This is a genomic window from Pedobacter sp. GW460-11-11-14-TSB4, from assembly GCF_059423705.1.
In genome coordinates this window covers 4,034-61,704 of record NZ_JBWKYI010000023.1, presented here as the reverse complement: position 1 = coordinate 61,704, position 57,671 = coordinate 4,034, and the positions used below count along the sequence as shown (strand labels likewise).

Genomic DNA, 57,671 nt, shown 5'->3' with positions numbered 1-57,671 from the left:
CAATTTGATAATCTTGACTTTGTTTACAAATAATAAACAATGTTTACCATTGTGTTTTAAATGAAATGCATATTTCAATCAAATTAGTGGTGTTCGGTATGGCGGGCACAAAAATTAAAGACGGATATTGGATGGAGCTGGCCTTTCAGCAAGCCATGCCTGGTTTTAGTGCTGAGCGGAGTCGTATCGGTCAGGTAAACAGTGGTTTAAACAACATAAGTAGATACTAAGATGAGTTTACTCCATCTTGCCCGGAAAAAAGCACTTAACTGGCCTTATTGGTTAATTACCGTGCTTGGTGGTATAGCAGCATTTGGTTGTTATACCAGTATGTATGCCTTTCGCAAAGCTTTTGCCTCTGCTACTTTCGATCACCAGGAATTTTTGCATATCGATTATAAAGTTTGGCTGGTTATTGCGCAAATGGTAGGTTATACCTTAAGTAAGTTTTATGGTATCCGTTTTATTTCCGAATCGGGGAAAAGTAACCGGGCAAGGAGCATCATTTTTCTGATCCTCTTTTCCTGGCTGGCCTTACTCGGCTTTGCCCTGGTACCTGCACCCTACAATATTGTATTCCTTTTTCTTAATGGTTTCCCTTTGGGTATGATCTGGGGCTTGGTATTCAGTTATCTGGAAGGAAGAAAAACAACCGAATTTATGGGCGCATTAATGTCGATCAGTTTAATATTTGCCTCAGGTTTTGTTAAAACGGTAGCGCGTACACTGATGTCTTTTGCCTCGGTAAGCGATTATTGGATGCCTTTTCTTACCGGACTGGTTTTCCTGCTTCCGCTGTTCCTGTTTGTTTTTTGCCTGGAGGTTATTCCACCGCCTTCAAAAGAAGATCAGGAGTTGCGTACCAAACGGGTGCCCATGGATGCGAAACAGCGCAGAAAGTTTATCACTACATTTTTACCGGGCATTATCTTAACCATCATCATTTATGTGCTGCTTACCTGTATCCGCGATATGCGCGATAATTTCGAAGTAGAAATCTGGAACGGTCTGGGTATTCATAACAACCATATCTACACACAGATTGATACGCTGATTTCGGTGGTGGTATTGGTGATGATGGGGCTTTTGATCCTGATTAAAGATAACCTTAAAGCCTTCACCGTGATCCATATCATGATTATTTCAGGCTGTTTGCTGATCGGGGTGAGTACATTCTTTTTCGATAGAGGTTACATTGGGCCAGTGAGCTGGATGGCTTTACTGGGGATGGGCTTATACATGGCCTATATTCCGTATAATGCCATTTTCTTTGAACGAATGATTGCCAATTTTCACTATAAAAGCAATATCGGTTTTATTATGTATGTGGCCGATTCCATCGGTTACGTAGGTAGCTTTTCCATACTGCTTTTTCATGAGTTCGGCGAAACGAATACCAGCTGGATGTACTTTTTTAAACAGTGTTTGTTTGCCATACCATTAATTGGAGGAATATGTAGTGTGCTCTCATTGATTTATTTCAGAAGGAAAACAGTGGCTACAAATAAAAAAATGCCGACAGCGGAGCAGTTGGTTTTAGCAGGGAAATAAAGCTTAGATTGATCGTCATTTCGAGCGGAGTGTAACGCAGCCGAGAAATCTATATTAAAAAGATTCCCGCCTGCGCGGGAATGACGTGTAATTTTAAAGAATTGCGTAGTTAAAATAAATATTAAATAACATTGGTGCCTGGATAGATCAAAAACATTAGGCATCAGCAAAAAAATAAACAATGAACAAACATTTCGATCTTATTGTAATTGGTGGAGGGATTTTAGGAACATTCCATGCTTACCATGCATTACTTTCGGGCAAATCGGTTTTGCAGCTCGAAAAAGACAATTTCCCGGTAGGCGCAACCGTGCGCAATTTTGGTCAGGTGGTGCCCTCGGGTATGGAAGCCGAATGGTTCGAATACGGTGTTGCGGGATTAGATATTTATAAATCTATCCAGCAAGAATTTGATATTTCTGTGCAGCAAAATGGTAGTGTGTACATTGCATCAGATAACGATGAGCAGACTTTGATCCACGAGCTGAAGGCACATTACGATACCATTGGTTATGAAACTGAATTGCTTAGTCAGGACGCGGTTTTAAAAAAATATCCTGCTATTAAATCTTCTTACGCCAAAGAAGCCATCTTTTTTCCGCAGGAAATTAGTGTAGCGCCAGATCAGATGATCCACCGTTTACACGAATATATGCAGAATAAGTTTGCACAATACACCCTTAAATATAATAGTCCGGTTACCGCTTGCGAAAGTAAAGGTGCTGGTGTGGAGGTTGGTTTAAGAAACAATGCCGAACGCTTTACGGCAGAAAAAGCCATTATCTGTAACGGTTACGAATTTAAATTACTTTATCCCGAACTGTTTAGCGAAAGCGGTATTGTGGTTAGTAAACTGCAAATGATGCGCAGTATTCCTATGCCAGAGGTAGCTTTAGCAGGGAATATTTTAACGGGCTTAACCACCAGGCGTTATGAGAGTTTTGAGCACTATTGCCCTTCTTTTAAAAGCATTAAAACGCCGGAGCATTACGAAGAACTGAAAAAATGGGGCATTCATATCCTGTTTAAGAAAGCTGCGGATAATACGATCATTATTGGCGATTCGCATGTGTATGCCGATGTAAATCATTTCGACGATCTTGGCTTCGATTTAAGCCATCACATTAATGAGCTGATGCTGGAAGAAGCAGCCCGTATTGTCGATTTCGATGTCCGCAAACTGCAAAGTACCTGGGCCGGATTTTATCCGCAGCACGCCACAAAACATATTGTAACATACGATCTGGATGATCGCATCCACATCCGTACAGCTATTGGTGGCAAAGGAATGACGGCCAGTGCAGGCTATGCTGCAGAAAGTATTAAGAAAATATTTAGTTAACAAATACTAAACAAAAACTAAGGTTTTTGTTAACTGAAAGTTGGCATTACGCTAACATGCACATCTTATCATTGCATCTATAAAACCTAAAAAATTATAGATAAATGAAACATCTCTACAAGATGAAGATGTGCATGATAGTTTTGCTGCTATTATGCCTCACGCCTTATTTTACATGGGCGCAAACAAAAATTGCTGGTCTGGTTAAAGACGATGCACAACAGCCAATCCCTGGCGTTAGTGTACTGGTAAAAGGCACTAAAAGAGCGACCTCTACCGATTTATCAGGTCGCTTTAGCCTCGATGCCAAAACAGGTGAAACACTTGTTTTGAGTTCAATCGGATTTCTTCCTCAGGAAGTTCAGGTTACTGCGGCAAACCTGACCATAACTTTAAAAACAGACTCGAAAAACTTAAACGAAGTGGTGGTTACCGCCCTTGGTATCCGTAAAGAAAAAAGAAACCTGGGTTATGCCATTCAGGAAGTAAAAGGTGCCGATCTGGTAAAAGCCAGGGAAGCGAATCCGGTAAACGGATTGGTGGGAAAAGTAGCCGGTTTAACTGTAGGAGTATCTTCAGAGCTTTTGGGCCGCTCATCGCTTTACCTTCGTGGTAACGATGTTAATTTAGTCGTGGTAGATGGGGTGCCGATCAATTCAGATACCTGGAACATCAATCCCGATGATATTGACACTTACACCGTGCTTAAAGGCCCGGCAGCAGCAGCATTATATGGTTATCAGGCTTATAATGGTGCATTATTAATCACCACCAAAAGAGGTAAGTTAAGTGATAAAGGTTTTACAGTTGAACTAAACTCAAGCACGCAGTTTAACAAAGGTTTTATCGCTTTACCAAAAAGCCAGGACGAGTACGGGCCAGGTGAGCACAGTGCCTATGCCTTTGGCGATGGAAAAGGTGGTGGCTTAAACGATGGCGATTACGATATCTGGGGTCCAAAATTCGAAGGGCAATTAATCCCGCAGTACGATAGTCCGGTGGTAAACGGCGTGCGCCAGGGTACGCCATGGGTGGCCCGCGGAAAAGATAACTTAAAGCGTTTCATCCAAACCGGATTACTTTCTGCAAACAATATTGCTTTATCTTCTGCAACGGATAAGTATAATTTAAGGGTTTCTATTTCCAATAATTACCAGAAAGGAATTATACCGAATACACAATTAAATATCAATAATTTTAATGTAAGTGGTTCTTATAACATCAGCCCGAAATTAAGGGCCGAAGCCTATATCAATTACAGTCGTCAGTTTTCTGATAACATACCGGATGTAAACTATGGCCCGAACAGTGTAATTTATAACATGACGCTTTGGGGCGGTGCCGACTGGAATATCGACGACATGAAAAACTACTGGCAGCCAGGCAAAGAAGGCATTCAGTCTATCTATGCAGAATACCAGCGTTACCATAATCCTTATTTTATGTCGTACGAATGGTTGCGCGGACATAAAAAGAACGATATTAACGGTTATGCTTCATTAAACTATAATGTAAGCAAAGGGCTGGACGTTTTGTTAAAAACACAAATTTCGACCTACGATCAGTTAAGAACCGAGAAAATGCCATTTTCTGCCCACCCGTACGGACGTGAAGAAGGTTTAGGTGATTACAGGGAAGACCGCCGCAGCATGTTCGAGAACAATACCCAGCTGATTTTGAAATACAACAAAAACGTTGGCGATATATTGGAGATCAGCGCTTTTGGTGGCGGTAATGCCCGTAACTTCAGCTACAATTCGAGTTTTACCACGACCGATTATTTAAATGTTCCGAATGTATATAACTTTTCGAACTCTAAAAATCCGGTAAAAGCTTTCGATTTCAATTCTCAAATGTTGGTGCTAAGTGCCTTTTATTCGGTTGATTTAAGCTTTAAAAAATACCTGAATATCAATACCACAGGTCGTGTAGATAAAAACTCTGCACTTGCTCCGGGCAACAATGCTGCATTCTATCCTTCGGTTTCGTTAAGTTCGGTAATTTCCGATTATGTAAAAATGCCTGCTTTTATTTCATTTGCAAAAGTAAGGGCATCGTATGCAAACGTTAAAGATCCGGGTTTGGGTACGCAGGAATTTATTGGGGCGACGCCATTACAAACTTATCCGCTCGGTTATGGTGCAGAATACACTTCGTCATATGGTGGTCCTGGATATGGCCTTTCTTCTCCATATAGCATCAGACCAACCTATAATAATCAAACAGGCGCCTATTATACCAATAACCTGATCGATCTGAATGCAGTAAAAGCGCAGAGCAGAACCAATTACGAAGGGGGTATCGACCTGAAATTTCTTAAAAACAGGTTAGGTTTCGAAGCCACTTATTTCAGGTATATCGATGGACCGAAAATTATCAGACAAAATATCTCAGCAGCTACAGGTTACCAGACCAATACCATTAACGGCCGTAAAACGCAAAACAGTGGTGTGGAGTTAAGTTTGTCGGGCGCACCAATTCTGACCGATAAATTTGGCTGGGACGTAATGATCAACTGGTCGACCTACAAACAAATTTACAAAGAACTTGCCCCTGGCGAAACATCGGTTGATCAGTTCTTTAAAACCGGCGACCGTATCGATAATATCTATGGTTCTGTTTTAGCTAAAACACCAGGCGGACAGGTAATCCATACTTCAAGCGGAACACCAATCTCATTGCCGGTGAATCAATTGTTAGGGCACGCCGATCCAAACTGGGTATGGAGTATTGGTAATAAATTCAGGTATGAGAATTTCTCTTTCAGCTTCCAGTTAGATGGTAAAGTGGGTGGGGTAATGCAAGATTACGTGAGGTTAAAATCGTTTCAGGGCGGTCGTCAGATCGAAACCATTCAGGGTAAAATGGGTGAGGCCAGATACCAGGATTACCTGCGTGTAAACGATCCAGCTTACAAAGGTACCTGGGTAGGCGATGGGGTGGTTATTGCCAATGGCGGTAAACTTAACTTCGATCCGGTTACAGGTGTAATTACCAACTACGGCGACCTGTCTTTTACACCAAACACCACACCTCAGTTATTACAAGATTATCTGGGTGTTTTTTATGGTGCCAAAGAAAATACCATGATGAGCCGTACCTACGCCAAATTACGCGAAGTAACCTTTGGTTACCAGTTACCTAAAAAGTTATTGGAGCGCACATTTATCAAATCGGCCAATATTTCGGTAGTAGGACGTAACCTGTTGTACTTTATCAATTCTACCTATAATGATGTGGATGTAGATCAGTATTCGGGTAGAGAAGGTACCTCTACGTTACAAACACCAACTACACGAAGTGTAGGCTTTAACCTTAATATTACTTTTTAATCGCTAGAACATGAAATCAATATATAAAATCCTGTTCCTCTTCATCATCGTTGCTGTTTGCGGCGGATGTAAGAAAGAATTTGAAGAAAATTTTAAAAATCCAAACCAGGCCGAAACCGTTCCGCCGAACTTATTGTTGAACGGTATTTTGTTCGACATGTATGAAGCCCCTTTTTCGGGCTCGGAAAGATGGAACCAATACACGGCGGCCAATTATTTCTATTATGCCAACAATAACTACGATTGGACAGGTGCTACTTTAGATTACACTACTTTAAAAAATGTGGTTAAAATGGAAGAAGAAGCCAATCGTTTAGGTGGTGCAGTAGCTAAACCTTACCTGGCTTTGGCTAAATTCTTTAAAGCCTATTTCTTTGTGAAAATGAGTTTGAAAGTAGGCGATCTACCGATGATGGAAGCTTTAAAAGGTTTCGCTAACCTGACTCCAAAGTACGATACCCAAAAAGATATTTTTAAACAATCCTTAACCTGGTTAGAAGAATCGAACACCGATTTAACCGCTTTAATTGCAGCGGGCAACAAGGAATTAAAAGGCGATATCTACCTTAAAAATGACCTGATTGCCTGGCAAAAGGTAGTGAATACCTTTAAATTAAGAACCCTGATCCAGTTGAGTGCCAAAGTAGACGATGCCGATTTGCAGGTTAAACAACAGTTTGCTGCGGTATTGGGTAATGCAGGCAAATACCCGGTAATGGATAGCATGGCCGATAACCTGCAGTTTGTGTACAACGAAAGTTTTAACAAATACCCAAACAACAAGGATAACTTTGGTAACGATGCTTTGCGTTATAACATGGCTGGTACTTATTTAAATACACTTTCGGGTTATAAAGACCCAAGAGCCTATATGGTTGCCGAACCAGCAAGAGGAATAGCCGAAGCCAATGGCTATGCCATTACCGATTACCGCAATTTTATCGGCGCAAGCTCTGGCGAAGATCAGGGGGTGATGCTGGATAAAGTACAGAAAGGATTGTATTCGCTTATTGGTCGTAACCGGTATTACAGCGGTTATACTGCCGAAAATACCTTTATCATTTCTTATCCAGAGCTCTGTTTTATTAAAGCCGAAGGCATTAACCGTGGCTGGGCAACTGGCGATGCCGAAAGCTGGTATAAAAAAGGCATCCAGGCATCTATTGCTTTTTACGGAATTAAAGATGGCAGCAATGTGGTAACCTTTTTGAAAAAGGACGGTAAGCTAGGCGAATTTGAAACTTACAATGTAAACTTCACTTTCGAGACGGATTATTATGCACAGCCTGTTATCAAGTATGCAGGCAATACGGCTGCGGGTTTAACACAAATCCTAACCCAAAAATACCTGGCGTTTTTTCGTAATTCGGGTTTCGAAGCTTATTATCAGTACCGCAGAACAGGCATACCCGAATTCCTGGTAGGGCCGGGTACAGGTAACAGCCAAAGGATTCCGAAACGTTTTCAGTACCCTACTATAGAAAGAACGACCAACGGCGAAAACCTAAAACAGGCTCTACTTCGCCAATATAGCGGAATTGACGATATTAACCTGGCGCCTTGGATTGTTAAACCCTAATTGGTAATGGTCTGATATTCAGTTTGAAATATACGAAACGATCCTCCGTTGCAAATGGAGGATCGTTTTCTTAAACAATAATTGAATTAATTTTTGCATAAATAGTTTAAAAGCGCTAATATTGCACTCCCAAAACGAACAAGGGTATTTAACTGCAAAGTGTAAATAAACCTCGTTTTAGGAAACGACCAGTACTCCTTCTTAGCTCAGCTGGTTAGAGCATCTGACTGTTAATCAGAGGGTCGCTGGTTCGAGCCCAGCAGAGGGAGCAGATTGAAAGCCTTACAACACCGTTGTAAGGCTTTTTTATTTTTAAAGGTTTTTATGGACCCAAACCTATACTGCGTATTTCGGCAAAAGTGTACACGCGTTTCGCATTTATGCTGACACCCTATTTCGCTGCAAACTGACGAGCTGTTTCGGACCAAACTGACGGCGCTGATCTTTGGATCAGAATTTCTTCACTCAGTAAACCCATTTAATTTTATAAGTTCAGGCCAAATAAAAGGCTCAGGCGTTAAATTACTGCTAGATGCAATCTTCGATCTGTCTGGTGGGGTTTGGATGCTGTGGCGCGTCTTTTAGGTGGAATTCTGCAATGATTTTTTATTAAAGATCCATTGTTGATCTAAAAAGATAGGTTGGATGTGAACCTGAATTAGATGAATCTGGTTGCTGCCAGGAAGAAGGATATTTGAAGTCGAGGCCTGTTTTTGTTCAGAGGGAAAAGGAACATTTTAGACAGCCGCCCGGCAATCAAATTCGCGTACAGTTTGGCCCGAAATGGATTGACCAGTTTCATTGAAATATGCATTAATAGAACAGTTTTTGTTTCTCACTACTTCGCACGATGGCTTTGGAAGCATTACCGCATCATTTACACCGATTAGGATTTGTTGCCAAAACACATTGAATGCCGCTTTGAGAAATCGGAGCAATGCAATCAAAATACGCCATACAGCAAGCGCACACGATAGGCTAAAAGAAGCACATAAACTGTTGGGCATTACAAATCTGTTGGCAAAAGAAATGGAGGGGGTTTTTAACCAATGGTCAAAAGTAAGGATTACCGATAAGCAGGTTAAAAAATTGGTGCAGATTGCGATGGCTCCGAATAAGGAAACTTTGCAGAATTTGCAAACAGGAAAAAAGGACGAATTTTCTAGTGTGTTTACCAATATGGTAGATAATGTTTTGGAATATACCGCCACAAGCCCTACCCAACACATGGAAACCACAAAAGGCACTTTATTTGGTGCTTATAATGGGGTTACGGGGTATTTTCAGAACGTGAAAAATTATAAAGACACTGAAACAAAATTTAAATCCATTATGGCAGGTAATGCATTCGGAAAGGCACAGACTACATTTGATTTGTGCAATGAATTTGCACAAATTGGTGTGAATGCCTTGAATTAGTAGTAATGAATAATTAAATAGGCACTAAGAACTATTGTTCTTAGTGCTTTGCGTTGCCCAAAATTTCAGGCGGCCCTTGCGGGCAATAAGTGTTTTAACTTTTGATTAATGAGATAAATAATAATTATATTGCAAGTTGATATATGATTTTTAACAATTAAATTAAAACTCATTAAATAATAATTGATTCTGCAATATAATGGCAAATATCAAGTTAAACTTTCTTCCGTTAGATAATAATTCGTTTGATTATACAGTTTACAGAAAACTTCCAGAGGAAGAAGAAAAGTTGGATAAATCAGAGATGAGATATCCGTTCGTTGAAACTGATGGAAATCCCACAAAAGTAAATTATAACATATCTTTTAAGCCCAAAGATGGGTTTGTAGAACATGAAGTAAATTCAGCCGATTTTTTAGGCTTAACGAAAAAATTCCTATTGCTGAAATTACTAGAAACACTCGACAGTACCTTTTGTCCATACACGTATAATCATTATAAGCGATTTACTGAAGAACAAGTTGAGTTTATTATTGAAGAATTTCCTGAAGGTAATAGAGTAGTATTTCTTACTCCCTATTATTTGGAAGAGCAAAAAAAATTCGGGTTTCTTATAGATTTCAAATTTATCAAAAATGAAAGCACCCAGTTTAATAAACAGGTTCAACGGTTAAGTCTGAGCCTAGATGATCATTACCGTAGTAACAAGAACTATTATTCTGAAAAATACCATTTGATACAATCTTTTATTAGACTTTCCTATGGTACTTGGAGCACTTTAAATATTGGGGGAGCTAAAATCAATATTTCAGATAAACTTAACGATGTCCCTAGCTTTCTTTTGAATAAGAAAGAATATCTATTCAATGTTAATAAATCTGCTTATTCACAATTTCAGGGTATAAGAAATTATGGCCCTTATAAAAGAATTGACGATCAAGTAATCTTTGTATTTATTTTTGAAGAGCGGTTCAAATCCTTTGCCAACCAACTTTATTTAAGCCTTATCGGAAAATTAAATCCAGGAACTTTTTCAGGATTCGAATCTATGTTTAAGATTAAATTTGGCTTGGAGAATGTAAAACAGATTAGCTTATCCAATAATAGTCACTCCGAATTATCCAAAGTTGTAAATGAGGTCAAACAATATAATGGAGAAAATGCAAACGTTATTGGGATTTATATTGAAGACCACGATTTGGATAACAAAGTAGCAACTTCGGCTAATTACTACTATTTGAAATACAACTTCATTAAGGAAGACATACCACTTCAAGTAGTTAATTATCGTTCTTTAGGTGAGAAAAACTCTTTAAAATGGTCAACCTCGAATGTTGCATTGGCGATTTTTTCAAAATTAGGAGGAATACCTTGGATAGTTAAGCCGAGTAATGCCAACTGTTTGATATTGGGAATAGGCAGTTCTCACAAAATTGATCCTGAAACAAAAAAAATCAGTAAATTCTTTGCTTATAGTGTGTGTTTAGATTCCAGCGGGCTCTATAAGAGCTTAGAAGTACTTGCAGATGAGGCAGAACATGAACATTATTTGGACAAACTGCAGAAAAATTTGGTGACCATGCTAAACGACGAAAAATATAGTACCTATACATCTTGTGTTTTGCATCTACCATTCAAAATAAAACGAAAAGAAATCGACGCACTATCTAAGGCAATCCAACAGGTCACAACAATGGAGTTTATTGTTATAAAGATCAATCTTGACAATAAATTTTTCGGATATAGCGCACACAATACCTTTGTACCTTACGAGAGTAGCTTTGTTAAATTGTCTCAACGACAATATTTAGTATGGTTTGAAGGGCTGCTTTTTGGGAAAGAAATTGTCGATAAACGACTTGGCAATCCAGTGCACATAGAGTTTTTAAATTTACCAAATACAAATAACATAGATGAACGGAAGTACTTACAGGATGTTTTAAATCTTTCTGGTGCAAACTGGCGAGGATTTAATGCGAAATCTGTACCTATTTCTATCTATTATTCACAACTGATAGCAAACTACACCAAAGCTTTTGAAGATATTGAGGGTTATGATGAAAAAATACTCTCTAATGAAAGACCTTGGTTTCTTTAAGTAAATAATTATGGAAATAAAAGGTGAAGATTTAATATTTCTTTTTGGAGCTGGGGTTAGCCTGGAAGCAGGGATACCAATTTCTAATAAGATGGTAGAAGAAATTGAGTCTCTAGTTCGGGGAGATGCAGATTGGAAGCCATACAAAGACTTATATTTTTATTTAAGGAGTAGCATTCAGTATTCTGACGGGATAATGGGAAAATTTGATGAGCCATTTAATGTAGAAAGATTGTTGGTGGTCATTTCTCAAATAGAAGAGAGGGAACGGAATATAATGTACCCTTTTATTGGTACTTGGAATATAAGACTCCTAGACTTGGCCGGCTTGAATTTCGACAATATTTCTAAGTTTAAAAAACTTATACGCAAACAATTGAATGAATGGGTAGGTCTTAGAAACTATGATCAGGCCAGTTATTTTACTTCCTTTAGTACTTTGGCAGGAGAAGTTGGAACCTTAATTAAAGCATTTACTCTAAATTATGACCTTTGTTTTGAAACAATTGTCGGCAGGGAAAAGGAAATTGAATTGGGATTTACTAAGGGTACAAATGAATGGCATTATTCAAATTTCGAAAATAACCATGAGAAGAGTTATAACCTTTATAAACTTCATGGTTCTATAGATTGGTATACTGACGGTAACAAGCTGATGAAAAGTGATCGGCAGGAGCAAAATCCTGAATTGATTTTCGGAATTCAGCACAAAATGACGTCCGTCGATCCATATTTCTACTATTCATCAAAACTACGAGAAGCTTGTTTGAATGAGGCAAAATTAATCGTTGTGATTGGGTATTCTTATGCAGATGATTATGTGAATAATATTTTATCGCAGGCTTTAAATGCTCGAAGTGAATTAAGAATTTTAAACGTTGCCCCTTTATTTGAAATACAAATTGAAGATGCACGTCAAAATATCGCAAACATTTTGAAGCTTAGAAGTAAGGATCAAGTAATATGGGAGGATTATAAAGCAAAACAATTCCTTACGGAAATTATGAATAAAGATTTCTTAGCAAACAATTTGGCTGAGCCTGATGATGTCCCTTTTTAATCTTCTTCTTTCAAAAACTTAACTAAGCAAAATGAAAACTATTAACATTAAAACAGACTCTTCAATTACAGCAGTTCCAGTATTAATTCCTTTTCAAGGGTCACCAACTGACGATTTTATAAATGGTGAAGAAATTATTATTCAACTCATCAATAACGATGGTTATAAGGTAGGTGAGCCAGAAGTGAGGTCTGTAGTTAAAACTCATGATGCCGATATTAATGAAAGTGCATGGTATGAGGCATATATTCCCGCTAAAAAATCATAACATGTCTATATTTGAACCAGCCAAGAAGTTGACTTTACTTTTTATTCATAGAAAGGATAAAACCTATATACGATCTGTTGTAACTAAGGATGATAATATGGAATTAGCTAATTATGCTATTTACAAAAGCAATGATGGTTTTCAAGACGAGCTAGTTACTGACGGGATTTTTTCGGCTGAAGTTATGCCTAAACCGGGATCCGAAATCTACAGAGCGTCGGTCAATTTAGCTAATTATATTAAGAAAAATGGATATAAGGTTTGTAATACTATAGTTCAGACCAGAAATGGAGTCAAATTCAAATAGGCTAAAAACTATGGATTAATACTGAAATTATTCTAGCAAGCTTTATAAACTCTAAAAAACAGCATCCAGTTTTTAAAATTTGTTAATGCTCTGCTTAAATCGGTACATTATTCCAAATAATTTTCATCAATTCTTGAAATTCTCGTAAGATCATCGAGCAGGTTTCTAGAAAAGTAAATAGCTTCGGGAGCCAAAACCCGCAACTAAAGTTGTGGGTTTTTTGCGTTTGGGGCCGGGCGAGAAGTTTATCCTGAGCGCAGGCGCAGGGAGCAGATTTAAAGCCCTACCATATCGTGGTAAGGCTTTTTTTATTTTATATCGATGTCGGACGAGAAAAAAACATCAACTTAGTTTGCATTACTAAATTTATTAATGCAATTTTGTTGCGATTTGAGAAAGCAAGCTACATATCAACAATATGTGAAAAGTATTTTAGCCCTTTGGTTGATTATACTTTTTGTAGGCACATCTTTTTTGCAGATTTTCCATCATCATCACCAGGATTCACCAGGTCAACAACACCATCATCAAACCTCTATTCAGAAACTGGTTAAAAGTTGTGCGGTCTGCGACTATTTAGCACACCATCACTCGGTACCAATTTTAAATGTTCATCATTTCGAATTTACCCTTCCGGTAAAATCTGCTGCAGCGTTTGCAGGCAGGTATTATATTGGATGTTATAAATTTACTTTACAGGGCTTTACCAATAAAGGTCCGCCCATTTTAAATTCTTAAAAACAAGGCCATTCCTTGCCTTCTTATGCCCCTTAGTGGCAAACAAATTCCCATATCCAGTTTTTACCGGCGGCTGATTGATTGATTTCGGTTTGCCCAAAAATTCGCGTTAGCGTATCGATTTTTCTATGAAGAAAATAATGATGCTATTATTTAGCACATTTTTTTGCCACGGTTTATTTGCTCAAACCTACACCGTATATGGCGTGGTTACCGATGGTACTCATCAGGCACTTGAAGGTATAACCGTCAAATTAAGCAATACTCATGTTTTTGCAATCAGTGATGCTCAGGGCAAGTTTTCTTTTCAGCTTGCCAATGGAGCATACGAGTTACAGGTAAATGCCATGGGTTTCCACCGCGTTAAAAATAAGATTGTGGTCAACGGAAAAGCGATGCAATTGGTTTTAAAATTACAGCCACATTCGTATTTGCTGAACGAAGTGACGATAAAAAACAATGCCGGAACGGAGCGCCGCAGATCGGAATCGTTAAATGTAGAAGTCGTTAAAGCTGATTTTATTCAACGCAATTTGGGTGGAAGTTTAATGAATACACTGCAGCGGTTACCAGGGATCAAAACCATTGGTATTGGTTCGGGGCAATCTAAACCTTTAATACGCGGCCTGGGCTTTAACCGGGTGGTGGTCATTGATAAAGGAATAAAACATGAAGGACAGCAATGGGGAGCAGATCACGGATTAGAAATTGACCAGTTTGCGGCTGAAGAGGTCGAACTTATAAAAGGTGCCGCATCATTTGCTTATGGTGCTGATGCCATAGGTGGCGCTATTCATATCAAAGCACCAGCACAACCTGCGCCTAACAGTTTTGGTGGCGAGGTGAATTTGATTGGTAAAAGTAACAATGGCTTGTACGGCACTTCAGTTCGGTTATTTCAACGAAAGGAAAAGTTATTTTTCGACGGCCGCTTTACCTATCAAAATTATGGCGACTATCGGGTGCCTACTGACACTTTATATGTGTATGATTTTGCGGTTGGCCTACACAAAAACTACCTCCGGAATACAGCTGGCAGAGAAACTGGAATCCATTTTAATACAGGATATATTAACGAAAAATTCAAATCCATTTTTTATTTGAGCAATACTTTTAGCAAAAGTGGTTTTTTCGCCAATGCCCATGGGCTTGAGCCTAGACGTGTTGATGCCGATTTGCATGATGCGAGCGATCGTGATCTATTGATGCCTTACCAAAAAGTAAATCATTTTAAGATCATTAACAGAACAGCTTTTTCTTTAAACAGGCATGCAGTTGAGTTCGAATTGGGTTATCAGCATAATTTCCGTCAGGAGTACAATCACTATGTTAATCACGGCTTTATGCCAGCTGTTTATCCGGCCACAATGACCATTCCGATTGATTTGGAAAGGGAATTTGATAAACAGGTTTATTCGTTCAATGCAAAAGATCAGATCACGCTGGGCAAGCATCTCTTACAGCTTGGCCTGAATGGCGAATTGCAGGATAATCTGATTAATGGCTGGAGTTTTTTAGTGCCCGCATTTCAGCAAAAAAGTTTGGGTGTATATGCTTATGATAAGTGGAAAGTGAGCGATAAATTACTGCTTCATGGCGCAGTAAGGTATGATTTAGCGAAGCTTGATCTGTTCAGGTACAGCGATTGGTTTAGCTCCGAAACCAATAGTGGCAGTATGATGCAACTAATAAGAGCAAATGATTTAACGAGGAATTTCAACAGCCTGGTATGGTCGCTGGGCCTCAATTACAACTTAGACCTGCTGGAGTTTAAAGCAAATGTTGGAAAGAGTTTTCGCATGCCTATCGCAAAGGAATTAGGCGCCAATGGTGTGAATTACCATTATTTCAGTTATGAAAAAGGCGATCCAAATTTAAATCCGGAGCAATCTTATCAGGCTGATTTTTCAGTGGCATTTACTACAGGGAAATGGTCGGTCAAGTTGAGCCCATTCTTCAATTATTTCCCCAATTACATTTATTTAAATCCCACATCGGCACATGATTATTTCTACGGTGCGGGTAATCAGGTTTTCGAATATGCGCAAAGTGAAGTCATGCGCTATGGTGGCGAAACGCAGGTTAAATATCAGTTCAGCAAACAGTGGAGCACGGAGTTATTGGCCGAGTACTTATATGCTGAGCAATTATCCGGGGATAAAAAAGGATACACCCTGCCTTTTTCCCCGCCGGCCTCTGCATTGTTCAATGTAACCTATGCGCCACAAAAGTTTCTTGGGAGCGCTGATGCTTATTTCTCGCTGGATTATCGCCTTACGGCCAGGCAAAATAACATTGTTCCACCAGAGCGGAAAACAGCAGGTTACAGCTTGTTCAATCTGCAGGCTGGCGCAAAGCTTCAAATCGGGCAATATCCGCTGAATATTAATGCGCAATTGCAAAATGTATTCAACACCAGATACCTCAATCACACCAGTTTTTACCGCTTAATCGGTTTACCGGAACAAGGTAGAAATTTCGTCCTGACCGTGAAAATGCCTTTCAATTTCCATCATCATTAATCATTAAAACCATGAAAAAACAACAATTGCCATTGCTCTTTTTAAGCTTCATCCTTGTGTTATCTGCCTGTAAAAAAGGCAATGAAGAAATCGATACCGAATACCCAACAATTGATGTAACCGGATCGGCCTTTCCTCAACAATGTGCTGTTATTAAACGAGGTGAAAAATTCATTTTCAAAGCAAAACTGAACGATAATGTTGAGCTCGGCTCGGTAAGTATCGACGTGCACCACAATTTCGATCACCACAATCACAGTACAGAAGTGAACGAATGCAATTTGGGGGCAGTAAAGCAACCGGTAAAGCCATTCCTGCTGATCAAGGACTTTCCAATACCATCAGGGCAAAAAACATATGAAATGGCGCAAGAAGTAACTGTGCCTGCAGATGTGGATGCAGGAGACTATCATTTCTTAATTCGCCTGACCGATAAAACCGGATGGCAAACGCTTAAGGGATTAAGCATCAAAATCAATTAACAAATCATCAATTTATTTTAAAACACAAAAAAAAATGAACACTAAAAACAAACTTAAAACCGCTTCATTATTTTTCTTGCTTGCGCTAAGTTTCTCAGCTTGTAAAAAAGACAACAATACGCCAGAACCAGAACCAGGAGTTACGGCAAAGGAACAAAAATTTGTACGCGTACTGGTCAGTGATGAAACATCGACAACGTTAACCCAAATAGATCCTTTTACAGCTAAAACATCTACGTTCATCGGTAAATACCCTTTAGCCAATATTTATGCAACAGCCTCTGGACGTTATGCTGCCGTGTTGTATGGTGCACAAAATCTGGTAGAAGTTTTTGATAGCGGTTTGCAATCTCATGACGATCATGTTGATGTGGATGGTATTGCCAAATGGGCTGCTATTACCGCTAATGGCATTAAACCAACCCATTTTAAAAGTAAAGGAACGGAATCCTTAATCTTTAATGATGGTGAAGGAACATTAAGCGTGGGCAACGATGCAGATTTCAACACCGCCAACGCAAAATTTAAAACCATTAATGCGGGTTTATTACCACATCATGGTGCAATGGCTCAATTTACCAATGGTAATTATGCCATTACTGCTACGGCAACTGCTGGCGCTTCTCCAACCAGGGTAATTGTTACAGATAAAAACGGAACATTGGTTCATGCCGCTACGCAGGAGGTTGGAAATATACACGGTAATGCCAGCGATGGGCAAAATGCAGTATTTGGCGCTTTCACCTCTTCGGCGGCAACTGCTGGCGGTGTTTTAGTGGTGGCGCAAAATGGTACACAGCGTGTTATTCCAAATCCGGATGGTTTTGGTGCATTTCGCCTGGCCACGATTTTATATGCAGAAAACGCTAAAAAGTTTATTGGTTATGTAGCGACCAAAGGCGCCTACTTAATAGACCTCACGGCTAATCGAATCACACCAATTTACGCCGGCGCAGATGCTTTTCAATGCAAGATAGATTATGCCGGCAAAAATTTATTGGTGCTAACGCTTGATGGCAAACTGAGAATTTACGATTTAACTTCAGGCAGCCTTAAAAAAGAAGGCGCTGCAATAAGTGCCGTTGCAACAACCGATACTTATAAACCAGTTTTAGAAGCTACGGCTAGATATGCCTATGTAGCTGTTCCAGGTGCCGGCGAAGTGCAACAAATAGATTTAACTGATTTCTCGAAAGTGATTAAACACAAAGTTACCTCAAGACCGGTAAGACTTACACTTTTGGGTTTCGAGAATAGCACTGAACATTAATCATTAAAATATAAGGATATTCAAAAGCATGGTCATAAACTGCATTATTTGGGTAAAGAAAAGGGAGAAATCGGTTTGTTAACAAAACTGACAGGCATCTCTAACCTTCGGAAATGATGAGCTTTTGGATATCCTTTTTAAACCTTTAAAATGAAAAATAATCCATTAAAAACGCTTATTCTTTTTGGCTTGCTAAGCATTTTTGCAACAAGCTGTAAAAAAGACAATGAACCTGAAATACTTGCGCCAACGGCTACCAATGTAGAAATAGGTACGGCCAACAATAAACAGGCCATACGCGGAAGAGATTTCCACTTAAATGCAGATGTGGTTGCCGGCGACAAAATTAAAGGGGTAGAGATTAAAATACTGCAAAAAACAGGACAAACCTATACCGCCACCTGGAAATTTGAACTGGCATGGACACAATATAATGGTGCAAAAAATACCAATGTACACAAGCATTTCACCATTCCGGCCGAAGCGCCTGAAGGCAAGTATGATTTTTACTTTATCGTATGGGATGAAAACGGAACAAAGCTCGAAATAAAAGAAGACTTCACCATCATCGACGCGGCAAATATGCCCGTTGACCCAAAAATTGGGCGGGATATTTTTTCGAGAAATGGCAACGTCATTTACTATATGGATACCTTTGTAGAGCAGGAACTTATTTTTAAAAAAGGGGATGAATTTACAGCCCATGCCCAGGTAAGTGAAATAAAGGGTGATGGCATATTATACACGGTGCTCATCAAAAGAAAAGCAAATTATTTTCCAGAATCTATCGATAAGCTTGATTTCAGCAAAGTGATTATAATTTCTAAAGTCGAACATAAAGGCCTTCCAAGTGCCTCTAAAATAGCTACGCTGAGGCAAATCAATGGCGTGTATGGTGGCGAAACAATCACCATAGGGGCAGAAAAAGACGGCAATGAACCAATGCCCAATCCGATTACCGGGGAAAAGGCATGGGAATCTGGAAAGTATAATTTAGTGATTCTTTACAAAAACTACACTTATAACAGCAATATTTATAAATCAATTCCAATTACGATAGTTTATTAAATTGAAAAAGAGAAACAGCCTTATTGGTATTTCAATCACGTTAATGCTGATCATTACCCTTTTAATAGGAATGCTGTTGGGAGCAGTTTTAACCTCACATTTTAATTAGCCTGTATTGAATATTAACGATCGGTATTTTACAAAATGGCCCACAACGAAATTTGTGGGTCTTTGCGTTTGGGAGTGTGTGAGATGACCCATTAACCTCGCCTTTCCCAGGAACCTTTTTCGTCAAGAATTTTTAAATAGCTGGTATAAGGTTCGTTAGTGTGATAAAGTTGATGCAGCTGATCGGTTAGTGCTGTTAGAAAGTTAAAGAAAGTGGAAAAATCTTCTTTTGAATTGTACAGCCCACCCCATTCGTTTAATATCCACTTTAACATTTTTCCATCCCGCGTAGTCATCGAAAATTCCAGGTAAGGAATATCGGCATCTGTTTTTTTGTAATAGTCGTGTTGTAGTCCTCCCACTAGCCCAATTTCTCTTACAGGAACCCGAATAGCGCGTATTTCTGAAAACAAAACATTACCGAAACAGGAACTGTTAAAACCTTCTTTGCTGAATGAAATAATTTCAGCCGACTTCCTTTCCGAGGCCGCTTTAAAAAGTTTGTAAAGGGCCGTTAACATTAAGGGTACGAAAATCAGCAATAGCCAGGCCGGGAAAAGCGGGCGTGGATCTGATAGTAAAGTGATGGTTGTTCCTGAAATAGCAATCGTGAGCAGGGAGGTGAAAAACCAAAACAGAATAGTTGAAGTTTTCTTGCTGTTATTAAAACGGAAGCGATAAGTATCCATATTTGTCCGAAACTTTAGAAAATAAGGTATAAAAAAGGAAATCGTTTTCCAAAAAACTGATAGGTCTTAGTTGCAAAAAGCAAATCACCATCTCCAATGGTAAAAGTAAATTTATTCGGCCAGATATTGCGGATATTAATTTGAGTTTCTATTTATAGTTCTTTTAGAAAAGTCCCGTAGCAGGTAATGTTTTCTATATTGATATACGTGATGTCAGGCTGGTTGGATACGGCAATTTTTTTCAATGATATTAAAAAAAACCGACATCATAAGTCGCTTGAATTGTCATTTTAGGTTGAGACATTTTATTACAGATTAAAGAAAATTGCCTAAAAACCAGAATGGACCGATTCGGGATGGAGATGGAAGCTTTCAGGAAGGCCAGCAAGGCACCGTATCCGAAGGAAGCCCGGCAAATACTGCTACAGGCAACACCACATCAGTTTACGTATTTTCTTTTATTTAACTTATTTCTCCAACTTTTGAATCTGATTTACGATCTCTTTCCCTTTTTTTATAGAGAATGTTGTCATAAGTGTATACCCATTGACCGACATGATATAATCACTATAGAGATATCGGTATAATTTTGTCCCGGTGAAGCCTTCAGGATGTGAATTGATTTCATACAGAATTTTTTTCTTAGATTCCTCCAGGTTCTCTTTAGCTGCATTGACTGCAGGAAGTAAATCCTGATAATATCTTAGAATTTCGTTCCGTAAGTGGCTATCTTCTATGAAGGCGATTTTCCCGCTAGCCTTAAAACCTTCAAAACTGGAATTTATGTTATAAAATACATATTTACCAGTGATGACCTTCGTGATTTGGTCGGTATTCGTAATATTTTTAATTTTTTGGTCTATAGTCGATAACTCGCTAATTTCTAATTGCTTTTCTCCAAGCATCTTATTTATTTCTATTGTAAGATCAGACATAAATTCCCTGACTTCCTTTTGCTGGTGCCGATGCTCGCTCCATTCATGTAACCATATCGATAAACTTAGCGCGAAAACAATTATAATGATTTCTAAAATAAACTCTCCTACCTTGTGCCACAAACTATGCTCTTTGCTGGTCAAGATTTTATGTGTTTTTTTAACATGTTTAATGACTTCCTGATCTGCCATAATATTTTAATTAGCGACTAAAAAAAGATTCTTCATTTAAAGGTATAAAAACAAATAATTAAATGCATAGCGCAGTATAAAAAAGATAGTATATATTGTATTTCAGTAAATTATCCCTTTTGTTTCGTTCCAAACTGGCTAGCCCTATCAGGCTTTTTCTAATATAAATCGTCTTAGCGTCTCGTAAGACAAAATTGATAAATTAGATCAGGTTAATTTACCTAACCACGATTACCTGCTATGGATCAATGGCTGTTGACCACATTATAGAATAACCCAAAACAAAAAAGGCAAGAACGAAATTCCGTTGCTTGCCCTTTTTATTAACCTTAAATATCACTATCCCTGATGTTCAGGTGCCCCGTTTGGATCCATCCATACATATTCCCAATGGTGGCCGTCAAGATCATCAAAACTATGTTGGTACATAAAACCGTAATCGGTAGCCGGATTGGGTATTGTGGCGCCGGCAGCTACAGCTTTATCTACCATTTCGTTAACGGCATCCTTGCTATCGGCCGATAAAGCAATGGAAGTTTCTATGGCCTGGTGCGCATCTACAATTTCTTTTGTAGTAAAAGTCTGGAAAAAGGGTTTGGTTAGCAACATCACGTAAATGGTATCGCTGATGATCATGCAGGTTGCTTTCTCGTTGGTAAACTGCGGGTTAAAAGTATAACCAAGTTTGGTGAAAAATTCTACCGATTTGTTAAGGTCGCTAACGGATAGGTTCACAAAAATTTGAGTTGCCATATTGTTTTCTGATTTAATTTATTCAAAGGTATCATAAAGCCAACTGGGTGTTCATGTGTAAAAACGACAAGTTAAGGGGTTAAACGCGACTTAGATGACAAGACATTGTAAAACCAAAAAGAGCATGCCTTTCGACCATGCTCCTTTTATATTTTCTGTTAATCAATAAACTGGATCTGTTGTACCAGATAGGCCTTTCCAAACTTCTGCGGATCGTGCGTAACGGTAGCTTTAATGGCTTTCCATTTTGGTCGCTGACCTTGCTTCCAGTTGGCACGGATTTCCTGTGCATTTAGCCATATTTCTTCAAGCTCATTCTGTATGGTGCTGTTTGCATAAGTGAGCTGTAACTTATCTGGAATCATGTAATAATTGTTTCCGGTTTTGCTTAGCCTGATATTTGGCCCGCCAACAGCGTAATTGGTAATGAGTTGCACAGTGAAAGATTCACTTCCTTTATACTGCTCTTTGCTAAGGATTTTTTCGAAAATAAAGTAGTATTCAGGTCCGTCTTGAAGTGGCTCTTTATCGCGGTTGAATCGGGCTTTAACGCGGTAAGAATAACCAGGTTCTCTTTCATCAAAACCCGATAAGGAAGCGCCAGCATCTACATTGCCCGGCAGCTTTAAAAGCAAATCATTATCAGCAGCATAACGAGGGCTTACAAGTAGTTCGACCTCTTGTCCGTTTTTTAAGTTCAGCGGACCGTATCTTTCCGATTTTTTACAGGAAACAAGTGCAAAGGCTACAAAAAGAAAAAGTAGGTTTTTCATAGTGAGTGGTTTTTTAGATTAATGGTTCCTCATAAAACGTAAAGATATCAGTATACGCTACAAGAGAATGATCATTTTGTGCCATTTGCTACCAGTCTTTTTTAAATACCCGTTTTTGAAACATGTTAATCCTTAAGTGAGACCTGAAATTTTTGTTCCCCCTGGTTTCTGAAAATAACAATTTCAACATGTCCTTTCCAGCGAACTTCGCTATAAATCTTTAGCAGATCAGCAACAGATTTTACTTCATTATTATCCAGGCCGATCACCACATCACCTTTCTTTAAACCATTTTTCTCTGCAATCGAGCCTTTTGTTAATTGTATGAGTAAAGCGCCATTGTTATCCGGAAGTCCGGCTGCAGATCTTTCCCCCAAACTTTCGATATTTTTAAATCTGCTACCTAACCACTCCGCTGTGATTGTTTTTTTACTGGTTGAGCTGTTGCTCAGCGGTTTTATTGGAGGCGAAGCAGCCAGTTTTTTTAACCGTGCATCTGTTACACCAAAACTCATGTCAAAATCTTTATAACCGGTTTTTAAAGCCGCTGAGGTTTTTCTGAGGTGATACTTTCCGGTATTTTCATCAACAAAAGCGACATCGCCAGTGATGCTGTTGGCATCGATATTTAATTTCTGTGTTTTGCTTAATGCATCTTTGCTTAAAAAGAAATTATGATTGATCTCTTTTCCCCAGCTTTCCATCTGTATGGGGGCGTATGCAGCACTTACAATATTATTTTTAAAAACGTCACCACTGTTTTTTAACCAGACATGCGGATGAAAGGTATTATTGATAATGATGTTATTGTATACCGTGCGATGATAACCTTCACGAAGTTTTAATCCCCCACTTAAACATATGTTATTGAAAATCTGATAATTGGTGCTTCCGTCATCCAGGTCGATGTCCCAGCCATGGTCGCACTGAAAACGATTATTGCGTAAAACGATTGGTGAAATCACATCTAAAAGTTCAATTCCGGGTTTTGCGGCAACAATACTATCCATAAGACTTCTTGCCGGCCTCCAGTAACGGTCTCTGCCCCATGAATTAAAAGCGCCATGATCTCCGGTTTCGAGTACGGTATCAAAAACGTCGTTAAATTCAATGAGGTGTCCGCCCCATGTACCCTCGCTAACATTAATGCCTGCTCTTGGTACATGGTAAATGGTATTGTGACTCACCAGAATATCGGCCGACATGGATATTTCAACGCCTGCAGATTGTTTTTCGATTTGGCCAGTATGGTGAATCAGGTTGTTTACCGCCTGGCAATGCTGCGGATAATCAGCACTTTTTGGCCCAGGTTGCATATCCATTTCCGTATAGGGAACGAAATTTTCATACCTGAAAGAAGGTGAACGTACTGCAGCCGGGTTACCCACAAATGCAATTCCATTCGCTCCAATGTTATAAATATGATTGTTGCTGATGCGATCTTCCTTATTGTAATTGCTTAAAAAAACAGCACTTCCGCCTAAGTCGTAAAAATTACAGTTTTTAACGGCACAAGATTCAGTACCTTCCAGCAATATGGCTGCTCCGCGGTATATGGCCCAGTCGCTTCTTAAAAGCGGCTCTTTTACCTGCATAAAACTCCGCGCGGTTTGTATAAAATCGATGCCTGTTATGGTTATATTTTTAATCGGATTGGCTAATGAGCCTTTAATATGCAACAGGTCACTCACCATGGTAAAGGCAAAATCAGCTGTTTGAAGGTTACTTCCGGTAGGTGGAATAAGATAAAGCGTTTCCTCTTTTTGATTGTAAAACCATTCACCCGGATGATCGAGTTCTTCAAATATGTTCTCCACATAACGGTATTGTGCATGCATTTTGGCAGGACGGTTATTCTGCCAGCCACCTTCATAAAGCAGTTTGCCAGCATCATCTTTACCGGTAATGAGGTAATGGAAATCGCCCCACTCGCCCTGGTGTAAGGTGTGTATATAACCGCCGGTAGGATCCAGCCATTTTTTTGCCCTTTCGGCAGAAATTGCATCAGCTGCGGTGCCGTTAAATACCCTGGCAGAAGCGTCGAAATCAGGGTACCTCGCCATCGATAATTTTTTGCCATTCATAAAGAGCTGGTCAGGGGCTTGAGCCAGCTTTATTTTGGCCGATAGGATGTTATTTTTATAGGGTTTCCACGAGAGTTTAACATGCTGCGAACCGGAAATGAATACTTTTTGGTTTGCCTTAGCCTTAATGGTAAGCGCCTGCAGTTGAAATTTATCTGAGGTAATTTCAACCGTTTTATCTATCGGATAAGTGCCGCCATCAAGCTCGATAACTACTTTTTTGTTTTTAACCGCCATGGCTTTTGTTATACCAGCAGCAAAGGTTTTTACAGGCTGGTAAATGGAGCCAGGATTTTTGTCGTTCCCTTTGGGCGAGATAAAAATGGTTTGCGCTTTACAAAGGCTAAACGCGAATAAAGTAGTCAGTACTAATGAAAATTGTTTTATCATTTTCTAAGTTTTTGTGGAGTTAAGGCTGTTAAATGAACGCTCCAATCTATTTAATATTTATGCACCATGTTATAGGTTGCCACCAGAGAAATTTGAATGATGATTACAAGATCGTTTGAATGCCCTGTTTATATTTAATGGTTAGTAATTAAAGTGCTATTCTTTAGTGTATTGCAATTAAACAATAACTACGTAACATAAATTTAATTCTTTTGGCAAATCATTCTTAATTATTGGCATACTACATTTGCCCTAATTTAATGAACCAGCATTACACCCATTAATCTGATGGCTTTGATGCGTGGGTTTCATTTTATCACTAAAGATGCGCACAGCTAATTTAGCTAAACCTTAAAATGTGCTAGTACTTCCGTGTTTTGTATAAATCGGACTCCGCATATGCCAATACCTTTGTTATCAATATTTAACAAAGAAAAAAATGTCGAAAATAATTTTAATTACCGGCGCCTCACGTGGTTTTGGTAAAATCTGGGCAAAGGCCCTTTTAGAACGTGGCGATAAAGTAGCTGCAACAGCAAGAAATACAGCAGATTTAAAAGATTTGGTAGAAACTTACGGTGATGCCGTGTTGCCGCTTCAATTGGATGTTAACAATAGGGAAGCCTGTTTTGCAGTAGTAGAAAAAGTAAAACAGCACTTTGGCCGAATTGATGTATTGATCAATAATGCTGGCTTTGGTTTGTTTGGAGCTATAGAAGAAACCACCGAACAACAGGCTCGTGCACAAATGGAAACCAACTTTTTCGGCCTGTTGTGGGTAACCCAGGCTGTTGTTCCGGTAATGCGCGAACAAAAGGTAGGGCACATTATTCAGGTATCGAGCTTCCTGGGTTTGGTGAGTTTACCTGTATTGGGTTTGTATAATGCCTCTAAATATGCAGTAAATGGCTTAAGCGAAACGCTGGCGCAGGAGGTGAAAGGTTTTGGAATTAATGTAAGTTTAATCGAGCCAAATGGTTTTTCTACCGATTGGTCGGGGGCTTCAGCTTTTCAAACAGCACCATTAGAAGTGTATGCACCGGTTAAGAAAGCATTTTTTGATGCCGCAACACCCGATAGCTGGGGTAAACCAGAAGCAACGGCACCTGCGGTATTGGCACTGATTGATAGTCCTGAACCTCCTTTACACTTCTTATTGGGCAAGGTGGCTTTAGCTGGAGTTAAACAGGTTTATGTTGAGCGCCTGGCCGAATTTGACGAATGGGCTGAAGTAGCTGTTGATGCGCACGGTCATTAATAAATCATTTAAACCCTTTAACTACAGGCTGTACAGGGTAATTGTGTAGCTTGTAGTTAATTACCATTTAAAGGAATGAAACACTATAAAAATTTGGCCGAATTACACCGGGAAAATGCATTTCCGCCGCCCGAAAACCCATTGTTCAGCATTTATAAATGCGACCACATGTGTACCATGGGCGACCGCGAATTTACCAGCGATTTCTATATGATCGGTTTTAAAAAAATTATTGCAGGACATATCCTTTACGGGCGTACAAAATACGACCATGAGAGTGGTTCGATGATGTTCTTTAAACCTCATCAGGTAATCGAAATGAAAAACCTGGAATTAGATGAAGATGGTTTTTTGATTTTTATTCACGAAGATTTTTTGAATGGACATCTGTTACATGATACCATTAAAAAATACCACTACTTCGATTACGAAACCAACGAAGCGCTACACCTCTCGCCCAGCGAAGAAAGTACGGTATGGGAGCTGTATCATAAAATTGAAACCGAATACCGCAATAACCAGGATGAATATAGCCGTGAACTGATTTTGGCCAATGTAGATACTTTGCTTAAATACAGTCAGCGATTTTACAAAAGGCAATTTATTAACCGCACTGAAATTTCGGGCAAAACCGTAACCAGGTTTAATGAAGAAATAAATAAATATGTGGCCAACGGATTATTAGCCACTAAAGGTTTGCCCTCGGTGCATGATATGGCCGAACGTTTAAATATTTCGGCGGGTTATTTAACAGATGTTTTAAAACAGGAGAGTGGAAAAACGGCGCTGGAGCATATTCATATTTACCTGATATCAGAAGCCAAAAATCGTTTGATTGGTGAAAACAGGTCGGTTTCGGAGATTGCTTATGCATTGGGATTTGAGAATCTCTCTTATTTCTCGCGTTTATTTAAAAAAGAAGTGGGAATTAGCCCAAATACCTTTAAAAAGCAACTGCTGAATTGAGATTTTAACCGCAAAGGACCCTAAGAGGGCCGCAGAGACCCAAAAGTTAGGTCTATTGTTGGTCAGGATTTGCAATCCAGACCCAAGGTTCTAGGGATTTGCAATCTGTTTTAACTATTTGTTTGTCCCGCAGATATAGAAGATGAGCGCTGAGGACACATGTTTTGTTTATTTGACCAGATAGATTTCTGACTCCAGACTCCTGACTTCCGACTCCGGACTATTCCATCATCCATCTTACATTTTCCATCTTTCAACCACTAAGGCATGTCTGTTTCTGTCGCGCAATAGACTCTGGACTTCTGACGCCCGAGTGCTACGGATTTGCAATCCGTTTTAACTATTTGTTTGTCCCGCAGATATAGAAGATGAACGCAGAGGGCACATATTTTGTTTTTTTGGCATTATAGCCTTCCGACTCCGGACTATTCCATCATCTATCTTACATTTTCCATCTTTCAACCACTAAGGCATGTTGGTTTCTATTGCGCAATAGACTTCGGACTTCCGACTCCCGACTCCGGACTATCCCATCATCCATCTTACATTTTCCATCCTTCAACCACTAAGGCATGTCTGTTTCTGTCGCGCAATAGACTTCGGACTCCGGACTCCGGACTCCGGACTCCCGACTCCCGACTATAAAAACCACTCATCCCCCAAAAGCCTACGTTCCTGTACTTTATCTTTTTTCTTAAAATTAGTTTTCGTTGCTTTGTTTCAAGCAGAACATTTTGGAACAGAAACCCCACATATCACTTTACTGGAAATGCCAACTCATCGGTTGGTCGGTGGCTGCGCTGTATTGGGCTTTTCAAGGCTGGTCTACTGCTGTTCGTTTCAGATTCGATATGGCTGTTGTACAGTTTGTTTCGGATGTGGTGATGTATATATTGATTACCCACTTGTACCGTAACTTTGCAAATAAAAACCGTTGGCAAGACCTGGCAATCGAGAAACTGATCTGGAGGATGTTGATCGTTATTCCGGTGATGGGTGTTTTTTTTACCATCGTTACTTTGAGTAAACTGTACCTGGTGAGGTTGTTGTTTCTTAGCCATCCAGGACAGACCTTTATTGATTTTTTTAGTTTAAATGCAGCGGGCATTTTTATTGCCGGTATCCGTTTAATGGCCATATGGCTTTTGGCCTACCACCTTTATCATTACGCAAAAAGAGAAATGCGATTATCGGTAGAAAATGCCAGACTGGAGCTTAGCTTTAAACAATCGCAACTGGATAATCTTTCTGCTCAGTTAAATCCTCATTTTTTGTTCAATGCACTCAATAACATAAAATCATTGGTGTATACCCGGCCTGAGGCTGCAGGCAGGGCAATCGACTTGCTAAGCGAATTGTTGCGCAGTGGATTGTATAAGGGTAGTGCCATGCTGATCAGGTTAAATGAAGAGATAGACCTGGTGAGGGATTACCTGGAGCTGGAAGGGTTGAGGATGGAAGAAAGGTTAACTTACGATTTGGATATTGATATTTCGCTTTCCGGACTGATGGTACCACGTTTGTGCATTCAAACATTAGTCGAAAATGCGGTAAAACATGGCATTGCATTAGAAAAGCAGGGTGGAAAGATCGAAGTAATTATTCACGAACAACATGGACTGGTAAGCATTCGTGTTTTAAACCCCGGTAAATTGCAACAGAATAAAACGGTGGCAGGTATAGGGGTTCGAAACCTGAAAGAACGACTCGAGCTGAGTTACCAGCACCTTGCATCCTTTAATCTGTATGAAATGGATCAAAAGGTTTGTGCCGAAATTAAAATCCCAATCAGATGAGAAGTATTAGGGCACTGATTATTGACGATGAACGTGGCGCTAGGCAGGAACTGGCCAGGATGCTGAAAAGCTACCCACAGGTTACCGTATTGGGTGAGGCTGCCAATGCTGATGAAGCCGAACAGCTTATCGGACTTTTAAAACCCGATCTGATTTTTTTGGATATACAGATGCCTGGCCGTTCGGGTTTCGACCTTTTAGAAACTTTGGTGCATGTGCCACAGGTAATTTTTGTAACCGCTTTTGACAGTTATGCGGTGCAGGCTTTTGAAGTAAGCGCGATGGATTACCTCATGAAGCCCGTACGGGAAGAACGCTTTAAAAGTGCAATAGATAAAGCCATAGAAAAGATCGGCGCAAATGAAGGCGCAGCTATTTTTGTAAAGGACAGGGGCAAACACCTCCTTATTAAATGGAAAGATGTGCATATGATCGAATCGGTAGAGAATTACGCCAGGCTCTTTTTCGGGCAAGAGCAGGTATTGCTTAAAACCTCTTTAAACAAACTCGAAGAAAATCCTGATTGTGAAAGATTTTTTAGGGCCGGCAGAAGTATATTATTTAACCTCGACTATATCAGCTCGGTAAAAAAAGATGATGAGGGTATGCTTGTAGAACTTAAGACAGGAAATTTAATCAGAATATCAGAGCGGCAGGCTGTTAAATTAAGAAGCCTCATTAAAACATAAACTATAATTTTTCGATCATGAAAATAAACCTGGTAAAACTGGGTGTGGCTATGCTATGCCTTGTAATGGGGATGGAAACCTTTGCACAGCAAAAACTAACCTTACCCGATAGCACTAATTATATCATCAACGATAGTGTGATGATTAAAACAAAATATGGCATTACTTTATCGGCGGTAGTGGTAAGGAAAAAAGGGGTAAAGCAGAAATTGCCTGCAGCATTATTTTATTTTATCTATTCCAATACCAATAAAAGCCTGATGGAGGCCAAATACGCTGCCGATCATGGTTATGTAGGTATTGTTGCCGATGCCAGAGGCAAACGGCTCAGTCCTGATGCGCCGGCACCTTATGAGCATGAAACAAAAGATGTAAATGCAGTGATCGATTGGATTATCAAACAATCGTGGAGCGATGGCAGGGTGGGCATGTATGGCGGAAGTTACTCCGGTTTTGCACAATGGGCAGCAGCCAAACACCTGCACCCGGCACTTAAAACCATTGTACCCTATGTAGCGGCAATTCCAGGACTTGGCTTACCCATGGAAAATAATGTTTTTTTGAACGCCAATTACCAATGGCCCTTTCATGTTACCAATAATAAATATACCGATGATGCCGTAAACAGCGATAATGCCCGTTGGCGCAGGATGCGGAATAACTGGTGGCAAAGTGGAGCCGCTTACAATAAGATCGACAGCATTGATGGTACACCAAACCCGATGTTACAGAAATGGCTTAGTCACCCCGATTACGATGCTTACTGGCAGTCGATGGTGCCCTATGGCAAAGATTTTAAACAGATCAATATTCCAGTGCTCAGTATTACCGGTTATTACGATGATGGGCAAATTTCGGCATTGGAATACCTCCGCGAACATTACAAGTATAACCCCTCTGCCGAACATTATTTAATTATAGGCCCTTATGATCATTTTGGATCGCAGATTGGCGGTGTAGCCAAGTTGAGAGACTATGAGGTAGATTCGGTTGCGTTGATCAATACCCGCGAAATCACCTTCCAATGGTTCGATTATATCTTTAAAGGTGGAAAGAAACCAGCGCTACTAAAAGATAAGATCAATTTTGAGGTAATGGGTGCAAATAAGTGGAAACATGCTGCTTCATTAGCAAAAATGGAGGATTACCATATCCGCTTTTATTTGGATAGCGCTGCAAACGAGATGCGGCTGTCGGAGCAAAAACCAGTTAAAGAAGTTTTTATGCACCAGGAGGTTGATCTGGCAGACAGAACTAAATTCTACAACGATTATTATCCCAATCCAATCATCAAAAAAGAAATCGACAGGTCTAATGGATTGTTTTTTATCACTAAGCCATTTAATCAAGCCGTTTCAGTAGCAGGTGCATTGCAGGGAGAACTTAGGGCCATCATCAACAAAAAAGATATGGATGTAGGTTTGGTCTTGTATGAAGTTACCCCTTCGGGCGAATATTTTCAGCTTTCTTATTATTTAGGAAGAGCCAGTTACGCATACGATAGGAGTCAAAGGAAATTGCTTCAGCCGGGCAAATTAGAAACCTTGCCTTTTTACCGATCGAGGGTATTCAGCAGGCAGTTGCAAAAGGGTAGCCGCTTGCTTTTGATACTCAATATTGACAAAAATCCCTTTGCACAGATCAATTATGGAACCGGGAAGGATGTGAGTAAAGAAACCGTAAAAGATGCAGGAGTTCCACTGGAAATTAAATGGTCGACACAGAGTTTTATTGAGCTTGGTTTTTCGGTAGATGCAAAAAGTTTATTTTAAATAAATATTACCGCTCGCTGGAGGCTATATCATACATTCTAATTTGTCACGCTGATCTTCCCGATGAATCGGGCAAGTAGTCGAAACGCCTTTCAAGATATTTAAACAGGTCCTTCGACAGGCTCAGGATGACAATTCTATATTTATGATACAGTCTCCTGGGCACTACGGATTTCCATTGTTGGTCAGGATTTGCAATCCGTTGTTTAGGTATTTATTTATCCCGCAGATCTAGAAGATGAGCGCAGAGGATACCAGGGCATGTTGGTTTTTTCGCGCTATAGACTTCGGACTTCCGACTCCCGACTTCAGACTAACCCATTGTTGGTCAGGATTTGCAATCCGTTTTAATGTTTATTGTCCCGCAGATATAGAAGATAAGCGCAGAGGGTTCCACGGCATGTTGATTTCTTTCGCGCTATAGACTCCGGACTTCCGACTCTGGACTCCGGACTATTTCCATCGTCCATCTTACATTTTCCATCCTTTAACCATTAAGGCACGAAGCACACCAAGGCATTACATTTTCCATCCTTTAACCATTAAGGCACGAAGCACACCAAGGCATTCTGATTTCTTTCGCGCTATAGATTCCGGACTTCCGACTCCCGACTAAACCCATCTGTCTTCAGAGTTTTCCCATCAGTTTACTCACGTGGCTTTCATCCACAAGGCCAAATTCAGCGGCAATTTGTTTCAATCCAAATCTCCCGCTTGCTATTCGCTGTTGAATTAAATTTTGACGATAATCCTGGATATACTGACGTAAGGTTATGCCTGTATTTCTTTTGAAGTAAGGGCCTATATAATCTTCAGAAAGATTAAAATGGGCGGCCATTACATTCGCCTTTAAATTTTTAGGCTGATAAATATATTTGTGCAGGTAACAGAAAATGGCTTGAATGTCTTTTGATCGTTGCGCACTGCTTTTAATTTCGGGCATATTGCGCTGCATGATGGTGGAAAGCATTAAAATCTGTGTCCAGATTAAAGCTTCATTTTGCAACATGTTGATGTTGAGCGATAAGATGAGTGCAATGATGTTTTCAACAATCAACTGATCGTCTGAAGTAAAGTTAAAACTTAGAAAATGTGTTTCCCGACTTTTGATCAGGTACTCTAAGTATTGTAAGCCCGTTGGACTAATCTCCTTTTGATGAATGTATATATCGGTAAACTTAATGTAAATGAAATGTGTTCTTTCATCAATTTCGAAACGATGGTCATCATCCGGACCAATTAAGAAGAGGTTCCCTTTTTCGTAAACAATTGGGATTTCATTAATGATATGATGGCCAGATCCATTTTTAATGTATATCAGCTCGTAATGGTTATGCCGGTGTACCGGGTGCTGCCATTTGCTTACTTCAAATGCTGAAATAACAACAGGTTGGAATTGGACATATCGCTTCATCATAGATTTATACAAATCTATCATACTATTTTACAAAAACATATCTCTGGTTTGTCAGGATTTTTGCTTTACAAGAATCAATTTAAAACAAAAGAGATGAATAACAGTAAAACAGCATTGGTTGTTGGCGCAAATGGTGTAATTGGGAGTAATTTAATCAGCCATTTAGAAAGCCTCGGCGATTGGGATATTATCGGTTTATCGCGTCGGGGTGGATTGGATTCGGATAAAACCAGGTATATTTCTGTAGACCTGCTCGACGCAGAAGACATTAAAAAACAATTGAGCACTTTAACCAAGGTAACACATATTTTTTATGCCGCGTATCAAGATAAACCTACCTGGGCAGAGTTGGTAGCACCCAATTTGGCGATGCTTGTAAACGTGGTTAATGCCATTGAAAGTATTGCAAAAGACTTACAGCACATCAGTTTAATGCAAGGTTATAAAGTATACGGGGCGCATTACGGTCCTTTTAAAACACCAGCAAAAGAAACCGACGGAGGACACATGCCTCCAGAATTTAATGTTGATCAGCAACAGTTTCTTGAGGCACAGCAAAAAGGTAAAAAATGGAATTGGTCTGCGCTTCGGCCATCTGTAGTTGCAGGTACCGCATTGGGCAATCCGATGAATTTAGTTTCTGTAATTGCAGTTTATGCTTCCATATCGAAAGAACTGGGTTTGCCTTTGCGTTTCCCCGGCAAATTAGGGGCTTATGATAAGCTTTTAGATATTACTGACGCCGGATTATTAGCAAAGGCAACAGTATGGGCGGCAACCAACCCGGCCTGTGCCAATCAAGCTTTTAATATAACCAATGGTGATTTGGTGCGCTGGAATGATCTTTGGCCTAAAATTGCAGCTTATTTTAAAATGGATACTGCCCCTCCGCTTCAAATGCCTTTGCAAACCATAATGGCCGATAAATCGGGATTGTGGACACAGCTGCAAGAAAAACATAACCTGGCCAAACACAGTTATCAGGAAGTATCTTCATGGGCCTTTGGCGACTTTGTTTTTTCCTGGGATTACGATTTTTTCTCTGACGGTACCAAAGCAAGGCGATTAGGCTTTCACGAGTATATCGATACTGAAAAAATGTTTTTTGACCTGTTTGACGAACTTAAACTTAAAAAAGTTATCCCGAGTTAAATCTATGAGGTGAATTATTATTGAGTAGGATTTGTAATCATTTATCCCGCAGATCTAAAAGATGAACGCTGAGGGCACAAGGGCATGTTGGTTTCTTTGGCGCAATAGACTCCGGACTTCCGACTCTGGACTTCGGACTATTTCCATCATCCATCTTACATTTTCCATGTTTTAACTACTAAGGCACGAAGCACACCAAGGCATGTTTTTTTGCAGCATAGACTCCGGACTCCCGACTCTGGACTTCAGACTATTTCCATCATCCATCTTACATTTCCCATTCATTATCTACTGGATATTTTCACTCTTTTGACATGAATTGCAATTTGAAGAATCTATATAGAACTAATGTGCTCATAATTTAGATATTTGCAGCTGCTAACAATTTAACTGATGAAACCCTACCTGCAACTTTTCGATTTTTCTAAGAAAGTAAATTATAAAACTGAAATTCTTGCAGGTTTAACGGTAGCCATGACCATGATTCCCGAATCACTATCATTTGCTATCCTTGCGGGTTTCCCTCCCTTAACAGGTTTATACGCTGCTTTTATTATGGGTTTGGTTACGGCCATTTTAGGCGGCAGGCCGGGATTGGTTTCCGGTGGGGCAGGTGCAACGGTAATTGTACTGATTGCTTTAATGAAAACCCAGGGCATAGAATATGTTTTTGCGGCAGTGGCTTTAGCAGGGCTAATCCAGATTATGGTTGGGCTGTTTAAACTGGGCAAATTTGTGCGGCTGGTTCCGCAGCCCGTCATGTTCGGTTTTGTTAACGGACTGGCGGTTATTATTTTCATGTCGCAGCTGGAACAGTTTAAAACCCTTGTTGATGGCCGGATAACCTGGTTAAGCGGTACTCCATTATATGTGATGTTGGCTTTGGTATTACTTACCGTTGCCATAGTGATCATTCTCCCTAAAATAACCAAAGCGGTTCCAGCCTCGCTGGTGGCCATTATTGTGGTTTTTCTTATCGTTTTATGTTTTGGAATTGATACCAAACTGGTTAAAAATATTGCTTCAGTAAACGGTGGTTTTCCTCCATTTCATATTCCGAAGGTACCGCTGAATCTGGATATGCTAAAGATTATTTTCCCCTATTCGCTCATCATGGCGGGGGTAGGCTTAACAGAAGGCCTGCTTACCCTGAATCTGGTTGATGAGATTACAGCAAGCAAGGGCAATAGGAACAGAGAGAGTATTGCACAGGGAATTGCCAATATTGCAAACGGCTTTTTTACGGGGATGGGGGGCTGCCCGATGATTGCCCAAACGCTGGTTAATCTTTCGGCAGGTGCCAGGGCAAGGTTATCGGGTATTATTGCAGCCTTAACCATATTACTTATTATTTTAGTAGGTGCTCCGGTAATAGATCGTGTACCCATGGCGGCATTGGTTGGTGTAATGATGATGGTCGCCATTGGCACTTTCGAGTGGATGAGCTTTAAAGTGATTAATAAAATGCCTGCGCAGGATATCATCATTGGTATTCTGGTGGCTGTAATTACAGTTTGGCTGCATAACCTGGCCCTTGCAGTATTAATAGGGGTAATTCTTTCGGCGCTAGTTTTCGCCTGGGAAAGTTCTAAGCGGATACGTGCCAGTAAACATACCGATGCCAGTGGGGTAAAAACCTACGAAATATTCGGTCCGCTGTTTTTTGGATCGATTGCCAATTTTAATGAACTGTTTGATGTGGCCCATGATCCGCAGCATATTGTAATTGATTTTAAGCACAGCCGTGTTTTTGATATGTCGGGTATTGATGCGCTGAATAAACTAACCGAACGTTACCGTTCGCTTGATAAAAAACTCCAGTTAAAGCACCTGAGTAACGACTGTAAGCGCCTACTGAAAAATGCAGATCAGATTATCGAAGTAAACATTATCGAAGATCCCATCTATCAGGTGGCCACGGAAAGATAGATCAATTATTAAGCTTTCTTTTTTATCGGATACATCATCATTGTAGTGAAGCACTTGCTGACTACAATAGCCGAATACCCATCCTCATCCCCAAATTAATTATCGGCTTTTAATCTGAATGGCCCACCTGAGATTAAATTTTTTACTAAAACGTTTAAGTACTTTAAGAAAATAGCAACATAAATTCGTTCGATTTATTGTAATTGTTGGCTAAAAATATCCTTATTTACTGTTTTATAGGATGTTAATTTTTTAAAGTATACTGATAATATTTATTTTTTTACCTGTCTGTTTGACAGTTATTTTAATAGAATTAAATATTATTGTGCTATTTTATAAAAATTTCATAAAAATGACAATATGTTATTAAAACGTTTTAGTATATTATATATTTGAGTTAACCAAATACTAAATTTTATGAGAATCCCTAACTATTACTACCGAAGTACCTGTCTTTTTCATCTAGGACATATCTTGCCGTTTCCGAAAAAATAAGTTTTAGAAATCATTTTTTTACCAATTAAAGATCCATTAAACTATGCGATACTTATGGGCGTGCCTTGTCTTTTTTGCCGCGTTTACGTTAAACGTTTTACCAGTTTTTTCGGCTGGCAAAAAATTGCATAAAGGCCTTACAACCAATCTTTTTGTTCTGCAGGATACGACTAAAATTAAGTACGTATCGCCAACAGACTCTTTAAGGAAAGACAGTTTAGAACAAATTAAACTCAAAACAATTTACAACAAATTGTCTGGAGGTGTACGGAAAGATGTTAAAGATCTTTCGCTGTTTCCTGCTATATCCTTACAGCAAAACCTGAAAGGAAATTATGCAGGTTTATACGTACAGGAACCATCCGGCGAACCCGGCTCAATCCAGAACATGATTATCAGGGGCGCGGCGATGCCACTGCTGTCGAAGAAGGATTTATATGCCGTACAACCTTTGGTGGTATTGGATGGAATCCCCTTAATCGGTGAGCATCCTTTTGCCTTCGATATTCAGCAGTACGATTTTAACCGGATTGGTCCGGCCACTAACCTGCTTGCCGGAATTGATATCAATAACATTGCGTCTGTAGAGGTATTGAGCGATTTGGCAGGATCATCCATTTACGGTCCAAGGGGGGTAAACGGTGTGATCGTATTGACTTCAAAAGCAGCTTCGGGCAATTCGAGGAGCATCAGCTTTAATTCCTATATCGGGATGGTGCAAAAGCCAACGGTAAATACCATTAATGGTAAATATGAAAACGAATTCAGACAGCGCTTCTATGATATTTATACCACCAATGGCCGCTATTCTGATGATGAAGAATATCCTGTTTATTTGAGCGACTCGCTTAATAACGTATACAGTGGTAAATCGAACTGGACCGATTTGTACTATAAAAACGCAATGATATATGGGATAAATTTTGGCCTGACCGGCGGATCGGACCGTGCGAATTTTAGATTTTCGTTAGGGAATGCAAAAAGCCAGAGTGTTGCCGATGGTACAGGTTTAGACCGCTACAGCGCCATGTTCAACATCAACATGCGGCCGGTTAAGTGGTTGCTTTTCTCTGCCATGATTAACGGTAACCGCTTAAACCGCGATAGGAACAGAACACTTAGGGACCGATTTGCACAGATTAATTACTTTCCTGATCTCAGTGCCCCACCTGCACCCAATAAAGATTATTACGCCAGCTATTTAAACGAATACAGCAAAGGTTTTGATGACAATAAAACCAACCTGATACAGGGTTATGCCAAATTGGTGGCTACACTGGGCAAGGTTAAATTATCGTCGGCTTTTAATGTAGATTATAATGAAGGTTACAGGGATATATTTTATGCCAGAACCTTATTGCAGGGCAATAGCTACGCTTCCAACTATTATGGCTTTAACCAACGGTTAATGATTGATAATAAAGCATCATACGACTTCAAGCTGAATAACGCGCATGATTTCCATGCAGAGCTGGGCCAGTCGATGATGTGGGATATTTATAAGTACAACTATGCATATGCTTATAAAGGAGCCAATGATTATATTAAAATTAACTTATTGGATTCTGATCCAAAATTGCCTAACGGTGCTGATAATCCCAATTACCTGGTGCCAAGGGCATTTCCGAGAGAACTTACCTATCGCTTTTTAGATAAAACAGCAGATAACCTGTTATCATTTTATGGTAAAGTAAACTACTCGTATAATGATAAGTATTTCTTATCCGGAACATTACGTTTAGATGGATCATCTAACGCGCAACCAAGCAAACGCTGGTTTTATTCTCCGGTAATCTCGGGAGCATGGAATGTTAAAAACGAATTGTTAAAGGATACCAAACTGGTTGATGATTTAGTTTTAAGGGCAAGTGTTGGCCGTTTAGGCAGAACATTTACCTATGATAATTATGCCCAGGGACCACAGTATACCGCATCGGTTGGGTACACTGGTAATTTAACTGTACCCGGATACAACGCCTTCGGTGTGCTTACCAGACCCTATTCGTTTGGCTGGGTAGGTTATGGCGTGCCATGGGCCTATTCAGATCAGTTAAATATCGGGGCTGATGTAGCCATGCTGAAAAACCGACTGCATGTTTCAGTCGATTTTTACACCAAGGCTGATAAAAACCAGTTGATCGGTATTCCATCATATGCAGAATATGGTTACAAACAATCTATAGAAAGCGGAATGGATGTGAGCAATACCGGTGTCGATTTATCTATCCACGCATTGGTAATGGCTAAGCATAAATTCACATGGAATTCTTCATTAAATGTTAACCACAATAGCAACACCTTAAAAGCATTGCCAAGAGGTTTAAATGAAATTATCATCGGAAACAGGTTATTAAGGGTTGGCGAACCGGTAGATCAATACTGGTTGCTGGAAAATGAGGGCATTTATACTTCTACTTCGCAAGTTCCGGTAGTAAAAGGACAGCCATTAAAATATAACGGACAACCATTAAAAGCCGGCGATCCGAGGTGGAAAGACCAAAATGGGGATAATGTAATCGACGAAAAAGACAAGGTATTAAAAGGACATTCCTTGCCAACGCTTTCGGGTGGTTTTGATAATGCTTTTACCTATGGCAACTGGAGCCTGAGCACCAATTTATACTTCAATTTGGGCAGGAAGCTGATTAACCAGGAAATGGCCAGCCGCTTCGACTTTGTTAACCGCGAAGGTAATACCGATGTAAGCTCAGTAAAAGAAATTACTTTTTGGGAGAAACGTGGCGATTATAGCAAATATCCGCTATACAATCCATGGAGTACCGTTATTCCTTACCGTTTAGACCAGGATCTTTTTCTTGAAAATGCCTCATTCCTTAAATTAAGATCGGTATCGGTAGGTTATGAGTTAGGTAATCTGTTGAAGAAAAGGAATATAAAGATCAATAAATTCTTTGTTTACGGCGCGGTAAGCAATGTATTTGTCATCACACCATACACCGGACAAGATCCTGAACTGGTGAGCTACGATGGCATCGATACCGGCTATGGTCAGCCGATACCAAGAACATACACCTTAGGCGTTAAAATGGAATTATAATATGGAAATAGCTACTCAAAATACATCAATAACGATGAAAAATATATTATACGCATTTCTGCTTATTGTAATGGCTTTAACCGGCTGCAATAAAGCGTTAGAAACCGACTCGAGCAGGGTGGTGGGCGAAAAAAATATGTGGAATACGGTAGAAGATGCCCGTGCCGGAATTCTGGGGGTTTATGCCTTAACCAGAGCCGCACTATCTGACAACAACAGTCACTGGATTTATGGCGACGTAAGACCAGGTGAATTTACAAGTCCGAAGAGACAGGATTTAAAAGCGGTTATCAGCAACAACTTAAATGCATCTTATCCTGTGGTAGAGTCACTTTCTGATTGGACCAGGTTTTATGCCATTGTTAATGGTGCTAATGTTTTTCTGGAAAATATTGCGCACGTTAAAGCAACCGATAAACGCTACTCAGATAATAACATGACGGTAGATATTGCGCAAGCCAGGTTTTTAAGGGCTTTTGCTTATTTCTACATGGTGCGCATCTGGGGTGATGTTCCTTTTATTATTTCATCAAATGAAGGTGCTTTCGAAAATAAAGCCAGAGAAAAACAAGCCAAGGTTTTAGCCTGGGTAGAATCGGAAATATTAAGGGCCGCGGCCGATCTGCCCTATATTTATAGTGGAAACGATATTCAGCAACCAGGCGATTATTATAATGAAGGCGGCGGAAGATGGGGGGGCGCTTTAGCGACTAAAGTTACCGCTTATGCTGTGCTATCGCATGTTGCTGCGTGGAATGCTGATTATGCTAACGTTGCCAAGTATACCAAATTTGTTGAAGATAATTATGGCAGAAGCGGCGGCGGTTTTACCTCCACTACCGATTTAAGCAACTCTAACGGTTTCTTTTACAATAAAAACAACCGACAGATGTTTGGCTTTAATTCAGATTATGGTCACATTGATGGTTCATCAACCGGGCATATTGAAGAATTAACCCTTGCAGAGCCCATTATTACCAAGTCGGTTCCTGATATCTATCTGCCAAAAGATTCGATCTTAAAATATTTCAATTTACAGAAAGATGAAAGATTCTCTATCGATACATTGGGCCAATCGAAATTCGACAGGTATTTCACTAATTTAAATGGTAAATATCCAATTTTCAGTAAAATCAAGGTTATTCAGGGTGGCGGTACCGATCCAAACTTCAGGTATTTTACCAGTGCGTTAATCTTTACCCGTTTAGAAGATATTGTACTGTTAAGGGCCGAAGCATTATCAGTTTTAGGTGATCAACAGGGTGCCATACTGGAATTAGTGCAGGTAATGAGCAGAAGGGTTACCTCGGGTACTACACTTTCTTTTAACCTGAGTAGCGACGATATTATTAAAATGATATTCGAAGAAAGACACCGCGAACTATTGGGAGAAGGGCATAGGTGGTACGACTTAATCAGATACAATAAAATTAAGCAGAACGATGCCAAATTTATGACCCTCATCAATTCGGGTGGGATCTACTGGCCGATATCGCGCAGGCTGATCGCTCAAAACAGTTTATTAACTCAGAATCCTTACTGGCGCTAAATAATATTGATATGAAAAATTTTATAAAATATATTGGTGTGCTAACAATACTCTTGTTATTCACCATCATTTATTCGGCTTGTAAAAAAAATGGGGGCTATTACGATGTAGAAGATAGCGCTGCACCATTTAATGGAAACATATATGAATATTTAAAAAGTAAACCAGGGGTATACGACTCGTTAATTGTGGCGGTTGATAGAATGGGTTTGAAGAAAACGCTGACCGATAGTAATGTAACGCTTTTTGCGGTTACCAACCCTAGTTTTCAGTTGGCCTTAAGAAACTTAAATACCTTAAGAAAACAATCGGATAAGGACCCGCTGTTTTTATCGAATATTGATGGAATACAGTTGGATACCATGGTTTCTTACTACATCATCAGAGGCGTAAAACCTTCTGATTCTTTAAAACTGCAGGATGGACTTAATTTAACCAGTGTTAAAGTAGGTTATCCCATGCATGCCAAGTCGGTGCGGGGTTCTGCCTCGGGTGAGGTGGGTGCCGGACCCGAAGTGATTCAGTTTAGCAATACCAAAAAGAGCAAATTTATCAGAAACTGGTCTAGCAGTACCACTGCTTCAAACAACATCAAAACCAAAAATGGCATTGTGCATGTAATCAGTCCCGATCATATTTTCGGTTTCGATGGCTTTGTTACCCGCTTAACTTTTATTCCACCTCCGCCAAACTTAATGGTTACCGTGGGTGGTACCTTCTCAGCTAACCGCGAAAACGGTGGTGGACCAACTAGCGGGGAAAACTCTAAAAAAGTGATCGATGGGGATGATCATACCAAGTTTTTATGCGATTTGCAAGGGTTTTTAACCATGCAGTTTAAACTTAAAACGCCGGAGGTATCTTCTGTTTATACTTTAATATCGGCAAATGATGCAGTAGAAAGAGATCCGAAAGCCTGGACTTACGAAGGCTCGCAGGATGGTGTAAACTGGACCGAGTTACACCGGGTAAGCAACTTCTTTTTTGAAGAAAGGTATCAGCAAAAAGTTTTTAGGTGTACCAATACCGTTGCCTACCAGTACTACCGCATCAATATTACGGAGTTAAGAAGTGGAGGTACCTTCCAGCTTGCAGAATGGACTATAAACAAATCGAAATAGGGTGATGGGACATAGAAAAAATAAACTAACGAAACTTATGAAGTCAATCGTAAAAATAGAAATGGTTGTGGTTTTGTTTGCATTAATCGCTTTTAGCGGATGCAAAAAACTGTACGACCTGCCTGAAGAAAAAGATTACCTAAGTAATAATGTAAACTTTAGCAATAAAGTATTTGAACCGATTATTGGCAGAACCAACTTAATGGGAGGTTTTAACGGCGATAATTCTACGCAACCCATCACCTTTGAAATTGTAAATGCACGTTTTGGTGATGGTAAACCGGTTACCGATATTTTTCAGAAAGTACCCACTTACGTGTTCATTGCGCCATACACCGGCTTGGAAAAAAGTCTGGCAGAAATAGAGGCTAAAAGAAAGATAGAAGTACACTCTTTATTCGAGATACGCTCGTCGGGAGAGTTTATCCTTTGGGGCTCATCTACTAACCAGTTAATCAAACCAAGACCAATTGATAGTACAAACTTCTCTCAGGATACCCGCTTTTTTGATGTGAAAATTAAAAATACTGGTGGCGAACGTTTAATCAGAGATTTACAGATCAGACCTTTCAGAGAAAGACCTTACGAGCCTTCTAACGATTTTAATGCTTACTCCGGTTTGCCTGCTCCCGATCCTAAATTTCCGCTGGATAAAAAGTTGAGGGATTATATCCGCCCATATCTAAATAATGTGGTTGGTGCGACAACAAACAAAAATCTGATCAGTAACAACGATCAGAAAGATGTAGTGGTATATATCCGTCCGTTTACAGGCGGTAATGGTCACTCGCTCCGCATTAAAGCCTTAAATAAGGATTCAGTTGAAATTAATCCTTCTTCCTTTAACGAAACCGTTTGGGATAAAATGATTCATGGTTTTAACATGCAGAAAACGGATAAATACGTTCAGTATGATGTGGCTTATCCCATTCCATTGGTAGAAATTCCAACTTTTTATGCGCCGGGAGGATCGAGAGCGAAAGCACAGTTGAGTTACTCCAGGGGGGCTTTTGGTGGTGGCCGTATCATTGCCAATTTCGGGGTCGATTTTGCCATTTACCAGGCCGGAGATTGGGAAATTGTATTTCACTTCAAAACAGATAATCCAAAGTTTATCAGCGAATAGGCAATATTTAAAGCTAATATGATGAAAAGAAATATACTTTTTTATACATTACTTGTGGTGTGTATAATGCTTGGCACCAGTGCTTTTTCGCAGGAGAAATTTAACCTTGTGAATGGTACCGTTGTTGATAAAGAAACAAAACAAGGCGTTCCGGGTGTATCTATTATTTTAGAAAGCACCAATAAAGGATTAACGCAAACCAACGGCAGCGGAAAATTTTCAGTTAACGTACCCGAGGGTTCTACTTTAATATTCAAGTTTATTGGTTACAATACACAGCGTGTAAAAATTACCAATCAGAATAATATTACCGTAACCATTTCTGAAGACCGCAAAGAGCTGGATCAGATTGTTATTGTGGCCTACCAGAAAAGGTCTAAACAAACCACTACAGGATCTTCTGTTTTAATTCAGGCCAAAGAGGTTCAGGATATTCCGGTTTCTAACGTTGAGCAACTTTTACAGGGTAAAGTACCGGGATTAAACATTCAGAACAATACCGGAGCGCCAGGTTTCAGGGGTTCGGTGCAAGTTCGTGGTTTATCCAGTTTAAGTATCTCGGGCAGCGGTAACGAATCATTTTTGCAGCCAACTTCACCGCTTTATATTATTGATGGTGTGCCCTTAGATGCGGATAAAGCTGCAGAGTTTGGTTTTCAGAGCCAGGGACCGGGTGTGAGTCCGCTTTCATTAATCCCTCAGGAAGATATCGAAGACATCCAGATTTTAAAAGATGCGCAGGCAACCTCTATGTATGGTTCGCGGGGTGCATACGGGGTAATTATCATCACCACCAAAAGAGGTAACTCTAAAGTTCCGAGAATTAGATATGTATCCAATTTCTTCGTTAAAACTCCACCAAAACTTCGCGAAACTTTAGGTGGTAATTCGGAAAGATCATTAAAAATCCAGCAGATTATTTTAAATGCTTCCAATGTGGACGATATCAGGCGGATTTCCAATACTTCATTCCTGGCCGATAGTTTAAATGCTTATTGGAACAACTCTACCGATTGGCAGGATGTATTTTTTCAAAATACCTACAACCAGAGTCATAACCTGGCTTTAGATGGCGGCGATCCTCGATTTAACTATAAAGCCAACTTAGGATATTATACCGAAAAAGGGGTAATCAAAAACACTGGTTATAATCGTTACAACCTCAATATGAACATGGAGTTTAAACCAAACGATAAATTTAGATTTTTTGGTTTTATTAACGGTTCGGTAGGAAAGCAAAACAAAGGAAATGGTGTAGGTTTATTACAATCGGGGGTAGCTGCAAATGGTCAGGTATCTACCTTATTGCCGCCACCATCTTTTTATCAGGCATCAGGAGGGGTTTTATCGGCATTACAAACATTAAACGATAACAATTCCAGAAACTTAAGAACTAACGTAGAAGCACGTTACGAGTTTATTCCAGGTTTGGCTGTATCATCTACTTTAAGTTACGATTATACTTCCGATACCGAATCTACCTTTACGCCGGCGGCGGCAAATGGGCAGTTTGCTAAGGTATACGATTATGTAGGCAGAAATTTCCAGTTGTACAATAGAAATGGGATTACCTACGCCAAAACCTTTGGCGAAAAACACAGTCTTTTTGTAAACACCTTTAACGAAATTTACAAACAGGGCGCTCAGGCTGGTATTACCCGCCAGGAAAGAACACCTAACGATCAGTTACAGGGGCCATTGGGTTACGATGCCTACTACTCGCGTGGTGGAGGGGTATTGTCTAACTATAAAAACGCAACCATTGCATCATTTGCAGGTTCGGTATCCTACGATTATGATAAAAAATATGTAGCCGAATTTTCTTACCGTTTAGATGGTACCTCATCCAGCGGATTGGAAAATCCATATTCTAAAAACCCTTCCATTGGTTTAAGGTGGAACTTTAATAAAGAGAACTGGCTGGCCGATATGAAATGGTTATCGTACGGAAGTTTGAGGTTAACCTGGGGACAAAATATTGTGCCAACGGGTAATCTCCAAAGTATTTATGGTATTTATAACCTGAACAATAACTTTAACAATAACCCAACCATTGGAATCGATTATGATATTATTCCAAATCCTAACTTAAAACCAACCACAACAAGTCAGTACAACTTAGGTTTCGATTTAGGGTTATTTAACGATAAAATCTCTGTAAACTTCGATACCTATTTTAAAAAGGTTGATAATTTATTGTTCGACAGGCTTTTATCGAATACGACCGGATTTAATAAACTGGCGAGTAACGATTTAGGTATTGCCAATTACGGATCGGAGATCATGATTACTGTGAGACCTGTTGCGAGCAAAGATTTTGATGTATCGGTTTCTGTAAATGGTGCACTTAACCGCGATGTGCTGTTAAAACTTCCGGCAGAATATAACGGGCAGTTCATCAAATTTGATGGTTCCGGTTACCTGCAACACAACGTTTACCGCGTAGGTAGAAACACACTATCTAACTATTTAAGAATCAATCAGGGCGTTTACCAAACCGATGCTGATGTGCCAACCGACCCTGTAACGGGTAAGCGCTATCAATCTAACGGGCAGTTTTTCTTAGGAGGTGATCCGATTATGAAAGATGTAAACGGAGATTATATTTTAGATGGCCGCGATTACGAAGTTACCGGTAATTCCCAGCCTTTAATCACAGGTGGTCTGTCAACCAATATCAGGTATAAAAAATGGGGCTTAAATGTTTATGCCACTTACACGGCCGACAGAACCATTTTAAATAATGCCCTGGCCGACAGGATAGCCATTATGCGCGATCCCTATTCATTAAAATCGGTGGTGCCATTAAACGACCTTAACATCTGGACCAAACCAGGGGATATTGCAAAATACCCATATCCGTATGATTACAAAAGGTTTGATCAGATCCAGCCATTAAGGGCCGACCAAACACTTTGGCAGGAAAGCGGAACCTATTTAAAAATAAGTAATGTAACCCTTTCTTACATGTTCGATAAAAAGTTTATCGCCCGTTTCGGAATGAGCAGTTTAAGGGTATATGCCTCTACAGATAACCTGATTACTTTTTCTAAGTACACCGGGCCAAATCCTGAAAACGTAACCACACTGGGTCGCGATATTTCTACAGGATATCCTGTTCCGCGTACTTATAACATTGGTGTACAGTTAGAACTTAATACAGGCAATTAATAGATATTATTATGAAAAAGTTTATCATTTATTCTTTGATTTTAGCAGCATCGTTTTCATTGCCTGCTTGTAAAAAGTTTCTGGATATCCAACCTTTAGATAAGTTATCAGGAAATAACTTCTTCCAATCTAAAGAAGATGTAGAAGCCAATATTTACGATTTATCGCGTATTGTTTTCGGTAAGTTTAACGAAACGCATTTTATAGGCGCAACAGGCGAATACCGCTCTGGCGAAGTATTATACGAAAGCCAGTCTGATTTAGCACCAGCCCGCGAGTTTGTCGAAATTTTAGGTAAAAACAACCTGTTAGGTTTATTATCAGGCGGTCGCCCATGGGATTTTTACAACTTCAACAGAATTACCGATTGGACCGATTATTACCGTGCGATACAAGGTGCCAACATTCTAATTGCGAAGCTGGACGAAGGTGTACCCGGACTTAGCGATGTGCAGAAAAACCAGTATAAAGCTGAGGCTGCATTTATCCGTTCGCTAAGTTATTTTATCATGGTCAGGTTATATGGCGATGTGGTGTATTATACCGATGCTTTCCACTCTACAGCTTTGCCTCGCGAAAATTTTGTTTCCGTATTAAACAAATGTATAGCTGATCTTAAAACCTATAAAAATCAAATTCCATGGACCTATACCGACCCATCTTTAAAAGGAGTAAGGGCCAGCCGCGGGAGCATCATTGCCTTAATTATGGAAATGAACATGTGGAATGCGGGTTTTGATGCCAACAATTCGAAAAAATATTATCAGGAAACTGCCGATTTAGGTCGCGAAATGATTGCCAGCGGTGCATACAGGTTATTGCCGATTACAGAATGGGCTACCGTAATTAAAGGAAGATCAGACGAGAGTTTGTTCGAGTTTTACCGCAGTATAAACTACGGCGATCAAAATACCAACACTGCGCCTGTGGCCGATATGTTTTTGCATTATCCATACAAAAGGCCAGAATATACCCACCGGGTAAGTTTTGCTTATTTCAGAGGAGAATACATGCAGAAAATTTTTCAGGATGGTAGCGATAAGCGAATTACCACCTGGTTTAACGAAGATATTTATGCCGATAATGGAAAATTTATGATGTTAAAATTTGCGCAGAATTCTTTCTCAACCGGTGAAGAAGATGCCAACCCTGATAACACATTCATGATTTTCAGGTATGGTGGCGAAATTTTACTCGCCGCAGAAGCACTTGCCGATTTAGGAGAAGACGCCGAAGCCACTAAGCTGGTGAATATGGTAAGAGACAGGGCGCAGGCATCAAGATATGCTGGTGGGGGTGGCTCTACCCTAAAGGATTTTATTTTTTACGAAAGATCCAGAGAATTAATTGGCGAAGGGCACCATTATTTCGATTTGGTGCGTACCAAAAGAATTTTAAGCAGCCAATGGTCGTACAACGTACTTACTTCAGATAAATTTAGCCGTGGCGCATGGACCTGGCCAATAAACGGAAATGCTTTAAATAACAATCCATTTATGCGGTTAAACGATTATTGGGTTAATGGTGGTAATTAATTTTAAATAGAAATTATACAAGATATGAAAAAGCTAATTATTGCATGTGCAGCACTTTTACTTGTTTTAAATGCCTGTAAGCGTGATGAGTATTATATAGATGGAGGGAAGGCGAAGGCAGAATTTGATGGGAACATGATGCAGTATCTTCAGGCCAAAAAAGTGCCTTTTGATACAGTGGCCCAAATTGTAAAACTGGCTGGGATGGAACAACAGTTCAGTTCGGAGAATTTCACCTTTTTTGCTTTTGATGATGATGTAGTGCGGAGAACAATCGGCAATATCCACACCAACGAAAGAGATAGAAACCCAAAGTTCGAATCCTTAAACCAATTACTTTATGAATCGGGAAGAGATACCGTAAAAACCCTCGATCAGATCAGTCCGGCCGTTTGGCGTAAATACCTGCAACGTTATATGTTTAAAGGTGTAAACATGTTAAAAGATTATCCGCAGATCGATCTGAACTTAAGAAGTATTTACCCTGGCGCCCTACACTACGATTATAACAATGATGTAGCCAACATTGGGGTCGTTTTTTACGATGCCAACGGAATTAAATACATCGGTTACAGGCAGCTTGTGCTCTCTTATATCCCCGATGTATCAAAACCGAACGATAACTGGTACCCCAATTATGTTGCATCATCTGATATTAAACCCACCAACGGAATGGTACACTCGTTAAGATACCAGGGTGCTTACCTCGGTTTCAATTTATATGAGTTTTTTAATGATGTATATAACACTGGTTTAACACCAAGTAATAATAATTAGCCTGTTATAATTTTAAAAGAATAGAATCATGAAAAAAATAAAATACATGCTAATCGTATTTTTTCTATGCTCCTTAGTTATACAGGGATGTAAGAAAGAAGAAGAATTAGGCGAAGATCCATATGCAGATGGGAAGGCTCCACTGGGTATCAGCATTAGCCAAACTTTATTACCGGTTCCGGCAGAAGGGATTGTAGGTACTACCGTAACCGTACAGGCCAAAGGTTTACTGCCTTTTAAAGATAAATTAACGTTTATGTTCAACGGCGAAAAAGCAGAAGTGCTTAGCGTTACCGAATCGGCTATCGTGGTGAAGGTTCCCGATGCCGGAAGTACAGGGATCACCTCCATTGCTATTGGCGATCAGCTGATTTTAGGTCCGCAGTTTACGGTATCAGGCCTGATAAAAAACGACATCACCTTTAAGGCAACAGCCGGAACAAATGGTTATGTGAGTCAGTTTTACGAAATGATTGATGGCAGGGCACTGGTACTTGGCAGTTTTACCAATTATGATAATAAAGGATTAATTACACCGATTAACAGAATTGCCAGAACCTCTTTAGATGGCGATTACGACCGTACTTTCAGAACAGGCAGGGGCGCAAATGGCTCGCTATCAAGAGTAATCGAAATTGGCGGACGTTTCATCATCGCCGGTGGCTTTAGTGGCTATAACCAGCGTACAGAGCACATCAGCAATATAACCAGTTTATATCCTAATGGCGCTATTGATACCATTAAAATCCAAACCAAGCGGAAACCAACCTTAACCGATACGGTTACCCAAAAATGGTTTCCTAAATTTAATGGTGGTACCAACGAATACATTAGCCGCATTTACCCGCATCAGGGCAAAATTCTGGCAACAGGTAATTTCAGGTATTACGTAAAAAGAACTTACGATAAAGACAATTACGATTTTACCAGAGATACCGTAATTCTGGATAGTACCGAAATCCGCCAGATTTTAAGGTTCAATTTAGATGGTTCTCTAGATAAAACCTATCGTTTTAATACCGCAACCAATAAAGGTAATGTGAGTGCAAATGGCCCTATTGATACCTATATGCATACCGATGCCGCCAACCTTGAAAAGTTAATGGTGTTTGGAAACTTCAGCACCTTCGATGATCAGCCTGCAGTACGTATTTTAAGGTTAAATGCCAATGGCACTAAAGATGCAAGCTTTAACCCAGGTAGTGGGGTAGATAACGCGATAACATCACTTACCTATAATGCCACCACCAGAAAATACCTGATTACTGGCGCATTTACAAAGTACAATGGTAAACCTGTATACGGAATGGCCCTAATTAATGAAGATGGCAGTCTGGATGAATCTTTCACCGCTAAATTCTTCGAAGGCGGTTACCCTTATTTTGCCCGCCAGCTTTCAGGAGGATTAATTGTAGTAAGCGGTGGTTTTAAAAAGTACAACAACGTAACCAGAAACGGTTTTATGGTGCTTACCCCTGCAGGACTGCTTGCGCCGGGATATAATGCTACCGGACCATTTTCGGGAGGCCTTTCTGATGTGATTGAAACGAAATCTGCAGACGGCAAAAAAGCACTGTTATTAATCGGAGGTTTTAACCGCTTTGATAACCAACCTTTTTATAACATCGTTAGGGTAACGATCGAATAACCAGAAGCCAATTAAATATAAATTAAGATGAGCATGACGAAAAAATATAAATTGCTGCTGGCTTTAATGGCCACCGTAATTACAACAGCCATATTTTCCTGCAATAAAGATTTCGATAGAAAACTTGTAGATAAAGACGGTACCGATACCACAAAAGTAAGATACGGAAGCCGTAAGATTTTATACCTGGTGGTTGATGGAGCAAGGGGACAATCGGTAGCGGCAGCTAATATTCCAAATATTACGGCGCTTTTACCACATTCCGTTTACAGTTGGGTGAGCTTAAATGAACCCGAAGCTACACAGAATGCCAGCAACTGGGCGAGTATGTTAACCGGAGTGAAAAAGGCGAAACACCTGGTAAATGATGATAACCTGAGTAATAATAACCTGCAGAATTACCCGGTCATCTTTAAAAGAATTAAAGAGAGCAGACCACAGACCAAAATTGTGGCACATACCCCATCTCCGGTTTTTAAATCATTAACAACAGGTGCAGATATCAGCACTTTGGCCACCAACGATGATCAGGTTAAAGCTTCGGTAATTAACGATTTAAATACCGATACCGCTTCAGTAATTTTAGGCCACTTTACCGATGTGGATAAAGCCGGCGCACAATATGGTTACGATAATTCGTTCCCGAACTATAAATCGGCAATAGAAAAATTCGATACCGGAGTGGGCGAGATGATGGCTGCATTAAAAAAACGTCCTAATTATGTTAACGAAGACTGGCTGGTTATTATCGCCTCTAGTGATGGTGGTGCATTTACCCTTCCACCCAATACCGACGATCAAACCATTTTTAGCAAACCGGCAAATAATGCTTTTATCATTTACTATAGCGCCAGTTATAATAAACGAATCCTGGTAAAGCCTTTTACAGGTAACCGGTATTTGGGTAAAACCGTAAAAATGACTGGTACAGCCATTAGGGCTGAAGTGGCCAGCGAAGATGCAGGTGTTTACAATATAGATGATACCACCAAAATGACCATCGAGCTTAAAGTTAAAAAGAACCGGGAGCAGATTTCATATCCGAGTATTTTAGGTAAAAGAAACGAATGGTCTAGTGGTCACCCGAGTGTGGGTTGGGTTATTTATTTAGAAGACCGTTACTGGTATTTCGAATGGAGGGGTACAAAAGATGGCGATTACCGTCAATGCAGAGGTGCTGATATCGTTCAGGGCAGATGGGAAAATCTTTCGGTTAAATTAGAACAACGCGGTAACCAAAGGTTTATCAGAACTTATACCAACGGAAAATTTAACAACGAGTTAGAAATTACCGGATCGGGTTCTTTAGCTAATTCGAATGCATTGAAACTGGGTTATTTAAATGGCCAGGGCCATGGAGAGCCTGATTATTACGTAACCGACATCCGTTTCTTTAAACTAGCTGTTCCGGATGGTGTAATTGAGCAATACTCTTGCGAAACATCAATCGATCAGAGCCACCCTTCATACAACTTCCTGGTTGGCTATTGGCCGGCAACTGATGGCAATGGCGATAAGATGATTGATCTTTCTTCACAGGCCCGCGATTTTAAATTGCAGGGACCATACGTTTGGGAAAATTTTAACGATTTAATCTGTCCGCCTTCAACCAGCTCCTTAGCGCTCCTGGTTCCGCAAACCACTGATATACCCGCACAAATGGTGAACTGGTTAAAAATTGCCAATAACCAGCGATGGGCGCTTGATGGCAGGGTTTGGTTAGACCAATAAACAAGAATATGATCATTTAAATATCGAACATGAAAAAAATTATATACACCGTATTAATGGGTTTGACAATCATGATTGTTGCCTATTCTTGTAAAGAATCTCAAATAGATGATTTGGATCTACCGCCTTCGGCAAGCAGAAGTATTACCGGCGAAGGAATTGTTGTGGGCAATGTATCAATAGATAACCAGTTTGTTAAAGTTCCCTTCAAAATTTCCCTTTCTGGAACTGCGGAAGAAGCTTTTCAGGTAGGCTTAACCCTAAATAACGATACGGTAACGCAATTAATCAATAATGGTGGTTTAACCAATGCGGTGCTCATGCCTTCCGCTGCGGTAGAATATCCAAACGTAATTAATGTGTCGTATGGAACAGATAATGCCGAAGGAGTGGCCATTGTTCGCCGCTCGGTATTGGAGCGTTATTTTGGTAAAAAAGTGGTTTTTGCCTTAAAACTTTCAGCACCAGGTAAAGGCAATAAAATTGCCAATGGTAAATCGAATATCCTGGTGATCATCAACACCGAAGAATTATTAAAATCTACCGATATCCATTTTTTAAGTTTTCAGGGTGGAGGGATTTATAACGTAACTCAGGGACCTAACTATCAGGTAGGACCTGCTGGGGTTATTATCCCCCTCATTATCAGTCTCGATAATGCACCTTCAACAGCCTTTAATGTGAAAATCAGGGATAATGTAGATACTATTGCCACCCTGGTATCAAGCGGGGTATTGCCGGCAAATGCGATTCACCTGGCGGCTAAAGATTTTACTATCGATACTTTGGTGAGATTTAATACCGGTGCAACGAATGCCATAGTGAGGTTATCTATTCCATGGCCGGTATTCGATGCAAATATTGTGGCCAATAAAAAATTCGCCTTTGCCTTAAGCTTGAGCGATAATACCAATCATGTTATCCATCCTACAAAAGGAAAAGTAATTGTGGTGGTTGATCCAAGTGTAAACCTGGATAACAACTCGCCAATTATTGGAAATGGAACAGGTTTGATTGCCAAATATTACACCAATACACAACTGGCACCAGACGACGGGCGCGAGCCTTTTGCAACCCGGGTAGATGGTACGATCGAATTCTCGGGCGATGGCTGGCCGGATAATGTAAAAAATACTGCCGGCGCTTCTTTGAGCAGGGATAACTTCGCTACCAAATGGGTGGGCGAGTTCCTGGCACCGGTAAGGGGCGACTATATTTTCTATCAAACCCGTTGGGATGATGGATCGAGACTATTTATCAACGGAAAAGCCATTATCGACGATTATACCACACAGTGGGATAAACCAGAACGAAAAGCAACCATTCGTTTAGAACGTGGTATCAGATATAAAATTGAAGCACATCACCGCGAAAATGTTGGCGGACAACAGGCATATCTCGAATATGAAGTTCCATCAGCAGGTATAACCGGTAAACGTGCCGTACCAAGAACACAATTATTTCCAACTCCTTAAACTTGAATAGATATGAAAAGTAATATGAAAAGATTATTGGGTACATGCTCACTCTTACTACTCATTGTAATGTTAACCGTGAAATGTAAAAAAAGCGAAAACGTAGAGATTGTTCCGGAAGTAGAAGAACCAAAGCCTACAGCTGGTTTTACCTTTGTAAAACCCGACACCTTAAAATTTTTAGAGTACCAGTTTACCGGAAGTTCTACAAATTATAAAAGTTTATTGTGGCAGTTTGGCGATGACAGTACCTCTGTTGCCGTAAACCCGAAACATACTTACCGTTTCCCGGGAAAATATAAGGTAACCTTAACAACCAGAAATGGCCAGGGCTATACCGCTGCCAAAGAAGTCGTGCTTAATGTGGTCGATCCGACGATAAATTACTCCATTTGTGGCGAAAATTACATGAAAACCATTGGCGGTAAATTTTCAGTTAACCTGGAGGCTGGTGCAGGAGCAGATTCTGGCGAAGGCTCCAAAAAACTCGTCGATCAGGATATCAATACGAAATTCTTACAGGCCGGTTTCGATGGTACGCAAAAATGTACCTTCGAATTAAATACCCCACAGGTGGTAGGTGCTTATACCCTAACTTCGGGTAATGATGCTGCAGACCGCGATCCAAGATTCTGGATTTTGCAAGGTTCTTTAGACGGTATCCAGTATACCGATTTACATACGGTAACAGTATGCCCCTGGGAGAATACAAACGATGGTCCGAGTAGGAAACAGACTAAACTTTTCCACTTCGATAATTACATTGCTTACAAATTTTACCGTCTTTACATTAAATCGAATAGAGGAAGCCGCGTGTTTCAACTGGCCGAGTGGACCATCAACAAAAAACAACCTTAGCTTATAGGTTTTACACACAATTTGAAAGATACATGGAGCTTAAAAACTTCATGTATTTTTTTGAAGGTTGTTTTTAAGTGTCATTTAGACAATTAAAACCGGACTTCCCTTGCAAAAAGTAAATTATATTTTATACATTAGTAAAACGTTTAACTAACGCTGAATCTAACCATAATATAAATCAGATTTCAATACACACACAAATTATGAACAAAATCAACACTTTAAAATTTTTAGGCATACTGGGCTGCATGTTTGCAGGCAACATGCTCAAGGCACAGGAGCGAAAGGCGCCGGCTTATCCCTTAATTACGCATAATACCTATTTCAGTATTTGGTCTAACACAGATAAATTAAACGAATCTGCTACCCAACATTGGACAGGTGCCGATCATTCTCTTTTAGGAATGATTAATGTTGACGGTGGTATTTATCGCTTTTTAGGTAAAGAAACCACTACCTATAAAACGGTTGTACCTGCTTCAGATGAAAAAGCTTATGAAGTAAAATATACCGAAACCGAACCCCAAGGCGATTGGAAGGCAGCCAACTATACCGCCAGCAACTGGCAAACGGGTAATGCACCCATAGGAGACGATGCCAAAAACGTGAAAACATTATGGAAATCGCACGATATCTGGGTAAGAAGAACTTTTAATATAGTTAACCCGGCAGCAATAAACGAGTTGTTTTTAAAGATCAATCACGATGATAATATTGAGGTTTACCTAAACGGGAAGAAAATTTACACCAAAGAAGGCTGGACCAATAATTTCCAATACATTGCGTTAAGCAACAGCGATAAAAGCGCATTAAAAGCTGGATCGAACGTAATTGCGATTCATTTAATCAATACTGCAGGTGGCCGTTTCCTTGATTTTGGTTTGGTAGACCGCTTAAAAGATAATGCCGAAAAAGTACAGATCGCTAAGCAAAAAAGTGTTGATATTAATGCCACACAAACCATTTATAACTTTACCTGCGGTAAGATCGATTTAAAATTAACGTTTACCTCTCCCTTGTTAATGAACGATTTGGGTTTATTTGCACGTCCGGTTTCTTATGTTTCCTATCAGGTAAAAGCAAACGACGGTAAAACCCACCAGGTAAAAGTATACTTAAGTGCATCGTCAAACATTGCAGTTTATCGTCCTGCGCAGGAAGTTACCGCAAGCAAATACAGCACCGCTAAATTATCGGTATTAAAAACGGGCACGGTAGAACAGCCAGTTCTTCAAAAAGCGAGTGATGACATGCGGATTGATTGGGGTTACTTTTATGTGGCTGCGCCAAAAACAAGCAATGCCATCCAGTTTGTAACGGCTGAAAAAGATGCTGCTGACGCTTTTAGAAAAGGCAATTCAGCTTCAACCGCTAAACAGGGTAAAATGCTCGCATTAAATACCGTTATCCCTTTTGGAGCCGTAGGTAAAGCTGCAGTAGAAAAATATATTGAACTGGGCTATGATGAAATTTATTCTGTTCAATATTTTAACAAAAATTTAAGGCCATGGTGGAATACCTCAGGCAAAGAAACCATCGAAGCGCAACTAACCGCTGCTGCAGATGAGTACAAAACGGTGATCCAGAAATGCGAGGCTTTTAATAAAACTTTATATGCCGATGCCTTAAAATCAGGCGGTAAAGAATATGCCGATTTATGTGTTTTAGGTTATCGCCAGAGCATTGCAGCACATACTTTGGTAAAGAGTCCGCAAGGCGAGATTTTATGGTTATCTAAAGAAAACAACAGTGGAGGTTTCATCAATACCGTCGATGTAACTTACCCTTCGGCACCATTGTACCTGATTTATAACCCCGAATTATTACAGGGCATGTTGAACGGTATTTTCTATTTCAGCGAAAGCGGAAAATATCCTCATCCCTGGGCTGCTCACGATTTAGGAACTTACCCATTGGCAAACGGACAAACTTATGGCGAGCCGATGCCGGTTGAAGAATCGGGTAACATGATTATTTTAACGGCTGCCATTGCCAAAGCACAGGGAAATGCCGATTATGCCAAAGCACATTGGAAAACCTTAACCACCTGGGTTGATTATTTAACCAAAGAAGGTTTGGATCCAAAAACACAGTTATGTACCGACGATTTTGCTGGTCACCTGGCCCGTAATGCCAACTTATCGGTAAAAGCGATTGTAGGCATTGCCAGTTATGCGCAGATGGCACAAACCCTAGGTTATGATGATGTAGCTAAAAAATACAGGGCTATTGCCGAAAGTATGGTGCCGAAATGGATAGAAATGGCCGATGCCGGCGATCATTATGCTTTAACTTTTGATAATAAAAATACATGGAGCCAGAAGTATAACCTGGTTTGGGATAAAGTTTTAAAGTTAAACCTGTTTCCGCAAAAGATATACGAAACCGAAACCAAATACTACCTGACTAAACAAAATAGATACGGTATTCCATTAGATAGCAGAAAAGCCTACACTAAAAATGACTGGATTCTGTGGACGGCTACCTTTGCACCAACACAAAGCGAATTCGAAGCCCTGGTTCATCCGGTTTACAAACATGCTATCGAAACCGAATCGAGAGTGCCTTTGAACGATTTCTACGATTCGAACACAGGTATCCGCGATAATTTTAAAGCGCGTAGCGTAGTGGGCGGTTTTTATATGAAAATGCTTGCCGATAAACTAGCCGGTAAATAAAATCTTACCCTTCAAAATTAACAATTCAAGGACCTGTATTTAGTTGCAGGTCCTTTTTTATTCCCCTTGGTCTGTGTCCTCACAGACCAACTAGACATACTCAAGCGAGACCTATCGGTTGGTGGCTCACCTACCGAAATGAAGGTGTGCTTACTAAAATACTTTTTATGATTAGGAAATGGATGGCCTGTAGTTCCTGGCGGTTTGCAGCCCCGCCATTCGCTGTAGCTCCGATGGAAGGATCGGAGGCTGCCGCTACTGTCGGGTTTAGGCACAAAGGCTGGTGCACCATGCAACCTTAAAAATGAAACACTGTTTTGGCCACCTAGCCCTATCCCCTTGGTCTGTGTCCTCACAGACCAACTAGATATATCAGGCGCGGCCTATCGGTTGGTGTCTCACCTACCGAAATGAAGGTGTGCTTACTAGAATACTTTTTATGATTAGGAAATGGATGGCCTGTAGTTCCTGGCGGTTTGCAGCCCCGCCATTCGCTGTAGCTCCGAT

Annotated in this window: 41 protein-coding genes and 1 tRNA gene; 36 read left to right on the top strand and 6 right to left on the bottom strand. The window is 39.9% G+C overall.

What is annotated here, in order from left to right; genetic code table 11:
• Positions 1 to 65 precede the first annotated feature (65 nt).
• The 16 genes from AC07YT_RS19195 to AC07YT_RS19120 all read left to right on the top strand — a co-directional run bounded on the left by AC07YT_RS19195 (position 66) and on the right by AC07YT_RS19120 (position 19,036).
• Positions 66 to 230, top strand: coding sequence for a hypothetical protein (locus AC07YT_RS19195; protein ID WP_494945473.1), 165 nt, complete (start codon positions 66 to 68; stop codon positions 228 to 230).
• A 1-nt stretch (position 231) separates the two neighbouring features.
• On the top strand, positions 232 to 1,551 hold the full coding sequence (locus tag AC07YT_RS19190; protein ID WP_086549025.1) for a DUF5690 family protein: 1,320 nt from the start codon (positions 232 to 234) through the stop codon (positions 1,549 to 1,551).
• A gap of 181 nt (positions 1,552 to 1,732) precedes the next feature.
• Complete coding sequence (locus AC07YT_RS19185) at positions 1,733 to 2,893, top strand: TIGR03364 family FAD-dependent oxidoreductase (protein ID WP_086549026.1); 1,161 nt, start codon at positions 1,733 to 1,735, stop codon at positions 2,891 to 2,893.
• A 104-nt stretch (positions 2,894 to 2,997) separates the two neighbouring features.
• Positions 2,998 to 6,225 carry a SusC/RagA family TonB-linked outer membrane protein gene (locus AC07YT_RS19180; protein ID WP_086549027.1) on the top strand — a complete coding sequence of 1,076 codons (3,228 nt, stop codon included), beginning with the start codon at positions 2,998 to 3,000 and terminating at the stop codon, positions 6,223 to 6,225.
• A 10-nt stretch (positions 6,226 to 6,235) separates the two neighbouring features.
• Complete coding sequence (locus AC07YT_RS19175) at positions 6,236 to 7,804, top strand: SusD/RagB family nutrient-binding outer membrane lipoprotein (protein WP_086549028.1); 1,569 nt, start codon at positions 6,236 to 6,238, stop codon at positions 7,802 to 7,804.
• 195 nt (positions 7,805 to 7,999) lie between these two features.
• A tRNA-Asn gene (locus AC07YT_RS19170) sits at positions 8,000 to 8,073 on the top strand.
• A gap of 532 nt (positions 8,074 to 8,605) precedes the next feature.
• Entirely contained in the window at positions 8,606 to 9,223 is a 618-nt protein-coding gene (locus AC07YT_RS19165) for a DUF932 domain-containing protein (protein ID WP_086549029.1), read from the top strand.
• Between the two features lie 199 nt (positions 9,224 to 9,422).
• Positions 9,423 to 11,321: a Piwi domain-containing protein gene (locus AC07YT_RS19160; RefSeq protein ID WP_086549030.1), complete on the top strand. Its 1,899-nt coding sequence runs from the start codon at positions 9,423 to 9,425 to the stop codon at positions 11,319 to 11,321.
• 10 nt (positions 11,322 to 11,331) lie between these two features.
• Positions 11,332 to 12,381: an SIR2 family protein gene (locus tag AC07YT_RS19155; protein ID WP_086549031.1), complete on the top strand. Its 1,050-nt coding sequence runs from the start codon at positions 11,332 to 11,334 to the stop codon at positions 12,379 to 12,381.
• Between the two features lie 31 nt (positions 12,382 to 12,412).
• Positions 12,413 to 12,649, top strand: coding sequence for a hypothetical protein (locus tag AC07YT_RS19150; protein ID WP_086549032.1), 237 nt, complete (start codon positions 12,413 to 12,415; stop codon positions 12,647 to 12,649).
• Between the two features lies 1 nt (position 12,650).
• Positions 12,651 to 12,956, top strand: coding sequence for a hypothetical protein (locus AC07YT_RS19145; RefSeq protein ID WP_086549033.1), 306 nt, complete (start codon positions 12,651 to 12,653; stop codon positions 12,954 to 12,956).
• A 420-nt stretch (positions 12,957 to 13,376) separates the two neighbouring features.
• Positions 13,377 to 13,694, top strand: a complete 318-nt coding sequence (locus AC07YT_RS19140) for a hypothetical protein (RefSeq protein WP_145954303.1) — start codon at positions 13,377 to 13,379, stop codon at positions 13,692 to 13,694.
• A gap of 140 nt (positions 13,695 to 13,834) precedes the next feature.
• The gene (locus AC07YT_RS19135; protein ID WP_494945472.1) at positions 13,835 to 16,216 is read left to right on the top strand and encodes a TonB-dependent receptor; all 2,382 of its coding nucleotides are present in this window, start codon (positions 13,835 to 13,837) and stop codon (positions 16,214 to 16,216) included.
• Positions 16,217 to 16,227: 11 nt separating this feature from the next.
• On the top strand, positions 16,228 to 16,698 hold the full coding sequence (locus AC07YT_RS19130) for a DUF4625 domain-containing protein (RefSeq protein WP_086549035.1): 471 nt from the start codon (positions 16,228 to 16,230) through the stop codon (positions 16,696 to 16,698).
• Between the two features lie 34 nt (positions 16,699 to 16,732).
• Positions 16,733 to 17,968: a hypothetical protein gene (locus tag AC07YT_RS19125; protein WP_086549036.1), complete on the top strand. Its 1,236-nt coding sequence runs from the start codon at positions 16,733 to 16,735 to the stop codon at positions 17,966 to 17,968.
• Positions 17,969 to 18,118: 150 nt separating this feature from the next.
• A complete protein-coding gene (locus AC07YT_RS19120; RefSeq protein WP_086549037.1) occupies positions 18,119 to 19,036 on the top strand; it encodes a DUF4625 domain-containing protein in 918 nt (305 codons plus the stop codon).
• 200 nt (positions 19,037 to 19,236) lie between these two features.
• Here the strand turns inward: AC07YT_RS19120 and AC07YT_RS19115 are convergent, their stop codons facing one another.
• Complete coding sequence (locus AC07YT_RS19115; RefSeq protein WP_086549038.1) at positions 19,237 to 19,833, bottom strand: hypothetical protein; 597 nt, start codon at positions 19,831 to 19,833, stop codon at positions 19,237 to 19,239.
• A 325-nt stretch (positions 19,834 to 20,158) separates the two neighbouring features.
• On the opposite strand from AC07YT_RS19115, the gene AC07YT_RS19110 reads away from it, so the two are divergent.
• Positions 20,159 to 20,299 (top strand): hypothetical protein, encoded by a 141-nt coding sequence (locus AC07YT_RS19110; RefSeq protein WP_494945471.1) that lies wholly within the window; start codon positions 20,159 to 20,161, stop codon positions 20,297 to 20,299.
• 1 nt (position 20,300) lies between these two features.
• Here the strand turns inward: AC07YT_RS19110 and AC07YT_RS19105 are convergent, their stop codons facing one another.
• From AC07YT_RS19105 to AC07YT_RS19090, 4 genes are all read right to left on the bottom strand, one after another.
• On the bottom strand, positions 20,301 to 20,960 hold the full coding sequence (locus AC07YT_RS19105) for a hypothetical protein (protein ID WP_086549039.1): 660 nt from the start codon (positions 20,958 to 20,960) through the stop codon (positions 20,301 to 20,303).
• Positions 20,961 to 21,299: 339 nt separating this feature from the next.
• Positions 21,300 to 21,713 (bottom strand): VOC family protein, encoded by a 414-nt coding sequence (locus tag AC07YT_RS19100; RefSeq protein WP_086549040.1) that lies wholly within the window; start codon positions 21,711 to 21,713, stop codon positions 21,300 to 21,302.
• Positions 21,714 to 21,871: 158 nt separating this feature from the next.
• Positions 21,872 to 22,486 (bottom strand): hypothetical protein, encoded by a 615-nt coding sequence (locus tag AC07YT_RS19095; RefSeq protein WP_086549041.1) that lies wholly within the window; start codon positions 22,484 to 22,486, stop codon positions 21,872 to 21,874.
• Positions 22,487 to 22,611: 125 nt separating this feature from the next.
• Positions 22,612 to 24,960 carry a PDZ domain-containing protein gene (locus AC07YT_RS19090; RefSeq protein ID WP_086549042.1) on the bottom strand — a complete coding sequence of 783 codons (2,349 nt, stop codon included), beginning with the start codon at positions 24,958 to 24,960 and terminating at the stop codon, positions 22,612 to 22,614.
• Between the two features lie 439 nt (positions 24,961 to 25,399).
• Here AC07YT_RS19090 and AC07YT_RS19085 point away from each other — a divergent pair, with 439 nt between their 5' ends.
• The 5 genes from AC07YT_RS19085 (at position 25,400) to AC07YT_RS19065 (ending at position 31,441) form a co-directional block, all read left to right on the top strand.
• Positions 25,400 to 26,218, top strand: coding sequence for an SDR family NAD(P)-dependent oxidoreductase (locus AC07YT_RS19085; protein WP_086549043.1), 819 nt, complete (start codon positions 25,400 to 25,402; stop codon positions 26,216 to 26,218).
• Between the two features lie 75 nt (positions 26,219 to 26,293).
• Positions 26,294 to 27,184 (top strand): helix-turn-helix domain-containing protein, encoded by an 891-nt coding sequence (locus AC07YT_RS19080; protein WP_086549044.1) that lies wholly within the window; start codon positions 26,294 to 26,296, stop codon positions 27,182 to 27,184.
• A 734-nt stretch (positions 27,185 to 27,918) separates the two neighbouring features.
• Positions 27,919 to 28,980, top strand: coding sequence for a histidine kinase (locus tag AC07YT_RS19075; protein WP_145954304.1), 1,062 nt, complete (start codon positions 27,919 to 27,921; stop codon positions 28,978 to 28,980).
• Positions 28,977 to 29,669 (top strand): LytR/AlgR family response regulator transcription factor, encoded by a 693-nt coding sequence (locus AC07YT_RS19070; protein ID WP_086549046.1) that lies wholly within the window; start codon positions 28,977 to 28,979, stop codon positions 29,667 to 29,669. Before AC07YT_RS19075 ends, AC07YT_RS19070 begins: the two co-directional genes overlap by 4 nt.
• A 17-nt stretch (positions 29,670 to 29,686) precedes the next feature.
• Positions 29,687 to 31,441 carry a CocE/NonD family hydrolase gene (locus AC07YT_RS19065; RefSeq protein ID WP_494945470.1) on the top strand — a complete coding sequence of 585 codons (1,755 nt, stop codon included), beginning with the start codon at positions 29,687 to 29,689 and terminating at the stop codon, positions 31,439 to 31,441.
• 628 nt (positions 31,442 to 32,069) lie between these two features.
• Here the strand turns inward: AC07YT_RS19065 and AC07YT_RS19060 are convergent.
• Positions 32,070 to 32,858 carry an AraC family transcriptional regulator gene (locus tag AC07YT_RS19060; RefSeq protein WP_494945469.1) on the bottom strand — a complete coding sequence of 263 codons (789 nt, stop codon included), beginning with the start codon at positions 32,856 to 32,858 and terminating at the stop codon, positions 32,070 to 32,072.
• A 93-nt stretch (positions 32,859 to 32,951) separates the two neighbouring features.
• Here AC07YT_RS19060 and AC07YT_RS19055 point away from each other — a divergent pair, with 93 nt between their 5' ends.
• From AC07YT_RS19055 to AC07YT_RS18990, 14 genes are all read left to right on the top strand, one after another.
• Entirely contained in the window at positions 32,952 to 34,010 is a 1,059-nt protein-coding gene (locus tag AC07YT_RS19055; RefSeq protein WP_086549048.1) for an SDR family oxidoreductase, read from the top strand.
• Positions 34,011 to 34,403: 393 nt separating this feature from the next.
• Entirely contained in the window at positions 34,404 to 35,939 is a 1,536-nt protein-coding gene (locus AC07YT_RS19050; protein WP_086549049.1) for a SulP family inorganic anion transporter, read from the top strand.
• 619 nt (positions 35,940 to 36,558) lie between these two features.
• Positions 36,559 to 39,492 carry a SusC/RagA family TonB-linked outer membrane protein gene (locus AC07YT_RS19045; protein WP_494945468.1) on the top strand — a complete coding sequence of 978 codons (2,934 nt, stop codon included), beginning with the start codon at positions 36,559 to 36,561 and terminating at the stop codon, positions 39,490 to 39,492.
• A 34-nt stretch (positions 39,493 to 39,526) separates the two neighbouring features.
• Positions 39,527 to 41,041, top strand: a complete 1,515-nt coding sequence (locus AC07YT_RS19040) for a RagB/SusD family nutrient uptake outer membrane protein (protein ID WP_494945467.1) — start codon at positions 39,527 to 39,529, stop codon at positions 41,039 to 41,041.
• Between the two features lie 11 nt (positions 41,042 to 41,052).
• Positions 41,053 to 42,162 carry a fasciclin domain-containing protein gene (locus AC07YT_RS19035; protein WP_086549052.1) on the top strand — a complete coding sequence of 370 codons (1,110 nt, stop codon included), beginning with the start codon at positions 41,053 to 41,055 and terminating at the stop codon, positions 42,160 to 42,162.
• A 37-nt stretch (positions 42,163 to 42,199) separates the two neighbouring features.
• The gene (locus AC07YT_RS19030; protein WP_086549498.1) at positions 42,200 to 43,288 is read left to right on the top strand and encodes a DUF5007 domain-containing protein; all 1,089 of its coding nucleotides are present in this window, start codon (positions 42,200 to 42,202) and stop codon (positions 43,286 to 43,288) included.
• A 21-nt stretch (positions 43,289 to 43,309) separates the two neighbouring features.
• Positions 43,310 to 46,459, top strand: coding sequence for a SusC/RagA family TonB-linked outer membrane protein (locus AC07YT_RS19025; protein ID WP_494945466.1), 3,150 nt, complete (start codon positions 43,310 to 43,312; stop codon positions 46,457 to 46,459).
• 11 nt (positions 46,460 to 46,470) lie between these two features.
• Entirely contained in the window at positions 46,471 to 47,994 is a 1,524-nt protein-coding gene (locus AC07YT_RS19020) for a RagB/SusD family nutrient uptake outer membrane protein (RefSeq protein WP_086549054.1), read from the top strand.
• A gap of 24 nt (positions 47,995 to 48,018) precedes the next feature.
• A complete protein-coding gene (locus AC07YT_RS19015; RefSeq protein ID WP_086549055.1) occupies positions 48,019 to 48,771 on the top strand; it encodes a hypothetical protein in 753 nt (250 codons plus the stop codon).
• A gap of 28 nt (positions 48,772 to 48,799) precedes the next feature.
• Entirely contained in the window at positions 48,800 to 50,419 is a 1,620-nt protein-coding gene (locus tag AC07YT_RS19010) for a DUF5008 domain-containing protein (RefSeq protein WP_086549056.1), read from the top strand.
• Positions 50,420 to 50,446: 27 nt separating this feature from the next.
• Positions 50,447 to 52,150 (top strand): alkaline phosphatase family protein, encoded by a 1,704-nt coding sequence (locus AC07YT_RS19005; RefSeq protein ID WP_086549057.1) that lies wholly within the window; start codon positions 50,447 to 50,449, stop codon positions 52,148 to 52,150.
• 29 nt (positions 52,151 to 52,179) lie between these two features.
• Positions 52,180 to 53,625: a PA14 domain-containing protein gene (locus AC07YT_RS19000; protein WP_086549058.1), complete on the top strand. Its 1,446-nt coding sequence runs from the start codon at positions 52,180 to 52,182 to the stop codon at positions 53,623 to 53,625.
• Positions 53,626 to 53,637: 12 nt separating this feature from the next.
• Positions 53,638 to 54,483 carry a PKD domain-containing protein gene (locus AC07YT_RS18995; protein WP_086549059.1) on the top strand — a complete coding sequence of 282 codons (846 nt, stop codon included), beginning with the start codon at positions 53,638 to 53,640 and terminating at the stop codon, positions 54,481 to 54,483.
• A 206-nt stretch (positions 54,484 to 54,689) separates the two neighbouring features.
• Complete coding sequence (locus AC07YT_RS18990; RefSeq protein ID WP_086549060.1) at positions 54,690 to 57,164, top strand: glutaminase family protein; 2,475 nt, start codon at positions 54,690 to 54,692, stop codon at positions 57,162 to 57,164.
• Positions 57,165 to 57,671: the final 507 nt, after the last annotated feature.

What these genes read in the sequence shown, in the direction of transcription:
- AC07YT_RS19195 (WP_494945473.1), top strand. Translation starts at nt 66, where the DNA reads ATGCATATTTCAATCAAATTAGTGGTGTTCGGTATGGCGGGCACAAAA.
- AC07YT_RS19190 (WP_086549025.1), top strand. Translation starts at nt 232, where the DNA reads ATGAGTTTACTCCATCTTGCCCGGAAAAAAGCACTTAACTGGCCTTAT.
- AC07YT_RS19185 (WP_086549026.1), top strand. Translation starts at nt 1,733, where the DNA reads ATGAACAAACATTTCGATCTTATTGTAATTGGTGGAGGGATTTTAGGA.
- AC07YT_RS19180 (WP_086549027.1), top strand. Translation starts at nt 2,998, where the DNA reads ATGAAACATCTCTACAAGATGAAGATGTGCATGATAGTTTTGCTGCTA.
- AC07YT_RS19175 (WP_086549028.1), top strand. Translation starts at nt 6,236, where the DNA reads ATGAAATCAATATATAAAATCCTGTTCCTCTTCATCATCGTTGCTGTT.
- AC07YT_RS19160 (WP_086549030.1), top strand. Translation starts at nt 9,423, where the DNA reads ATGGCAAATATCAAGTTAAACTTTCTTCCGTTAGATAATAATTCGTTT.
- AC07YT_RS19155 (WP_086549031.1), top strand. Translation starts at nt 11,332, where the DNA reads ATGGAAATAAAAGGTGAAGATTTAATATTTCTTTTTGGAGCTGGGGTT.
- AC07YT_RS19150 (WP_086549032.1), top strand. Translation starts at nt 12,413, where the DNA reads ATGAAAACTATTAACATTAAAACAGACTCTTCAATTACAGCAGTTCCA.
- AC07YT_RS19145 (WP_086549033.1), top strand. Translation starts at nt 12,651, where the DNA reads ATGTCTATATTTGAACCAGCCAAGAAGTTGACTTTACTTTTTATTCAT.
- AC07YT_RS19135 (WP_494945472.1), top strand. Translation starts at nt 13,835, where the DNA reads ATGATGCTATTATTTAGCACATTTTTTTGCCACGGTTTATTTGCTCAA.
- AC07YT_RS19130 (WP_086549035.1), top strand. Translation starts at nt 16,228, where the DNA reads ATGAAAAAACAACAATTGCCATTGCTCTTTTTAAGCTTCATCCTTGTG.
- AC07YT_RS19125 (WP_086549036.1), top strand. Translation starts at nt 16,733, where the DNA reads ATGAACACTAAAAACAAACTTAAAACCGCTTCATTATTTTTCTTGCTT.
- AC07YT_RS19120 (WP_086549037.1), top strand. Translation starts at nt 18,119, where the DNA reads ATGAAAAATAATCCATTAAAAACGCTTATTCTTTTTGGCTTGCTAAGC.
- AC07YT_RS19115 (WP_086549038.1), bottom strand. Translation starts at nt 19,833, where the DNA reads ATGGATACTTATCGCTTCCGTTTTAATAACAGCAAGAAAACTTCAACT.
- AC07YT_RS19105 (WP_086549039.1), bottom strand. Translation starts at nt 20,960, where the DNA reads ATGGCAGATCAGGAAGTCATTAAACATGTTAAAAAAACACATAAAATC.
- AC07YT_RS19100 (WP_086549040.1), bottom strand. Translation starts at nt 21,713, where the DNA reads ATGGCAACTCAAATTTTTGTGAACCTATCCGTTAGCGACCTTAACAAA.
- AC07YT_RS19095 (WP_086549041.1), bottom strand. Translation starts at nt 22,486, where the DNA reads ATGAAAAACCTACTTTTTCTTTTTGTAGCCTTTGCACTTGTTTCCTGT.
- AC07YT_RS19090 (WP_086549042.1), bottom strand. Translation starts at nt 24,960, where the DNA reads ATGATAAAACAATTTTCATTAGTACTGACTACTTTATTCGCGTTTAGC.
- AC07YT_RS19085 (WP_086549043.1), top strand. Translation starts at nt 25,400, where the DNA reads ATGTCGAAAATAATTTTAATTACCGGCGCCTCACGTGGTTTTGGTAAA.
- AC07YT_RS19080 (WP_086549044.1), top strand. Translation starts at nt 26,294, where the DNA reads ATGAAACACTATAAAAATTTGGCCGAATTACACCGGGAAAATGCATTT.
- AC07YT_RS19070 (WP_086549046.1), top strand. Translation starts at nt 28,977, where the DNA reads ATGAGAAGTATTAGGGCACTGATTATTGACGATGAACGTGGCGCTAGG.
- AC07YT_RS19065 (WP_494945470.1), top strand. Translation starts at nt 29,687, where the DNA reads ATGAAAATAAACCTGGTAAAACTGGGTGTGGCTATGCTATGCCTTGTA.
- AC07YT_RS19060 (WP_494945469.1), bottom strand. Translation starts at nt 32,858, where the DNA reads ATGATGAAGCGATATGTCCAATTCCAACCTGTTGTTATTTCAGCATTT.
- AC07YT_RS19055 (WP_086549048.1), top strand. Translation starts at nt 32,952, where the DNA reads ATGAATAACAGTAAAACAGCATTGGTTGTTGGCGCAAATGGTGTAATT.
- AC07YT_RS19050 (WP_086549049.1), top strand. Translation starts at nt 34,404, where the DNA reads ATGAAACCCTACCTGCAACTTTTCGATTTTTCTAAGAAAGTAAATTAT.
- AC07YT_RS19040 (WP_494945467.1), top strand. Translation starts at nt 39,527, where the DNA reads ATGAAAAATATATTATACGCATTTCTGCTTATTGTAATGGCTTTAACC.
- AC07YT_RS19035 (WP_086549052.1), top strand. Translation starts at nt 41,053, where the DNA reads ATGAAAAATTTTATAAAATATATTGGTGTGCTAACAATACTCTTGTTA.
- AC07YT_RS19030 (WP_086549498.1), top strand. Translation starts at nt 42,200, where the DNA reads ATGAAGTCAATCGTAAAAATAGAAATGGTTGTGGTTTTGTTTGCATTA.
- AC07YT_RS19025 (WP_494945466.1), top strand. Translation starts at nt 43,310, where the DNA reads ATGAAAAGAAATATACTTTTTTATACATTACTTGTGGTGTGTATAATG.
- AC07YT_RS19020 (WP_086549054.1), top strand. Translation starts at nt 46,471, where the DNA reads ATGAAAAAGTTTATCATTTATTCTTTGATTTTAGCAGCATCGTTTTCA.
- AC07YT_RS19015 (WP_086549055.1), top strand. Translation starts at nt 48,019, where the DNA reads ATGAAAAAGCTAATTATTGCATGTGCAGCACTTTTACTTGTTTTAAAT.
- AC07YT_RS19010 (WP_086549056.1), top strand. Translation starts at nt 48,800, where the DNA reads ATGAAAAAAATAAAATACATGCTAATCGTATTTTTTCTATGCTCCTTA.
- AC07YT_RS19005 (WP_086549057.1), top strand. Translation starts at nt 50,447, where the DNA reads ATGAGCATGACGAAAAAATATAAATTGCTGCTGGCTTTAATGGCCACC.
- AC07YT_RS19000 (WP_086549058.1), top strand. Translation starts at nt 52,180, where the DNA reads ATGAAAAAAATTATATACACCGTATTAATGGGTTTGACAATCATGATT.
- AC07YT_RS18995 (WP_086549059.1), top strand. Translation starts at nt 53,638, where the DNA reads ATGAAAAGTAATATGAAAAGATTATTGGGTACATGCTCACTCTTACTA.
- AC07YT_RS18990 (WP_086549060.1), top strand. Translation starts at nt 54,690, where the DNA reads ATGAACAAAATCAACACTTTAAAATTTTTAGGCATACTGGGCTGCATG.